This is a genomic window from Acinetobacter sp. 22512 (assembly GCF_052044755.1).
GTDB lineage: Bacteria > Pseudomonadota > Gammaproteobacteria > Pseudomonadales > Moraxellaceae > Acinetobacter > Acinetobacter pittii.
The window spans coordinates 1-57,671 of the sequence record NZ_JBQENP010000005.1 but is presented as its reverse complement, the minus strand read 5'-3'; the positions used below and the strand labels follow the sequence as shown (position 1 = coordinate 57,671).

The 57,671-nt window shown below is 39.1% G+C and carries 52 protein-coding genes, 1 tRNA gene, 2 pseudogenes and 1 riboswitch (1 of these 56 running past the window's edge); of the genes and pseudogenes, 32 read left to right on the top strand and 23 right to left on the bottom strand.

Features of this window, described 5'->3' with window-relative positions; all coding sequences use genetic code 11:
• The 4 genes in view from ACTJJG_RS07235 to ACTJJG_RS07220 are tightly spaced (at most 37 nt apart) and all read right to left on the bottom strand, a layout consistent with a single transcriptional unit that may run on beyond the window.
• On the bottom strand, nt 1-685 hold the 5' portion of the coding sequence (locus tag ACTJJG_RS07235) for a DUF2804 domain-containing protein (RefSeq protein WP_032062580.1). 311 nt of this gene lie to the left of the window's left edge; only the first 685 of its 996 coding nucleotides appear in the window; the start codon lies at nt 683-685; its stop codon lies beyond the left edge, outside the window.
• 37 nt (nt 686-722) lie between these two features.
• Nucleotides 723-1,235, bottom strand: a complete 513-nt coding sequence (locus tag ACTJJG_RS07230; protein WP_005072710.1) for a DUF1543 domain-containing protein — start codon at nt 1,233-1,235, stop codon at nt 723-725.
• A 9-nt stretch (nt 1,236-1,244) separates the two neighbouring features.
• Entirely contained in the window at nt 1,245-2,474 is a 1,230-nt protein-coding gene (trpB, locus tag ACTJJG_RS07225; protein ID WP_002116129.1) for a tryptophan synthase subunit beta, read from the bottom strand.
• A complete protein-coding gene (locus tag ACTJJG_RS07220; protein WP_032056705.1) occupies nt 2,449-3,117 on the bottom strand; it encodes a phosphoribosylanthranilate isomerase in 669 nt (222 codons plus the stop codon). The genes trpB and ACTJJG_RS07220 overlap by 26 nt, the downstream gene beginning before the upstream one ends.
• A gap of 126 nt (nt 3,118-3,243) precedes the next feature.
• Nucleotides 3,244-3,450: riboswitch (cobalamin riboswitch) on the top strand.
• 24 nt (nt 3,451-3,474) lie between these two features.
• On the opposite strand from ACTJJG_RS07220, the gene ACTJJG_RS07215 reads away from it, so the two are divergent.
• From ACTJJG_RS07215 to ACTJJG_RS07205, 3 genes are all read left to right on the top strand, one after another.
• Nucleotides 3,475-5,325, top strand: coding sequence for a TonB-dependent receptor plug domain-containing protein (locus ACTJJG_RS07215; protein WP_080776812.1), 1,851 nt, complete (start codon nt 3,475-3,477; stop codon nt 5,323-5,325).
• Nucleotides 5,326-5,420: 95 nt separating this feature from the next.
• Nucleotides 5,421-5,999, top strand: a complete 579-nt coding sequence (locus ACTJJG_RS07210) for a cob(I)yrinic acid a,c-diamide adenosyltransferase (protein WP_032056707.1) — start codon at nt 5,421-5,423, stop codon at nt 5,997-5,999.
• 74 nt (nt 6,000-6,073) lie between these two features.
• The gene (locus tag ACTJJG_RS07205; RefSeq protein WP_372552713.1) at nt 6,074-6,787 is read left to right on the top strand and encodes a glycerophosphodiester phosphodiesterase; all 714 of its coding nucleotides are present in this window, start codon (nt 6,074-6,076) and stop codon (nt 6,785-6,787) included.
• Nucleotides 6,788-6,815: 28 nt separating this feature from the next.
• On the opposite strand, the gene ACTJJG_RS07200 is transcribed toward ACTJJG_RS07205, so the two are convergent.
• Nucleotides 6,816-7,349 (bottom strand): META domain-containing protein, encoded by a 534-nt coding sequence (locus ACTJJG_RS07200; protein ID WP_032056709.1) that lies wholly within the window; start codon nt 7,347-7,349, stop codon nt 6,816-6,818.
• 208 nt (nt 7,350-7,557) lie between these two features.
• Between ACTJJG_RS07200 and ACTJJG_RS07195 the strand changes: the two genes are divergently transcribed.
• The 3 genes and pseudogenes from ACTJJG_RS07195 (at nt 7,558) to ACTJJG_RS07185 (ending at nt 10,922) form a co-directional block, all read left to right on the top strand.
• Entirely contained in the window at nt 7,558-8,730 is a 1,173-nt protein-coding gene (locus ACTJJG_RS07195; protein ID WP_372552712.1) for an acyl-CoA desaturase, read from the top strand.
• Nucleotides 8,731-8,829: 99 nt separating this feature from the next.
• Nucleotides 8,830-10,272 carry a protein adenylyltransferase SelO gene (locus ACTJJG_RS07190; RefSeq protein ID WP_032056710.1) on the top strand — a complete coding sequence of 481 codons (1,443 nt, stop codon included), beginning with the start codon at nt 8,830-8,832 and terminating at the stop codon, nt 10,270-10,272.
• A 68-nt stretch (nt 10,273-10,340) separates the two neighbouring features.
• Nucleotides 10,341-10,922 (top strand): annotated as a pseudogene (locus tag ACTJJG_RS07185) (L,D-transpeptidase family protein).
• 70 nt (nt 10,923-10,992) lie between these two features.
• Here ACTJJG_RS07185 and ACTJJG_RS07180 read toward each other — a convergent pair.
• On the bottom strand, nt 10,993-11,679 hold the full coding sequence (locus ACTJJG_RS07180; RefSeq protein WP_002116101.1) for a response regulator: 687 nt from the start codon (nt 11,677-11,679) through the stop codon (nt 10,993-10,995).
• Between the two features lie 21 nt (nt 11,680-11,700).
• Nucleotides 11,701-13,359, bottom strand: a complete 1,659-nt coding sequence (gene baeS / locus ACTJJG_RS07175) for a sensor histidine kinase efflux regulator BaeS (protein WP_032005542.1) — start codon at nt 13,357-13,359, stop codon at nt 11,701-11,703.
• A gap of 132 nt (nt 13,360-13,491) precedes the next feature.
• Here baeS and ACTJJG_RS07170 point away from each other — a divergent pair, with 132 nt between their 5' ends.
• The 3 genes from ACTJJG_RS07170 to ACTJJG_RS07160 all read left to right on the top strand — a co-directional run bounded on the left by ACTJJG_RS07170 (nt 13,492) and on the right by ACTJJG_RS07160 (nt 17,911).
• Nucleotides 13,492-13,869 carry a hypothetical protein gene (locus ACTJJG_RS07170; protein WP_069119222.1) on the top strand — a complete coding sequence of 126 codons (378 nt, stop codon included), beginning with the start codon at nt 13,492-13,494 and terminating at the stop codon, nt 13,867-13,869.
• Nucleotides 13,870-14,159: 290 nt separating this feature from the next.
• Nucleotides 14,160-15,962 carry an acyl-CoA dehydrogenase C-terminal domain-containing protein gene (locus ACTJJG_RS07165; protein ID WP_005804712.1) on the top strand — a complete coding sequence of 601 codons (1,803 nt, stop codon included), beginning with the start codon at nt 14,160-14,162 and terminating at the stop codon, nt 15,960-15,962.
• A 167-nt stretch (nt 15,963-16,129) separates the two neighbouring features.
• Complete coding sequence (locus ACTJJG_RS07160; protein WP_002116088.1) at nt 16,130-17,911, top strand: acyl-CoA dehydrogenase C-terminal domain-containing protein; 1,782 nt, start codon at nt 16,130-16,132, stop codon at nt 17,909-17,911.
• 69 nt (nt 17,912-17,980) lie between these two features.
• Here ACTJJG_RS07160 and ACTJJG_RS07155 read toward each other — a convergent pair whose 3' ends face one another.
• Nucleotides 17,981-18,859, bottom strand: coding sequence for a LysR substrate-binding domain-containing protein (locus ACTJJG_RS07155; protein ID WP_081318461.1), 879 nt, complete (start codon nt 18,857-18,859; stop codon nt 17,981-17,983).
• A 123-nt stretch (nt 18,860-18,982) separates the two neighbouring features.
• On the opposite strand from ACTJJG_RS07155, the gene ACTJJG_RS07150 reads away from it, so the two are divergent.
• Nucleotides 18,983-19,687, top strand: a complete 705-nt coding sequence (locus ACTJJG_RS07150; RefSeq protein ID WP_230445130.1) for a glutathione S-transferase family protein — start codon at nt 18,983-18,985, stop codon at nt 19,685-19,687.
• A gap of 166 nt (nt 19,688-19,853) precedes the next feature.
• Entirely contained in the window at nt 19,854-20,336 is a 483-nt protein-coding gene (locus ACTJJG_RS07145; protein ID WP_002116490.1) for a phosphate-starvation-inducible protein PsiE, read from the top strand.
• A 37-nt stretch (nt 20,337-20,373) separates the two neighbouring features.
• On the opposite strand, the gene ACTJJG_RS07140 is transcribed toward ACTJJG_RS07145, so the two are convergent.
• The gene (locus ACTJJG_RS07140; RefSeq protein ID WP_005804715.1) at nt 20,374-20,757 is read right to left on the bottom strand and encodes an RcnB family protein; all 384 of its coding nucleotides are present in this window, start codon (nt 20,755-20,757) and stop codon (nt 20,374-20,376) included.
• Between the two features lie 165 nt (nt 20,758-20,922).
• On the opposite strand from ACTJJG_RS07140, the gene ACTJJG_RS07135 reads away from it, so the two are divergent.
• A complete protein-coding gene (locus tag ACTJJG_RS07135) occupies nt 20,923-21,369 on the top strand; it encodes a hypothetical protein (RefSeq protein ID WP_002116392.1) in 447 nt (148 codons plus the stop codon).
• Between the two features lie 194 nt (nt 21,370-21,563).
• Here ACTJJG_RS07135 and ACTJJG_RS07130 read toward each other — a convergent pair whose 3' ends face one another.
• Together ACTJJG_RS07130 and znuD are read right to left on the bottom strand one after the other, a co-directional pair.
• Entirely contained in the window at nt 21,564-23,027 is a 1,464-nt protein-coding gene (locus ACTJJG_RS07130) for a phospholipase D family protein (protein ID WP_069119228.1), read from the bottom strand.
• A gap of 75 nt (nt 23,028-23,102) precedes the next feature.
• Complete coding sequence (gene znuD / locus ACTJJG_RS07125; RefSeq protein WP_069119230.1) at nt 23,103-25,178, bottom strand: zinc piracy TonB-dependent receptor ZnuD; 2,076 nt, start codon at nt 25,176-25,178, stop codon at nt 23,103-23,105.
• A 137-nt stretch (nt 25,179-25,315) separates the two neighbouring features.
• Between znuD and ACTJJG_RS07120 the strand changes: the two genes are divergently transcribed.
• The 5 genes from ACTJJG_RS07120 to ACTJJG_RS07100 all read left to right on the top strand — a co-directional run bounded on the left by ACTJJG_RS07120 (nt 25,316) and on the right by ACTJJG_RS07100 (nt 30,392).
• Nucleotides 25,316-26,080, top strand: a complete 765-nt coding sequence (locus tag ACTJJG_RS07120; RefSeq protein ID WP_032056716.1) for a DUF4184 family protein — start codon at nt 25,316-25,318, stop codon at nt 26,078-26,080.
• A 170-nt stretch (nt 26,081-26,250) separates the two neighbouring features.
• Nucleotides 26,251-28,035: an aspartate--tRNA ligase gene (gene aspS / locus ACTJJG_RS07115; RefSeq protein WP_002116046.1), complete on the top strand. Its 1,785-nt coding sequence runs from the start codon at nt 26,251-26,253 to the stop codon at nt 28,033-28,035.
• A gap of 147 nt (nt 28,036-28,182) precedes the next feature.
• Nucleotides 28,183-28,401: a hypothetical protein gene (locus tag ACTJJG_RS07110; RefSeq protein ID WP_002116556.1), complete on the top strand. Its 219-nt coding sequence runs from the start codon at nt 28,183-28,185 to the stop codon at nt 28,399-28,401.
• On the top strand, nt 28,401-29,333 hold the full coding sequence (locus tag ACTJJG_RS07105; RefSeq protein ID WP_002116205.1) for a CgeB family protein: 933 nt from the start codon (nt 28,401-28,403) through the stop codon (nt 29,331-29,333). Before ACTJJG_RS07110 ends, ACTJJG_RS07105 begins: the two co-directional genes overlap by 1 nt.
• A gap of 39 nt (nt 29,334-29,372) precedes the next feature.
• Nucleotides 29,373-30,392, top strand: a complete 1,020-nt coding sequence (locus ACTJJG_RS07100; RefSeq protein ID WP_017482205.1) for a glycosyltransferase — start codon at nt 29,373-29,375, stop codon at nt 30,390-30,392.
• 105 nt (nt 30,393-30,497) lie between these two features.
• Here ACTJJG_RS07100 and ACTJJG_RS07095 read toward each other — a convergent pair whose 3' ends face one another.
• The 8 genes from ACTJJG_RS07095 to ACTJJG_RS07060 all read right to left on the bottom strand — a co-directional run bounded on the left by ACTJJG_RS07095 (nt 30,498) and on the right by ACTJJG_RS07060 (nt 39,962).
• Complete coding sequence (locus ACTJJG_RS07095; RefSeq protein ID WP_005064198.1) at nt 30,498-31,541, bottom strand: ELM1/GtrOC1 family putative glycosyltransferase; 1,044 nt, start codon at nt 31,539-31,541, stop codon at nt 30,498-30,500.
• A 12-nt stretch (nt 31,542-31,553) separates the two neighbouring features.
• On the bottom strand, nt 31,554-32,537 hold the full coding sequence (locus ACTJJG_RS07090; protein WP_002116302.1) for a glycosyltransferase: 984 nt from the start codon (nt 32,535-32,537) through the stop codon (nt 31,554-31,556).
• 2 nt (nt 32,538-32,539) lie between these two features.
• Nucleotides 32,540-33,349: a polysaccharide deacetylase family protein gene (locus ACTJJG_RS07085; protein ID WP_032056717.1), complete on the bottom strand. Its 810-nt coding sequence runs from the start codon at nt 33,347-33,349 to the stop codon at nt 32,540-32,542.
• A 13-nt stretch (nt 33,350-33,362) separates the two neighbouring features.
• On the bottom strand, nt 33,363-34,250 hold the full coding sequence (locus tag ACTJJG_RS07080) for a mitochondrial fission ELM1 family protein (protein ID WP_032056718.1): 888 nt from the start codon (nt 34,248-34,250) through the stop codon (nt 33,363-33,365).
• 69 nt (nt 34,251-34,319) lie between these two features.
• Nucleotides 34,320-35,246 carry a branched-chain amino acid transaminase gene (locus tag ACTJJG_RS07075; protein WP_004705670.1) on the bottom strand — a complete coding sequence of 309 codons (927 nt, stop codon included), beginning with the start codon at nt 35,244-35,246 and terminating at the stop codon, nt 34,320-34,322.
• Nucleotides 35,247-35,270: 24 nt separating this feature from the next.
• Nucleotides 35,271-38,021, bottom strand: a complete 2,751-nt coding sequence (glnE, locus tag ACTJJG_RS07070) for a bifunctional [glutamate--ammonia ligase]-adenylyl-L-tyrosine phosphorylase/[glutamate--ammonia-ligase] adenylyltransferase (RefSeq protein WP_032056719.1) — start codon at nt 38,019-38,021, stop codon at nt 35,271-35,273.
• 67 nt (nt 38,022-38,088) lie between these two features.
• A complete protein-coding gene (locus ACTJJG_RS07065) occupies nt 38,089-39,360 on the bottom strand; it encodes a sensor histidine kinase (protein ID WP_044424837.1) in 1,272 nt (423 codons plus the stop codon).
• Nucleotides 39,361-39,875: 515 nt separating this feature from the next.
• Nucleotides 39,876-39,962 (bottom strand) — tRNA-Leu (locus ACTJJG_RS07060).
• Between the two features lie 182 nt (nt 39,963-40,144).
• On the opposite strand from ACTJJG_RS07060, the gene queA reads away from it, so the two are divergent.
• The 5 genes from queA (at nt 40,145) to secF (ending at nt 45,965) form a co-directional block, all read left to right on the top strand.
• Nucleotides 40,145-41,182 carry a tRNA preQ1(34) S-adenosylmethionine ribosyltransferase-isomerase QueA gene (gene queA, locus ACTJJG_RS07055; RefSeq protein ID WP_032062602.1) on the top strand — a complete coding sequence of 346 codons (1,038 nt, stop codon included), beginning with the start codon at nt 40,145-40,147 and terminating at the stop codon, nt 41,180-41,182.
• Nucleotides 41,183-41,477: 295 nt separating this feature from the next.
• Nucleotides 41,478-42,611, top strand: a complete 1,134-nt coding sequence (gene tgt / locus ACTJJG_RS07050; RefSeq protein WP_002116306.1) for a tRNA guanosine(34) transglycosylase Tgt — start codon at nt 41,478-41,480, stop codon at nt 42,609-42,611.
• Nucleotides 42,612-42,708: 97 nt separating this feature from the next.
• Nucleotides 42,709-43,038: a preprotein translocase subunit YajC gene (yajC, locus tag ACTJJG_RS07045; protein WP_002116168.1), complete on the top strand. Its 330-nt coding sequence runs from the start codon at nt 42,709-42,711 to the stop codon at nt 43,036-43,038.
• A gap of 51 nt (nt 43,039-43,089) precedes the next feature.
• Nucleotides 43,090-44,991, top strand: a complete 1,902-nt coding sequence (gene secD, locus ACTJJG_RS07040; protein ID WP_002116237.1) for a protein translocase subunit SecD — start codon at nt 43,090-43,092, stop codon at nt 44,989-44,991.
• Nucleotides 44,992-44,999: 8 nt separating this feature from the next.
• Nucleotides 45,000-45,965 carry a protein translocase subunit SecF gene (secF, locus tag ACTJJG_RS07035; RefSeq protein ID WP_005804728.1) on the top strand — a complete coding sequence of 322 codons (966 nt, stop codon included), beginning with the start codon at nt 45,000-45,002 and terminating at the stop codon, nt 45,963-45,965.
• Nucleotides 45,966-46,033: 68 nt separating this feature from the next.
• Here secF and coaBC read toward each other — a convergent pair whose 3' ends face one another.
• The gene (coaBC, locus tag ACTJJG_RS07030) at nt 46,034-47,287 is read right to left on the bottom strand and encodes a bifunctional phosphopantothenoylcysteine decarboxylase/phosphopantothenate--cysteine ligase CoaBC (protein ID WP_002116235.1); all 1,254 of its coding nucleotides are present in this window, start codon (nt 47,285-47,287) and stop codon (nt 46,034-46,036) included.
• 99 nt (nt 47,288-47,386) lie between these two features.
• On the opposite strand from coaBC, the gene radC reads away from it, so the two are divergent.
• Both radC and ACTJJG_RS07020 read left to right on the top strand, forming a co-directional pair.
• Complete coding sequence (gene radC / locus ACTJJG_RS07025; RefSeq protein WP_372552711.1) at nt 47,387-48,106, top strand: RadC family protein; 720 nt, start codon at nt 47,387-47,389, stop codon at nt 48,104-48,106.
• 61 nt (nt 48,107-48,167) lie between these two features.
• Nucleotides 48,168-49,079, top strand: coding sequence for a bestrophin family protein (locus tag ACTJJG_RS07020; protein ID WP_005064169.1), 912 nt, complete (start codon nt 48,168-48,170; stop codon nt 49,077-49,079).
• Nucleotides 49,080-49,084: 5 nt separating this feature from the next.
• Here ACTJJG_RS07020 and ACTJJG_RS07015 read toward each other — a convergent pair whose 3' ends face one another.
• Complete coding sequence (locus ACTJJG_RS07015; RefSeq protein WP_032062603.1) at nt 49,085-49,936, bottom strand: PHP domain-containing protein; 852 nt, start codon at nt 49,934-49,936, stop codon at nt 49,085-49,087.
• 44 nt (nt 49,937-49,980) lie between these two features.
• Here ACTJJG_RS07015 and ACTJJG_RS07010 point away from each other — a divergent pair, with 44 nt between their 5' ends.
• From ACTJJG_RS07010 to mnmC, 4 genes are read left to right on the top strand one after another with little or no spacing between them, the layout of a single operon-like run.
• The gene (locus tag ACTJJG_RS07010) at nt 49,981-50,595 is read left to right on the top strand and encodes a septation protein IspZ (RefSeq protein WP_032056726.1); all 615 of its coding nucleotides are present in this window, start codon (nt 49,981-49,983) and stop codon (nt 50,593-50,595) included.
• A gap of 34 nt (nt 50,596-50,629) precedes the next feature.
• Complete coding sequence (locus ACTJJG_RS07005; RefSeq protein ID WP_002116400.1) at nt 50,630-50,932, top strand: YciI family protein; 303 nt, start codon at nt 50,630-50,632, stop codon at nt 50,930-50,932.
• A gap of 4 nt (nt 50,933-50,936) precedes the next feature.
• Nucleotides 50,937-51,419: a hypothetical protein gene (locus ACTJJG_RS07000; protein ID WP_372552710.1), complete on the top strand. Its 483-nt coding sequence runs from the start codon at nt 50,937-50,939 to the stop codon at nt 51,417-51,419.
• Nucleotides 51,420-51,442: 23 nt separating this feature from the next.
• A complete protein-coding gene (gene mnmC / locus ACTJJG_RS06995; RefSeq protein WP_032056728.1) occupies nt 51,443-53,317 on the top strand; it encodes an FAD-dependent 5-carboxymethylaminomethyl-2-thiouridine(34) oxidoreductase MnmC in 1,875 nt (624 codons plus the stop codon).
• A 36-nt stretch (nt 53,318-53,353) separates the two neighbouring features.
• Here mnmC and ACTJJG_RS06990 read toward each other — a convergent pair whose 3' ends face one another.
• Nucleotides 53,354-53,668, bottom strand: a complete 315-nt coding sequence (locus ACTJJG_RS06990) for a rhodanese-like domain-containing protein (protein ID WP_002116171.1) — start codon at nt 53,666-53,668, stop codon at nt 53,354-53,356.
• A 91-nt stretch (nt 53,669-53,759) separates the two neighbouring features.
• Here ACTJJG_RS06990 and ACTJJG_RS06985 point away from each other — a divergent pair, with 91 nt between their 5' ends.
• The 3 genes from ACTJJG_RS06985 (at nt 53,760) to ACTJJG_RS06975 (ending at nt 56,087) form a co-directional block, all read left to right on the top strand.
• Nucleotides 53,760-54,248: a YajQ family cyclic di-GMP-binding protein gene (locus ACTJJG_RS06985; protein ID WP_002051423.1), complete on the top strand. Its 489-nt coding sequence runs from the start codon at nt 53,760-53,762 to the stop codon at nt 54,246-54,248.
• 159 nt (nt 54,249-54,407) lie between these two features.
• Nucleotides 54,408-55,685: a tyrosine-type recombinase/integrase gene (locus tag ACTJJG_RS06980; protein WP_000910421.1), complete on the top strand. Its 1,278-nt coding sequence runs from the start codon at nt 54,408-54,410 to the stop codon at nt 55,683-55,685.
• Nucleotides 55,686-55,772: 87 nt separating this feature from the next.
• A complete protein-coding gene (locus ACTJJG_RS06975) occupies nt 55,773-56,087 on the top strand; it encodes a hypothetical protein (RefSeq protein ID WP_001093468.1) in 315 nt (104 codons plus the stop codon).
• A 425-nt stretch (nt 56,088-56,512) separates the two neighbouring features.
• Here ACTJJG_RS06975 and ACTJJG_RS06970 read toward each other — a convergent pair whose 3' ends face one another.
• Complete coding sequence (locus ACTJJG_RS06970; RefSeq protein WP_000860807.1) at nt 56,513-56,842, bottom strand: hypothetical protein; 330 nt, start codon at nt 56,840-56,842, stop codon at nt 56,513-56,515.
• Between the two features lie 547 nt (nt 56,843-57,389).
• On the opposite strand from ACTJJG_RS06970, the pseudogene ACTJJG_RS06965 reads away from it, so the two are divergent.
• Nucleotides 57,390-57,617, top strand: a pseudogene (locus ACTJJG_RS06965) (restriction endonuclease); the annotation flags it as partial.
• Between the last annotated feature and the right edge of the window lie 54 nt (nt 57,618-57,671).

The window sequence follows — 57,671 nt, the reverse complement described above, 5'->3', positions numbered from 1 at the left end:
CTAAATTTAAACCAATACGACGCCCTTGCTCATCCCAGAAATTACATGAAAGCCAGAACCAAGCCGTTTCAGGTCGCAAAAAACCGCAGGTATCATCTAAAGAGGCAAATGTCTTTTCATCAAATTGTACGACTTGGTTTTGCTTATTAATAAACATTCCCTCTACAGCCAATGTGGTCTGCTTTTGGGTATAAGTCCAACCATTGATGCCAGTTGGTGTACACAAACTTAATATATCGGTTCCAGCACAAAAAATACGAGCGCTAAGCTGAATCTCACCATATTTAGTGACTCGAATGTATCGCACACCATTCGCATGCTGGATATCAAACTGATAAGGCGATTTAGAAAAATAACTTTGATTAAATAAGGGCTGTTCATCAAGGTAGGTTTTATGCCCCAAAGGCTGAATCGCATTCCACTCGATGACTTGCTCTGTTTCATGGTCATAAATATAGAAAAAACCGTGCCCAACCCAGCCAATATCTGCAATTGCCAGACCAATACTATAGTGTTTATGTTGAATGCCGCAGAATTTAATTTTTTTATATTTTAATTGCTTACGCCAGCCTTTAAGGACCTTACCGTAAGGGGTTTTATAAATATAATGTTGTACGTGAATGGTTGACGGTACAGATTCAAAACGCCCGTAGCGAGGCTGTCCATTTTCTTGAATTAAATCCATTTACCCACTTCCATATGAATATTAGATTTCAAATGACCTATACCACGGTCAAATACGTATTTTCCCAAATTGTTTCAGCAAAATCGCCTTTTATTAAATGAATATAGCGCCCTGCTACACAATCTATTGCTAAGCAGTCATCAATATCAATGACTCGATCTGTATGTGCTTTTTGCCACTGCCGATCTATAAATTGTTTACCTAATTGTTTGGCAACTACCGCATTCGGTGCAACCACAAACTCATAACGGTGAAGTTCACCGAATTCACTTGCATTATATCCCCCCAGATTAATTAAATATAATTTTAAATCATCTGGTTGTGGAGCAGCATCTGTAAAGTGAATTTGATAATTTTGTCCTTGAGAGCTAACTCCTGAGAGCTTGGCCCAAGCATCAATATGCAATCCTTGAGCCTCACCAAACCAAGCCTGTTTAAGTTGAGGATAAACTTCTTCCAAAGTATCTCCTACCGCCATGACTACATCATGAACTTCTGTATTAGCACGTGCATGACGCCCACCTAACATCACCATAAACAAACTTGGCATTGTATCCTCTTACATCTCGACCATTTCTACGCCATCAATGCGTGCAACTGTCATTAAATCTTTGTCACCACGACCTGAAACAGTCGCAATAATAATCTGATCTTTAGACATCGTCGGTGCAAGCTTAGACACATAGGCCATCGCATGAGAGCTTTCAAGTGCAGGAATAATCCCTTCGATTTTGGTTAAATCACGAAAACCTTGCAAAGCTTCTGTATCATTAATCGGCACGTATTCTACGCGCTTCATATCTTTCAAGAAGCTATGTTCAGGACCGACACCCGGATAATCAAGGCCCGCCGAGATACTATGTGTCTCAATAATCTGGCCTTGTTCATCACTCATCAAGTAAGTACGGTTACCGTGCAATACACCCACATGACCCGCATTTAATGGCGCAGAGTGTTTACCAGTTTCAATACCAAAACCAGCTGCTTCAACACCATACATTTTCACGTTGGCATCGTTTAAGAATGGATAGAACAAGCCCATTGCATTTGAACCACCACCTACACAGGCAACTAATGCATCTGGTAAGCGACCTGCTTGTTCCAAAATCTGTTTACGTGCTTCACGACCAATAATCGACTGGAAGTCACGAACGAGTTGAGGATATGGATGCGGACCTGCAACTGTACCAATCACATAGTACGTCGTATCAACGTTGGTTACCCAGTCACGCATCGCTTCGTTCATGGCGTCTTTCAGCGTTTTAGAGCCGCTTTGTACAGGAACAACTGTAGCACCCAACAAACGCATACGATAAACGTTCATCGCTTGACGCTTAACGTCTTCAGCACCCATATAAACAACACATTCAAGACCTAAACGTGCTGCAATTGTTGCTGTTGCTACACCATGCTGCCCAGCACCAGTTTCGGCAATAATACGTTTTTTACCAGAAAGCTTTGCCAATAACGCCTGACCAATCGTATTGTTTACCTTGTGTGAGCCTGTATGGTTCAAGTCTTCACGTTTAAGGTAAATTTGCGCACCACCTAACTCTTTTGACCATCGCTCAGCATAATAAAGTGGACTAGGACGACCTACATAGTAGGCGAGGTCACGGTCGAATTCTGCCAAAAACTGTTCATCATTTTTCATGCGGGAATAGAGATTTTCTAAATCTTCTAATGCCGCCATTAAAGTTTCTGACACAAAACGTCCGCCATGGATACCGAAATGCCCTGCAGCATCTGGGTACTGTGTATAGTCAATCACATTGTTTTGCTGATCCACGTTGGACTCCTTGCATAAATCGTTCAATGAGTTGTTGGTCTTTTATACCTTTTGCGGACTCTACGCCTCCGCTCACATCTACTGCAAAAGCACCGGTAGTATGAATAGCGTCAATGACATTGTCAGGGGTTAAACCACCTGCCAAGATTAAGGGAATATCAAGTTTTGGGAATTTAGACCAGTCAAACTGATGTCCTGTGCCCCCTTTGAGCTCAGGATGCCACGCATCGAGCAATACAGCACTGGCACCAGCTGCCTGATATTTTTGAATTTCAGCAACTACATCCAGATCAGGTTTAACCTGAATCGCTTTATACCAGCGACGTTTACAATGGCGAGCAATTTCCTGACATTGTTCTGGAGTTTCATCGCCATGTAGTTGTAATACATCTAGGGGAACACAATCAAGTACATCCTGAATTTCAGCAGCACTCGTATTTACAAACAAACCTACCATTTGTACATAAGGTGGAATTACTTTTGCTAATTCTTGGGCCTGTTCAACCGTTACATGTCTTGGACTTGGCGGGAAAAAAACAAAACCAATCGCATCTGCTCCAGCAGCAACAACTGCCTGAACATCTTGAATGCGAGTAATTCCACAGATTTTTGCTCGTGTACGTTTTTGGTTTGATGGGCTCATGATCTGCCTAAACTACAACCATTTCTTAAAATAAGCGCCATTGTAATGCAATTTTTGTCCCTTGCGTAAAAGTTCTCAGGGAATTGCTCCAAATGACATTGTATGAAGTAAATCGCCACTTTATACTGCGTAAAATTGGAAGCAAGTGTAAGCAATTCATGCTTTAGGGAAGCTGGTGAAAGTCCGGCACTGCCCCCGCAACGGTAACAATGTAAAGCATATTTTTTAAGTCGTTCTCGACTTACACCACTGCAGTGATGTGGGAAGGTGAATATGTCCATAAATTAAATATGGCGCTGAAGTCCGGAGACCTACTTGTTTCATCTATCTACCCGATCATTCACGTGGGGTGAATGTATGGAGCATGTTATGTCTAAGTCTTTTCAACCTACTCGTCTGGTAGGGGCTATCGCTATTGCGATGGGGTTTTCACCTGTTATTTTTGCTGAAGATACAACGAATGTAACTCAGCTTGATCCAATTGTAGTGACTGCTTCAAAAAGTGCTGAAAAAGCTAGTGAGGTTCCGGCGCGTATTTCAGTAATTGATGAAAAAACAATTGAACAGAATCCATTACTAAACGTTTCAGATATTATTCAACGCGATCCTTCTGTTTATATAAAACAAAGCGGTGGTCTAGGTCAGATTTCTGAAATTTCACTTCGCGGCACTAAATCAGTTCATACATTAGTTCTTAAAGATGGCGCTCGTTTAAATAGTCAAAATGAGCTTGGTCCATTATATCCGGCATTTTTAGATACAACAGATGTTCAACAAATCGAAATTTTAAAAGGGCCGGCATCTGTTCAATATGGTAGTGATGCGATTGGTGGTGTCGTCCAGTTAATTTCTAAAAAACCAGAGAAAACAGGAGCTGAGCTAACTGGTATTTATGGTGAAAATAATACTTATAAGACTATTGTTAATGCCAATCTCGTGACTGACCAAGGGTTCTATGCACAAGTAGGTGGGCAACGCTTAGAAAGTGATGGAACACGTATTTTTGAAAGCCAGCCAGAAAATGAAAAAGCCGGTTATGATCAAAAAGGCTATCACGCTAAAATAGGTTTCTTCCAAGAAAACTTAATAGATGCTTCTGCTTCAATTAGTGAAAATAAAGGCACTAACGTTTTTAGTAATGACTACATAACCAATACAGCACAACGTCAGTTCGAAAATCGAGTTATTAACACTAAAGTTGCTTATAATATTTTACCTGATCTCATCATTAATGCACACTATGCAAATGTTCAGGATAAACAAAATGTTCCTGCTTATGGCTCATATTACAATACTGAAAATAATGAGAGTGATTTAAACCTGAAATGGAAATTCACTCCAAACCAAAATATTTTAGTTGGTGCTACCTATAACGATGCAAATTATAAAAGTAATACCATTCTTAACTCAGATAAAAGTGTAAATAGCACAGGGTATTATTTACAGCATCAACTCAAAAATGATCTTTTTGACACCCAAATCGGTGTTCGTTTAGAAGACAACCAACGCTTTGGTACTCATACTGTTGGACAAGGTGCTATACGCTATCATTTCTTACCTAATGCTAGTGTATATGCAAATATCGGCAGTGCTTTCAGAGCTCCGACCTTAAATGAACTATATTCTCAATGGGGAGGCAATGAGAACTTAGCCCCAGAAGAAAGTACTTCTTATGAAATGGGTATGAACTACGATCTTACATCAAATGTGAGTACTAATTTTTCTGTTTATCATACAAAAATTAAAGATCTTATCGCCTACAATGCTGGTACTAATACAAATATAGCTAAAGCAAACTTTACAGGTGGTGAAGCTGGAATTAAGTGGCGTCAGGATGATCTATTCTTGTCCACTGAATATGCTTACGTAAAAACAGAAAATGAAAAAGATAATACAGAAATTGCCTACCGTCCTCGCCAGACTCTCACTATAAGCACAGGTTTAGAAAATGCAGTATATGGAATTAGTGCTTCATTAATTGCTAGAGCGAAATCTTATGCAGACTCAGCCAATTCTATGCGAGTGCCTGGTTACGCGACTGTGGACTTAAATGCTTACTGGAATATTATTCCTAACGTGAAAGTATTTACCAATATTCAAAACGTAGGTGATGTTCAGTATCGTGAAGTATTAAATACTTATCCTTCAAATGACTGGTATGTTAATACAGGCCGTCAAGCTTCTGTTGGGGTCACTTTCCGTTATTAATTTCTCACGCCAACTATAAAAATATTTTCTTAACTCCAGTTTCGGGGTAATGTTCTGACCGACATTATCCCTTTTTTATGTTCAGGATATCCATCATGGGACACCGTTTAAGCAAAATCTATACACGCACAGGCGACTCAGGTACAACAGGTTTAGGCGATGGTTCTCGTGTTGCCAAGGATGATTTACGAATTACAGCACTTGGTGATGTTGATGAACTCAACGCCATTATTGGGGTACTTCGTGCTCAAATCACAGATAGCCAAGTAAATGATAAGGCTGATTGGGATAAAAGCTTAAGTCTGATTCAACATTGGCTTTTTGATTTAGGTGGAGAGGTTTGTATTCCAAATTACAATCTACTCCAGCCGGTTTGTATTGAATTTCTTGAAAAAGAAATTGACCGTATGAATGAAGACTTACCGATGCTTAAAGAGTTTATCCTACCGTCTGGTTCTTTATCTTGTAGTTATGCTCATCAAGCCCGTGCCGTTTGCCGCCGTGCAGAACGATCGCTCATGTCAGTACAGACTCGTGATCAAAATATTCAAGCTACAGCACTCCAACTTTTAAACCGTCTATCTGACTGGTTATTTGTCGCATCACGCGCTTTACAGCGTGCTGAAGGTGGCCAAGAAGTACTTTGGCAAAAAAATATTAATGAGATTATTTAAAAATAGATTAGATTAAACATGGTCTCTGCTCTTTTTAAAGAGACCATAGTCAAAATATTTCATAGAAGAAAATTATGCGCATTATTGGTCATCGTGGTGCACGCCGAGAAGCTCCTGAAAATACACTTGGTGGGTTTCAGCACATAAAAAATTTAGGTATTCGTGGTGTCGAATTCGATATTCGTCAGCTTCAAGACCAAGAGTTAGTTGTTATTCATGATGACAATTTTTTGCGTACAGCTGGAGTCGATCAAATTGTAGAGCAATCGACTTTGGCTCAAGCGTTGTCATTCGATCATCGGCAAGGCTGGCCCAATTGGCCAACTTCTGAACCAACACCGACCCTTACAGGTGTTTTAAACTTACTTGATAATTTCGATCATATTGAAGTTGAAGTTAAAGCTGTAAGAGATATGGCATTGGCCGAAAAGCTCGTTCAAAAACTCGAGACGGAATTACATGGTTTTGAGAAAGTCGTCACCATCACAAGTTTTGATCTTCAAATTTTAACAGCCTTACGCGATATCAACTCTCAATTTAAACGTGGATTGTTAGTTGAACTTCCTATTGGGGCAACAGCAATTGAACTCGCGCATCAATATGGGTGCGGTCATATTGGTTGGCACGAGCAGCTGGCGACAGATGAAATGATCCAACTATCACATCAAGCTGGTTTGAACATTAGTGTGTGGACAGTCAATGATGTAGAAAGAGCAAAAAGACTGCGTGATTTAGAGATTCAGGGCTTAATTACAGATATTCCAACCACGATGTTAGAAGCCCTATAAATATAAAAAAGGTGGTAAAAACCACCTTTTATTTCTTTTGTGCCTGAATGAGGCGCTGACCACTCTGGTCAAGTAGATATAGCGTATTACCTACGAGTTGGAAGCGTTGAATACGTTGCAAAGCATCTACCAGCTCTGCTTCTTGAGCCAAAGCACCATCACAGCTTGAATGGCCTGCATTTACTTGCATATCAAGTTTTTGCTGACTGAAATTAAATGTATAACGGCCAAAAACAGCATTACAGCCAGTATGTCCCGATACTGTTTTGACTGCTGAGTTCAGTGAAAGAGTGGGCCATTGGTTAAAGAATTTTGCCTTATGACCACTGATCTGAGTGATCTGCCAATCAATATCTTGAATGCCATCTGGACTCACTCTCTTTTTTACAACAGGTGCTTGAGTCTGGTGTACTGTTCTTTTTGTTTGAACTTTTTTCGTAGTTTGTTCGGGTGCACTTTGACATGCGGCTAATACAAGACTGACTGTGACTAAGACACACTTCAATGATAATTTTCTTGAAATATCAATGCTGTTCTTTTTTTTCAATCGTTGTACGTTCATTAAACAACTTCTCCTGCTTGAAAAACTCTTTGACATAGTTTAATTCTGTTACGGTTCTTTCAATACATCTGTACAATAATGCTAGTGATTCTCACTAAGCACGTGCTAATATGAAGGATAGAATAGCAATATATCTTGATGATTGGTTTTGCTATGTCGTTTTGTCTTTGTACCTTGTTTCACAAGGATTCTAGGAGCGCTGCCGGATATGACTTCCGCCCCACTCAAAGCCCCAATTAACTGGACCGCTAGCATTACCTTAATTGGTTTACCAATTCTTGCCGCAATCATAATCCCGATTTATGCGTATTTTTATGATTTTAGTGTAAGCGCATGGGTAAGCTTATTTTTTCTTTTAGCTCTAAGTAGTATGGGGATTACTGCTGGTTACCATCGCCTTTGGGCTCACCGAGCTTATGAAGCGTCGTTACCGCTTAAAATTCTTTTAATGATCGGTGGAACATTTGCCGTACAAAATAGTATTTTGTTCTGGGCATCTGGTCACCGTACTCACCATCGACATGTTGATGATGTTGATGAAGATCCGTATTCAATTGAGCGTGGTTTTTGGTATGCCCATATGGGTTGGATGATCCGCGATCATTCACCATCTGAGCCAGACTTTAAAAATGCACCAGACCTACTCAATGATAAATTGGTCATGTTCCAGCATAAATATTACGCGCTACTTGTAGTTGCAGTTCATGTTGGTATTTTAGGTTTAATCGGTTGGGCAACTGGCGACCTATGGGGTATAGTCCTTCTAGGTGGTCTCTTACGTTTAATCATTAGCCATCAAGTTACATTCTTTATTAACTCGCTTTGCCATATGTTTGGTAAACGTCCTTATACAGACGAAAACTCAGCACGTGATAATTTCTGGTTAGCTATTGCCACTTGGGGCGAGGGTTACCACAACTATCACCATATCTTCCAATACGACTATCGTAATGGTGTGAAATGGTGGCAATATGACCCAACAAAATGGTTGATCTGGTCATGTTCTAAAATTGGTTTAGCTAAAAATTTACGTCGTATTCCAAGCTTTAATATTAAAAAAGCAGAACTGGCGATGAAATTTAAATACGCTGAACAAGACCTCGCTATTTATGGTCATGATGTAAATGCAGACATTACTCAAATGAAGCAACGTATTGCACAAGAGTACGAAGCATTTACACATACATTAAATGATTGGGCAAAACTTAAAGAACAAGAGTTACAAGCTAAAAAAGCAGCAATGGCTGAAAAGATTCATAGAATGGATCATAAGCTTAAAGTTGATTTCCAATTGCTTGAACACCGTTTAAGTCATCACCGCGAATGCTTAGAAACACTTATGCGTAGTGTTAAAAAGAATACCAATGTGGTGTCAGACTAAAATAAATTCTGATCTAAAATAGCTCTTTCGGGAGCTATTTTTATGCCTGCTTTTTAACTGTGTTATAGTGAAATCCGCTCTCTCTATTTTGCTAAGCCTATGCAGTTTAATCCGCTCTACCCTTCACTTCCGTCTAAATTATTCCATGTTCAGCAACCATCACCTTTACGGGGTGCAAAAGCAGGACATTTTAACAGTGCTTTGGCTAATGAGCTGCAATGGTCAGAAGACGATAAAAATGCATGGGTTGAGATCTGTAGTGGACAGCGCACATTCCCTGAATTTCCGTCTCTTGCGATGGTCTATGCTGGCCACCAATTCGGACAATGGGCAGGACAACTCGGCGATGGACGTGGTTTACTAATCGCACAAATACTGAATACAAAGGGCCAAACCATCGACCTTCATCTCAAAGGTGCAGGTCCTACGCCTTATTCAAGAATGGGAGATGGACGAGCAGTATTACGTTCTGTGGTCCGTGAATATTTAGCAGGACATGCTCTAAATGCTTTAGGCGTCGCATCTAGTCATGCAGTCGGTTTTACAACCTCGGCTCAAGGTGTACAGCGTGAAAAACTAGAGTTAGGCGCAATGCTACTTAGAACATCTGAATGTCATATTCGTTTAGGACACTTCGAATGGATTAATCAATATGCGCCTGAATTGCTACCAGAATTCACTCAAAAATGTATTGAATGGCATTATCCAGAATGCTTAGAAACTGAAAATCCAATTTTATCCTTTGCCAAAAAGGTAGTTGAACGTACTGCAATTATGATTGCGAAATGGCAATTGGTTGGCTTTGCTCATGGCGTAATGAATACCGACAACTTAAATATTACTGGTTCAACACTCGATTTTGGGCCATATGGTTTTATGGAGCGATTCCGCCCCAACTGGATCAACAACCACTCAGATTATCAAGGCCGTTATACTTATCAAAATCAGCCAAGCATAGGCCATTGGAATTTATGGACGTGGTTAAATAACTTGATTCCACTTGCTGAACCTGAACAAAAAGATAAGTTCAAAGAAGAGTTAGCACGTTGCTTAGAACAATTTGAACCAATCTTTTTAGAACACTATGGACAAGGTTTATGTCAAAAAATGGGACTTCCCCATTTCCACAAAGACAGCCTTGATTGTAGTTTTGCGTTTTTAAGAATCTTACAAACTGAACAACTCGATTACACTCAAAGTTTTATTCGTCTTCAAAATAAAGAATATAAAGCTTTACGAGATGATTGTCTTGATATTCGACAGTTTGATGAGTTTCTTAGCCAATATCAAAATATTCGTGAACTTCAAGATATTAATGAGCTGGATGCGAATATGCAAAAAGCAAATCCAGTTTATATTTTGCGTAATCACATGGCGCAGCGTGCTATTGAAGCAGCTGAACGAGATGATTTTAGTGAAGTAGATCGTTTGTTTAAGCTACTTAATCAGCCATACACAAGACAACCAGAACTCGAACAACCACAAGATTTAGGTCCGTTACCAAGTGATGTTCCAGATGTAGCAGTGAGCTGTTCATCTTAATATTAAAAAACTAAACTCTCTTAAGCCACTTAGCTTAAGAGAGTTTCTTACACATCAAAGAATAATATATGAAAATTAAACCCCTCATTATTTGTACATTTCTTATAGTTCCACTGGGAATCGCTTTTTATAATTATGAAAAATATTTACCGACTTTTACGTCAAGCCATCAAGCCCTCTCAAATGAAGAGATCCAAGAAATAATCAAGACCAAGCCTGTTACCTCAATTGAAGTGTTTAAAAACCAACGCCTACTTCTGCTCAAGAGTAATCAGGACGTGATTCGGCAATATCCGATTCGTCTCGGCTTTAATCCCAAAGGACATAAACATTTTGAAAATGATGGTAGAACACCTGAAGGGATTTATTCTATAGATTAGCGAAACTCACAAAGTGCTTACTATAAATCTTTGCATATTTCCTATCCCGATGCGAAAGATATTGCTTATGCCAAGCAACATAATCAACCAACAGGAGGAGATATCATGATTCATGGATCTGTTCCGAAATCATTACTCTCGATGCCTTTTAGCTCGACTTATATGCCCCATAAGGATTGGACGTTAGGATGTATCGCGGTTAGAAATGTAGATATAGATGAAATTTGGCAATTAGTACCCAATCATACCAAGATTATAATTTATCCATAAAATCTTTAAAACTATCCACATTTTCTGTGGATAACATTGTGGTTATCCACAGAATAACTTTTATGAAGACTTACTCCTCAGGATATTCGAAGCGATAACCTACACCATAAACTGCTTGAATCCACTCATGACGGTTACCAGTTTCTGCTGCTTCACTAATTTTTCGGCGCAAGTTTTTGATATGGCTGTCAATCACACGATCGGCAACATCAAAGCTGTCTGGATTAATATGATCCAATAATTGTGCACGTGAATAAACTTGCCCCACATGCTCTAAAAATAGCTCAAGTAAGCGAAATTCGGTTGGCGTTAAGCTCAACGATTTTTGTTGATACCAAATTCTTTGTTGTGCTTTATCAATTCGGAAAGAATCATTTTGCTCAGGCTCTGCTTTACGCTCTAAACGGCGTAGCACAGCTTGTACACGAGCAACTAACTCTTTTGGACTAAATGGTTTACATACGTAATCATCAGCGCCCATGTTAAGACCTAATACTCGGTCAATTTCTTCGGTACGGGCAGTGACCATAATAATCGGTAAATCTGACTGTTCACGAACTTTACGGCAAATCGTTAAACCATCCATTCGTGGAACCATTAAGTCCAGAATCATCAAATTTGGTTTACGTTGCTGGAAACTCGCATAGGCATCTTGACCATCATGAAACATACTTACTTCAAAACCGGCAGCTTCAAGATAATCACGCACCAAATGCGCCAATTCGACTTCATCTTCAACCAACATCACATGTTTCATGAGATATTTTTCCTTTTATATTTAACTCTGCTTTTTAAAAGTAAGTACACAACGTAAACCACCTAATGGTGAATGTTCAAAACTGAGTGTACCACCAAGCGCCTGCGCAATCTTACAAGACAAAGCTAAGCCCAGCCCTGTTCCACCTGTACTACGCGTACGCGAATCATCTACGCGATAGAAACGTTCACCTAAACGGGATAACTGCTCATCACTTAAACCATAAGGACTATCATCGACATACAAAGTCCACTCTTGAGGATTCTGACTTGTATGAATATGAATTTTGCCACCTGTTTCTGTGTAACGAATACTATTACTAATTAAATTAACAATAATCTGTTTAAAACGGTCACGGTCTAATAATAGCGGAGAACTTGTTCCTTCAACTTGAATTTCGAGACCAGCCTGCTCAAGTTTGGGTTTAAAGTTTTCAACTTCTTGTAGTACCACTTCCCATGGATTTACAGAGCTCAAATAACACTTAAGCTGCTGAGCATCTGCCTGCGCCAAGTCTGCAAGGTCTTGGGTCAATTTTTTCAAGCTTGAAACCTGACGCATCATTGCATCTAAATGTTCAGGAGTTGCTTTTCGAATCCCGTCTTGCATCGCTTCAATTTGTGCTTGCAATACAGCCAAAGGCGTTTTTAATTCATGAGAAGTATCTGCCACCCATTGACGTCGTGACTCTTCATGCTGATGTAAAATCTCTGCCAAATGGTTCAACTGGGTTGATAAATCACCTAGCTCATCATTTCGCTTAATGACCACTTGGTGTTGATAATTTCCTTTGGTTAATTCATTGGTTGCATTTAATAAACGCTGAATTGGCTTTTTAAAATAAGTCGCCATTAACAGTGCTGCAACTAAACTTGATAGTAAGGTTAAAGCATAGATTAAGAGTAAATAACGCTTTTGATTACTAAAAAAATTAATACTCAAAGCATCTTCTTTATCTAAAACAGGCTTTAAACCTAAATATCCCACGACTTTATTGTTTAAAATAATCGGGCGAAATGACATTTGATCTGAAGAAGGCGGTTCACCTACCACAAACTGGTGCTGTGCATCATATAGAGATAGACGCGAACTCAATCCTAAACGGTCTGGTAAAGCGATAAAACGTTTCTTCCCATTTTGGGTTTCAATATCTTTTAAGCTTCCCTTCTTTGATTTATTTTTATCATCACTTGGACGAAACTGGTTTGCACTTAAAGGGAAACGTAATCCTTCAAAAGGTTGATACTGTGAAGGTAAATTTTGCTCGAGTGCTCTTAACTCTTCATCACTAAAAATAGTATTTTTATTTGTCGGTGCAACTTGCGGTGAAATATTAATAAGGGCATGTTCATCGAAAGAATGCTGCTGTATGGCAATGTCATATTGGCGACGGAGCCACCACTGCGAAAGACGATCGTAGTCATCGGGAGCTGCGGTTCCTTCAATTTGTAAAATCTGTGCCTGAATCGCATTTCCCCAATCATGGTATACCGTATAAACATCACCAAGATTGGTAATGAGACGGTCAAGCTTCTGCATTTCAACGTCGGCTACATATTTGGCAAAGTTCTTTTGCATGGTCCAGTGCAAAACGCTCAAGCTTGCAGTCGCAATAAGTAATGTAGTGAGCAAGACTGTCAAAAATAACCGTAATGCAATGGGAACACGTAGAACGTTCAAAAGCACTCTCTCATTTTTACCCTATATTTTGCATTGTAACCAACAACGAAAAGAAAAACTCTCCATTGTTTCTACATCTTTATTATCTAATCTTTAAGCCATCAGAAAACACAACATTAAAGGGCTTTAAATATGAAAATGACGGCAAAAATTGCATTATTCAGTGCGGCAATTGTAACAATGGGAAGTTTGGCTGCGTGTCAATCGACAACTCAACCACCTAAACCAGAGCGTGGAATGATGCAAGATGGCCCACGTGAGGGTCACCATCGTATGAAGCACCGTGAATTTACTCCAGAACAAAAAGCTGCATGGGAACAGCACCGCGCAGAACGTCAAGCTCGCTTTGAACAAATCCAAAAAGCATGTGATGGTAAGGCCAATGGACAACCCGTAAGTGTTCAAATTGGGGATAAGACAGTTGAAGGTACTTGTAACCTGCGTTTTGAACCAAAACGCCCTCAACCACCTGTTAATGCCCCTGCTCCTGCACCAGTTCAAGCAAAATAATTCTAAAATTATGAAACAAAAAGGCGCCTATAGGCGCCTTTTTGTTTATACATAAGTGTTTACGATTTTGACTATTTGTATCATATAAACATAACCAAAAGTATTTAAACTCAAAGCACTTACATAGTTTCAGCATTTTTTTCTTGACTTTGCAGTCACAAAGTAAAGGTCCTGAGGTGCTTGTACAGTTATGCAAGTTGTTGCACGATGTAATAGTCCAAGGTGCCTCATGGCACATTATCATAGATTAAGATTATAACTCTGGTTTCACCAGTATTGAGGAACCCGATATGCCACAATACAAAGCGCCCTTACGTGATATGCAATTCGTTTTGCATGAATTATTAAATGCTGAAGAACACTATGCAAAATTACCTGATTTCCAAGGTAACGTAAGCCGTGAATTGGTTGATCAATATTTAGAAGCTGCGGCGGACTTCTGTGAAAATGAACTTTCTCCTCTAAACCAAGTTGGCGACCGTGAAGGTTGTACTTGGAATGATGGCGTAGTCACTACTCCAACAGGTTTTAAAGAAGCTTATCAAAAATATATTGAACTTGGCTTTCCGTCTTTATCAGCAGAAGAACAATACGGTGGTCAGGCCTTACCTAACTCTTTAGGTATCGCAATTTCTGAAATGGTAGGTAGCTCTAACTGGGCATGGGGCATGTACCCAGGCTTGTCTCACGGAGCTGTACGTACGTTAGAACATCACGGTTCTGATGAACAAAAAAATACTTATTTACCAAACCTTGTTTCAGGTGTTTGGACAGGTACGATGTGCTTAACTGAGTCTCATGCAGGTTCAGACTTGGGTATTATCCGTACTAAAGCAGAACCAAATGCTGATGGTAGCTATGCAATCTCTGGCGAGAAAATCTTTATCTCTGCTGGTGAACATGACATGGCTGAGAACATTATCCATATCGTTCTTGCTCGCCTACCTGGTGCACCAAAAGGTACTAAAGGTATCTCATTATTCATCGTTCCTAAATTCAATGTAAATGCAGATGGATCTATTGGCGAACGTAATGCGGTACGTTGTGGTTCTATCGAACACAAAATGGGTATTCATGGTAACGCAACTTGTGTCATTAACTTTGACCAAGCTAAAGGTTACTTGATTGGGCCTGAAAACCGTGGTTTGAACTGTATGTTCACCTTCATGAACACAGCACGTATTGGTACTGCTGTTCAAGGTTTAGCAGCGTCTGAGTCATCTTTCCAAGGTGCGTTGACTTACGCGAAAGAACGTTTAGCAATGCGTTCACTTTCTGGTCCTAAAGCTCCAGAAAAAGAAGCAGACCCTATTATCGTTCACCCTGCTGTTCGTAACATGCTTTTAACTCAAAAAGCGTTTGCTGAAGGCGGTCGTGCTCTTGTTTACTTACTTGCTCAATACGCAGATATCGTTGAAAAAGGTGAAACTGAAGAAGAGCGTAAGTTTGCTGACAACATCTTGTCTTTATTAACTCCAATTGCAAAAGCATTCTTAACTGAAACAGGTTCTGAATCTGCTAAGCACGGTGTACAAGTCTTCGGTGGTCATGGCTTTATTTCTGAGCATGGCATGGAGCAAATCGTACGTGATACACGTATTGCTTGCTTATACGAAGGTACAACTGAAATTCAAGCACTTGATTTGTTAGGTCGTAAAGTATTGCAAACTCAAGGTGCAATGCTACGTGACTTCACTAAGATCATCCATAAATTCGTAGAAGCAAACAAAGACAACGCTGCTATGAAAGAATTTGTTGAACCGCTTGCGGCGCTTAACAAAGAATGGGGCGATCTTACTATGCAAATCGGTATGCGTGCGATGCAAAACCCAGATGAAGTCGGTGCTGCTGCTGTAGATTACCTATACTTCGCAGGTTATATCACTTTAGCTTACCTATGGGCTCGTATGGCGCTTGTAGCACAAGAGAAATTGGCAGAAGGTACAACCGATGTTGACTTCTACAATGCGAAAGTAACTACTGCTCGTTTCTACTTCAAGAAAATCTTGCCACGTGTACGTTCTCACGTAGATGTGATCGCAGGTGGTCTAGATCCATTAATGTCATTAGACGCTGAACATTTCGCTTTCTAACCATAGTTAGTTGCGATATGCAATGTTAAAAAACAAAAAAGGACTGCTCAGTTTTGACGGTCCTTTTTTTATAAAATCAATGATAAATTTACACTTTAAATTCCATATCCATTTCGTTTTACAGGATATCTAGCACAGGCCAATGTGCACAAAAAAGGTGAACGATTATGCCAATTTACAATGCTCCTTTAGCTGATATGAAATTCATCTTAAATGATGTATTTAAAGCAGAACAATTTTGGCAGTCTAATGAGAAACTCGCTCATGTAGATGCTGCAACAGCTGAAGCAATTTTAGAAGAAATGGCTAAATTTGCTCAGAACGTGACTCATCCATTAAACCGTACCGGTGACGAAGAAGGCGCTCGCTATGAAAACGGCGAAGTATTCACACCAGCTGGTTTTAAAGATGCATTTCGTCAATATGCAGAAGGTGGTTGGATTGGCTTAGGTGCCGATGAGGAATGGGGCGGTCAAGGCATGCCAAAAATGCTCACCGTTCTTTCTGATGAAATGTTATTTGCGACTAACCCATCTTTCATGCTTTACCCCCTTCTTTCCGTGGGTGCAGGTATGGCTTTAAGCAGCTACGCATCTCAAGAACAAAAAGAAACTTATTTACCTAAGATTTATTCAGGTGAATGGTCAGGTACCATGTGCTTAACCGAGCCACATGCAGGTACTGACTTAGGGATTATCAAAACTAAAGCAGAACGTAATGAAGACGGTACTTATAACATTACAGGTACTAAAATTTTCATTACTGGCGGTGACAACGATTTAGCAGAAAACATCATTCACTTGGTACTTGCTAAAACTCCGGATGCCCCTGCTGGTTCACGTGGTATCTCGTTATTTATCGTACCGAAATACCTTGTAAATGAAGATGGTTCTTTAGGCGACCGTAACCATGTTGGTCCAGGTTCTATTGAACATAAAATGGGTATCAAGGCATCTGCAACTTGTGTGATGAACTTTGATGGAGCTAAAGGTTACCTCGTTGGTAAAGAAAACGAAGGCCTTGCTGCAATGTTCGTGATGATGAACTACGAACGTTTATCAATGGGTATTCAAGGTTTAGGTGCATCTGAATTTGCTTATCAAAATGCTGCTCAATACGCGACTGACCGTTTACAAGGCCGCAGTGCAGCTGGTGTTCAATCACCAAATAAACCTGCTGACAGCATTTTAGTGCATGGTGATGTACGTCGTATGTTGTTAAATGTACGTGCCAATAATGAAGCTTCTCGTGCATTTGCTGTCTATGTAGGTCAACAACTCGATATTACTAAATTCTCAACTGATGCAGCAGCAGTAAAAAAAGCCAATGACCGTGTTGCGCTTTTAACTCCAATTGCAAAAGCTTACCTCACAGATACAGCATTCCAAGCGACTTTAGATGCTCAAATGGTATTTGGTGGTCACGGTTACATCCGTGAATGGGGTATGGAACAATGTATTCGTGACCTTCGTATTGCTCAAATCTACGAAGGAACCAACGGTGTTCAATCTCAAGATTTAATTGGTCGTAAAACCATTAAATGTGGCGGTGCATTCATTGCTGAATACATCACTGAAATTCGTGACTTTGCAAATGACTTAGACACTGATTTGAACTTCATTAAAGATGCAACTTTAGATGCTGCAACTGAAATTGAAGCAATCACTCAGTTTATTATTGAGCAAGCTGCTGAGAATGTAGAGTTCCCTAACTCAGCTGCGGTTGATTATTTACATGCAGTGGGTTTACTCAGCTTCTCATACATGTTTGCGAAAATTGCTGCCGCTGCTAAAGATAAGTCTGGTGATTTCTACCAAAACAAACTTGCTTTGGCTCAGTACTTTGTTGAACGTATCTTGCCAGATATTGATGCGCGTATTGCTAAAATTAAAGCTGGTTCTGACTTAATTATGGGCTTTAGTGAAGATTACTTTACAAATCAAGCTTAATTAAGTTCTTTATAAAAAACGCCTGAATAATCAGGCGTTTTTTTATAATCATAAAAAGTAGAATAACTTTTAAGTTTTTAATTTCTCGACCAAGAAGTCAGCTGTAATATTGACACTGGGTAAAAGCCCTCGTCTTGTCAGCATCAATAAACTTGTCGTTACGCTACCAGCAGACCAATCTGGCAAAACACGAATTAAGCTACCCTCAGATAGTTCATTCATACAGAAAGTTTCAGGTAAAAGCGTAATACCCAATCCCCTTTTTGCAGCCCCCTTTAAGATCTCCGACTCATTTGCTACAAAGCGGATGTTTGGATGTACTATCTCTTTCTGACCATTTACATTTTGAAAATGCCATGGATTCATTTGCAATTCAGGCCATATACCTTCATGTTTAAGCAAATCTTCTGGTGTATGTATAGGAGCCGATTTCATTAAGTAGGTAGGCGCTGCAACAGCAATGATTTTATCATTTTTAAGCACACGTTGAATTAATCCAGAATCCGGCAATGGTTGAAAATGACTACGGATCACAATATCAAAGTTTTCGCTCATAACATCAACGTAACGATCAGTTACCTCTACTTGTAATAATAACTTAGGATAGTGTTCTGCAAGTTCAGGCAAACAATCAGATAAAAGATACTGAGCAATGGGTACAGAAGCACTGAGCCTGACTACACCACTTGGTTCTTGTTGTTGTATTAATAGATTTTCTTCTGCATAACGAAACTCATCTACTGCATTTTTGGCATGTTGATAAAACAGTTTTCCTGATTCGCTTAAGACAAAACTACGTGAACTACGATGAATTAACGTTAAGCCCAACTTATTTTCTAATATTGCAACACGCTTACTAATAGTTGATTTAGGTAAATTGAGCTGTTTAGCTGCGGCAGAAAATCCTTGATGCTCTACAGCAACAACAAAGAGATAAACATCATTCAAGTTTTGTCTAAGTAGCATTCCTCAATGTCCATATATGTAGACAATAAGTTTCATAATACCTGACTACTAGAAACTTTTCTGTCGACTTATGATGATTTTACACATCAAAAAAGAGTAATCATCATGTCAACTTTCACTTTATTTTATGGCGTACCTTCTGGCTGCTCATTTGGTTCAATTGTTGCCTTGGAATTGTCAGGTTTACCTTATCAGCTCTGTAGAATCGAGATGCCGACTCAGTGTAATACCGAGGAATACCGCCAAATTAATCCAGTCGGTGAAACACCTGCACTGCTCTACGATAATGGTAAAGTTTTAACGGAAAGCATGGCTATCTTGAACCATATCATGGCAAAAAGCCTGAATGCGGCTTTTCATTATGAACAAGGAACAGAACAATTTAATCTCTTTAATCAGAAACTAGCTTTTTTGAATACGACTTTATTCAATGCATTTAGCCCTCTCTGGTATAGCCTTGAACACTCTTCATCAGAAAGTAATAAACAAGCATTACGTGAATATGGAGCAGTCCAAGTTAAAAAAGCATTTACCGCTTTAGAAAATAGTCTGATAAATCAAACTTGGCTAATGGGCGATCAATTGTCTTTTGTAGACGGATACTACGCAGGTATCGCACGATGGTTGGAATATCATAATGTTATTGATATTGATCAATTTTCAAACTGCAAACGACTTTATGAACAATTACAAAATGAGGCGGCGGTTAAATTTGCGCATGCAATTGAACAAGAACAATCCGTAAAGAGTACAGGTAACTTTTTAGGCCATATTGCATTTGAAGATGTCATTCAACAATATAAAAATTGAAATAGTCTTTGTAATTATAGTGGATATCACCTTACTACCTGAGTTGAATTAAATCTTCATAAAATCGCCTGAATAATCAGGCGTTTTTTATTTTGTATTTACTATTTCCATTGGCACAAAATTTGTTTAATTTCTATACATTACGAAGTAAACAAAAGATCTTATTATGCCTGATCCTAAAAAATACGAACGAATACTTGACCGTTTCGGACATTACGCCGTAGAAGCCTTCCATTATTTAGCCTTATTCATTATCGGGTGTATGGTGGCATGGTCGGCAGCCAATACAGTTTTTGAAATTCTGACCGTCAAAAAGTATGCTTCAATTGATGATATTTTATTATTATTTATTTACTTAGAACTTGGAGCAATGGTTGGAATTTACTTTAAAACCAATCACATGCCTGTACGATTTCTTATTTATGTCGCGATTACGGCCTTAACCCGTCTACTCATTTCAGATATTCAACATGATCATAAAGCGGATATCGATCAAGTCATTATTACAGGCTCAATTTTGATTTTAGCCTTATCTATTTTAGTCGTACGATTTGCTTCATGGCACTACCCATCAGTGATGAAAGAGAAACATGCAAAAACCTCAAATAATTTGAAAACCCCTCAACCGCAAGATGACGAGTTGGCATAAAAAAGGCCTCAATATCGAGGCCTTTTTATTTTTACATTTAACGAACTCGGTAAATGTTGTGTCTTGAGTCTACTAATAAGTATTGATTAGGGGTTTTAACCCAGTGGTATCCACGTGGTGGCGCATATAAACGGTGCGCTCTCCAGTCCGAAACATAATAACGGCTATGGCGATATTGGGTAGGAATACGTTCACCACGTTTAAAAGCAACATAGTTACCATAATGCTTACCACGATCAGCATTTGACCAAACTGGCGCTCGGTGATCATTACGATAATCATGACGGCGGTCATCACGATGCTCATATCGATCATAGTTTTTACCATGGTCATTGTTCCAACGGTGTCCAGAATCGGCCATCGCGGTAGCTGATATACCTAACATTAATGTCGAAAGTACAAGAACGATTGGCTTTTTCATGGCCTATTTCCTTTTAATCTTGATATGAAGCTAGATTAAAAGAGACTCAAGGAGAAACCATGAATAAAACCGCTTTGATTGCTAAACTTTGTAATGACTATAAAGAAAATATGAAGAATCTGTATCTGTGCTACCATTAGCATTTTTCAAACTAGGTCAATTGCTGTGTCTGAAATCAGTTTTGAGCGTCTTCATCAATTTTTTTGCAAAGTTCCAAGTGTACAAGAAGCCCGTATTATGGCTCATGGAGCAGATGGCGAACATGCTTGGTGGTTTAAGTTCAGTATTGACGTAGAGCATGCACTTGCATGGCAAACAGTTCAAGAATTAGGTCATGTTTTAAATTATCTATCGACAAATGAACGCCTACCCACATTATTCTTCCCTGTTTCACCGCCACCTTACATGAATGGTGAAGCCAAAGATTTTTTATCATGGATTATTCAATGTAACCATCCTGAATTCTCTCCGGATGTGGTTTGCGATTGGCTTGAAGCGCGTTTGCCAAATCCTGTTGACGACGAGTCACAGTGGAAAATTAAAACGGATTTGAGTGAAATCGAAAAACTTGATGATAAAGCGTTGGATCAATTGATTCCACCAGCGCCTTAAATCGGACTTATAGCACAGTCTTTACTTACAGTGATGTTCGAATGTCTTTTGTATAGGCTAATGCCTCACTTTTGAGAGGTCAAAAGTGGCAAAAACCTTTGTTTCACTGATGTGGCTTCCTTGCCACACAGTGAAACGGCGACCTCCATATCGCCAATCATCTTGCTAATTTTTGGAAAACTTCAAGATAGTGATTAAAAAGTCGATAATCCTGACCATTCCATAAAACGATAAATCCAATACTTCACTTTAGACTCATCTGCATACTTCGCATAATCCACGCTCATCTGTCTATCTTTTAGGTTTGACCACGAGGTATTGAAATAATCTTGAGCATCTTTAAAGACTTGATCTTGAACTTTGCCAATGACCAACATATCCGTTTCAAGGTTGTAATTTTTTAAATTACGGGCCGTAAAGTTGGCAGATCCTACGATCAACTCAGCGTATTGGGCATTATATTTCAAAATCATTTTGCTATGGTTCTGCTCACCATGGGTATCACACCAACGGATTGGAATACCAGCAGCATGTAACTCTGAAGCCACCTGACGGTTTGGAATACCATTCTTTTTTCGACCAAATGCATCTTTATTCGGATCTAGTAAAACACGAACAATAACACCTCGTTCTTGAGCATTTTTTAGTGCTTGAATAATCTTGCGTTCAGATAAATAGAACATACTTAAATCAAGATGCTCTTTCGGCTTCGCTGAGTTAATCAATTTCAATACAGATTGATAAATTGCGCCTTCAGTTAACACCTGAACTTGAGGTTTAGTTACGTCTTTCTCAAAGTCACCTAAAATGAGCGATGGAGAACTACTGCCTGACATCTGCGCAACAGCAGCTTCAGTTTGGAGAACATCGGCAGCTGTCGCCCCTGTTACAACTAACGCGACATTAGAGTGTCTAGAACTGCCATCGTGTGGATTTGCTGAGGTTACCAATGATTTCCAACCCGCATCGGTGTCAACAACAACGGTTTTCCGATGATTCGCCTTAAAATTAAATAAGTTCAAATAGCTACGTAGTGTAATTTTTTCATCACCAAATGGATTTGGTAACCAGCCTTTTTCAGGGTTATTGCCAATATTTTGACAGCAGATGTACCAGAACCCAGACCAAAACGGGTTAGAAGCTCGTAAAGGGGCTAAATTCGTTTCAATCACATCAACACCTGCCTGACGTAACTGACGGTAGTGTTCAGGGCTGATACCACCATAAACCGAGTTAATCGGGTCGGTAATCATAACGATCTGAATTTGGCGGTTCTGTCTTTTCTTACTTACTAATGCATCGGTTAGCTCTTGCATTAATGGTCTTTGCTTGAGTTTTGAGTCACCTACTTCAGAATTAAACAAGAACATATCCACCACAATCGTGGTTTTTGCCTCATCAATCATTTTCAAGATTTCATCAAAGATGTGCTGATCAACCTGCTGTTGCCCTTTTGCATCAAGATAAGTTTTGTCTGCTAAAAATTTAACATCGGCATGTCTAAGCTTGCCACTAAAGTTAATCCCTTGTGGTAATGGTTTTACTGTGTGGTAAATCGCCGATGCAACATATGCAATAGCAACAACGCAAAGTAATACCGCCATATAACGACGCCCTGACCAATTTATTTTTTGATGAATTCGTTGAAAAATACGCATAAAAAAGACCTAACTTGATGCTTTCAAATTAGGTCTTTTGGATTGATTTTTCAAGTTTAGTTTCGTGTTAAAGCCTTAGAAACTAAAATCAACACCCACCGTAAAATTACGTCCAACTTGTGGAATATTTGATAAGAATGAAGCATGTTGATAAACCGTGTCATCTAACAAGTTATTCGCTTTCATATAAACACGATAATCTGTTTTTGCACCATATTGTCCAGAATATGCCACGCCAAGATTGAGCATGTTATAGCCTTCAGTTTCAGTCTCGTAAGCTGCGATCTTATCTTGGTTAAAGACATGGTAGTACTCGGCAGAACCACTAAATCCATCACCAAAGTCTGCATCAACTTTAGTACCTAAACGTCCCGCTGGAATACGTGGAGCATTACCCTCAGCATCAATTTTACCGCGTACATAGTCACCAAAAGCACTGATCTTGTACATTGGGGTAATTTGATAACCAATTTCACCCTCAGCACCATAGAAACGAGCTTTATCTTGAGTGTATTGAACTAAACGGAAGTCTTTATAACGGTCAAGGGTTTGCGCATAGATGTAGTCATCAAACCAGTTATGGTACACATGAAGATGATAATCAAGTTTGTCATTATCAAAATGCAAACCTAACTCAACATTATTCGATTTTTCCTTACTGAGTTGATCATTTCCTAACTCATAAGTATTTGTCGCAAAGTGCCCACCATTTGCATATAACTCTTGAGCTAAAGGCAAACGCTCTTGATGTGAAGCGACAAAAGACAGTTTATAGTTCGGTGCAAACTCCCAATTCGCAGCACCTGCGTAAGAGAATGCCGAACCATCAAAATCCTGTTTAGAGTTGTCGTCTACATCAATTTCTTGCTGATCTGCACGGGCAGAAAGCTCAAAATGTACGTCTTTCCATTGTTTATGTTCTAAAGCAAATAAACTCCACTTTTTGGTAGTGGTCGGGGCCATAAATGCTTCTTCGCCAGTTAAATCTAATTTCTGTTGACCTAACTGTGCGCCAATTACGCCTTCCCAACTTGCAATCGGGTTATGTACTAACTCAATACGACCATCATAGCCTTTGTTTTGGAATCGGGTCGCAATTGTTCCCTCTTCAATTTCATCATGCTGATAGTCAGTATAGCTTGCTTGCGCACGTAACTTTTGGAAGCCTGCAAATGGAGCATTTAACTCGGTTTTAAAATCGTAACGCTCAGATTTTAAATCAATCCATGGGCCGCCATGTTCGTGTTCATGTTCTTCATGCTCATGATCGTGACCTTCTTCACCCTCTTCATGTTCATGGTCTCCACAATGCAAATGCGGTCTTCCACCTAGATGAGCGCTACAACTTTCATATTCATGGCTATGCCCCGGTAAGCCATATTGATCCCGACGGTTGCTATAAGAAATACCCGTATAACCACGGTCATAAATCCAAGACAAACCAACGTTAACTGAATCACCCTGCGCAAAGGTATTGTCTACACGGCGCTCTTTTTCACCTTCATGAATATAATTGGGCGCAATATAATTATTCGCATCACGAGTTAACCCCTCAACACGTAAAGCAACTTGGCTGCCCAAGCCAACAGTTACGCCAGCACTCGCTAGTTTTTCATCACTTCCAGTGTTGTAACGTAAGCCAACTTGTCCTTCATAACCATTTTCAGGCATTTGCGTAGGGATCTTGTTATCAATGACGTTAACTAAACCACCGACAGTCCCCGCACCAAACAATAAAGTTGAAGGGCCGCGAATTACTTCGACTTGTTTCGCAAGCACAGGATCTACAGTGACGGCGTGGTCAGGAGACAACGTCGATACATCAATATTTTCTGATGAATTTTGAAGAACTTTAACACGTGGTCCATCTTGTCCACGGATGACTGGACGGCTCGAACCAGCCCCAAACTGATTCGCGTAAATTCCCACTTCACTACTGAGTGCATCCCCAATGGTAGCAGCGCCTTGCGACAGATGCTTTTGATCAACCACAGTATCTGCAACAGCAAAATCTTGTGACGTTTGCTCAAGTGGATGAGCCTTAATTCGAATGGTTTCTAGCTTTTCAACATTTTCACTTTCTGCTGCAAACGAAGGTACGGATATGACAGCTAAAATGGATAAGGTCAAAATATTTTTATAGAACAACATGAGGTGATTCTCTGATCGCTACGCCTTTTTGTTTTGTTATATTATAACATTTCAGTCTTTTTGCAATAAAAAACATTTCCAATCGGCTGATTCGTTAGACTGGGCAATTAAATGATGTGAGTAATCTCTGTTTTATAATGCCTTTTACAATCTCTCATGCCGTTATAGCTCCTCCTCTTTCAAAGCTTAGCCGAAACACTTTACCAGTTGCAGCTCTAGCAATTGGAAGTATGACACCCGATCTTTACCGCTTATTTACAATGCAGTCAGGGATGTTGACACATCAATGGAAAGGACTTTTCTACCCAAATCTTGCATTAGGATTATTATTCTGTGCTATTTGGTATTTACTTTACCGGCCTGTAATTTATCGTTTTTTGGGCATTCAACATGATCTTGACCTCCACTCTTTAAAACGTATGTTTTTATTTTTGATTGGAACATTACTCGCGCTTATTTTAGGGATTGCCACTCATTTAATTTGGGATGGCCTAACACACTCAGACTTTCGGACTTTTATATTTAAAGATGTATTAGCGACCACAGTTCATCTTTTGGGACACCCTTATCCCTTACATCGTCTTTTACAGCTAGGCTCCTCTGCTCTTGCGCTACCTTTTATTGCTTGGATGTGTGTTCATTATTATCAGCGCTATAAACAACACTGGAAAGTAAACTATAAAATTAAAATTTTCGCATGGTGTCTGTTAATTCTATCTACAGTGTTAGGTTTATTCTCTTTTTGGGATTATGCCCGCTACATTCCTCATGAAGTTTGGCATGTCGATACCTATTATTTCACTGGTCGTTCTATTAATGAATTTATGCAAGGCTGGCTAAGTACCTTTAGCTTAGGATGCTTACTATTCTTGGTTTTAGATCGGCAAAAAAGAATGGGGTGAATACTTAAAGTTGCTGCCAAATTGCTCATTTTCAGCTTAATTTCTGCGGTTTTTTGATCTAGTTCTTGTGGCAAACCATCCAACAAGGCATAATCGAAAACTTACTTTTTTGACGGTGCGCGGTTTACGCATCCGTCCTTTCAGCCAATATAGTTTGGATAATCTTCATCATGATGCGAACTCATTACTGTGGCTCTTTAACTGAAGCCCAAATCGACCAGACCGTTACACTATGCGGTTGGGTACATCGTCGCCGTGACCATGGCGGTGTTATTTTCCTTGATATGCGTGACCGTGATGGTCTCGTTCAAGTGGTTATTGACCCAGATACTCCAGAAGCATTTGCAACAGCAGATAAAGCACGTTCTGAATATGTATTAAAAATTACAGGTCGTGTTCGTCGCCGTTATGAAGGTACTGAAAACCAAAATATGGTGAGTGGTCAAATCGAAGTTTTAGGCAAAGAAATCGAAGTTCTTGCTGCTTCTGAAACTCCGCCATTCCCGTTAAATGATGACACAATTAACGTGTCAGAAGAACACCGTTTAAAATATCGTTTCTTGGACATCCGTCGTCCAGAAATGTTAGATCGCTTACGTTTCCGTTCTAAAGTAACTAACTTGATCCGTAATTATTTAGACGATCACGGTTTCTTAGACGTTGAAACTCCGATTTTAACTCGTGCAACTCCTGAAGGCGCGCGTGACTATTTAGTACCAAGTCGTGTACAAAATGGTAGCTTCTACGCACTTCCACAATCACCGCAATTGTTTAAACAATTATTGATGGTGGGTGGTATTGATCGTTACTACCAAATCGCGAAATGTTTCCGTGATGAAGACTTACGTGCTGACCGTCAGCCAGAATTCACTCAAATCGACATTGAAACATCGTTCTTAAACGACGATGAAATCATGGATTTGATGGAAGGCATGACTGTTAAATTATTTAACGACTTGCTTGGCGTAAAATTTGAAAAATTCCGCCGTATGCCATATAGCGAAGCAATGCGTGACTATGCATCTGACAAACCAGATTTGCGTATTCCGTTGAAACTCGTTGACGTTGCAGACTTAATGCAAGAAGTAGAGTTCAAAGTATTTGCTGGCCCTGCAAAAGATCCTAAAGGTCGTATTGTTGCTTTACGTGTTCCTGGTGCAGCTTCATTGCCACGTAGTGCAATCGATGAATACACCAAATTCGTTGGCATCTATGGTGCTAAAGGTTTAGCGTACATTAAAGTTAATGAACTCGCTAAAGGAATTGAAGGTCTTCAATCTCCAATCGTGAAATTCATTGAACCGATTGTACTTGAACTGTTGGAACGTGTTGGCGCACAAGATGGCGATATCGTATTCTTCGGTGCTGATAAAGCTAAAGTTGTAAATGACGCAATGGGTGCGCTTCGTGTCAAGATTGGTCACGATTTGAATCTTTCAACTTGTGAATGGGCTCCACTTTGGGTTGTTGACTTCCCAATGTTTGAAGAAACTGACGATGGTAAATGGACTTCTGTTCACCACCCATTCACACTACCTAAATCTAGCGTAGAAGACGTGAAGAGCAATCCAGGTGAAGCACTTTCTGTTGCTTACGACATGGTATTGAATGGTACTGAAGTTGGCGGTGGTTCACTTCGTATTTACACATTAGAAATGCAAAAAGCGATTTTTGAAGCGCTTGGTATTTCTGATGAAGAAGCAGAAGAGAAATTCAGCTTCTTACTTAACGCGCTTCGTTATGGTGCTCCTCCTCACGGTGGTTTGGCATTTGGTCTTGACCGTTTAGTTATGCTTATGACTGGCGCGACTTCAATTCGTGACGTTATTGCGTTCCCGAAAACTAAGACTGCTGAATGTCCACTTACTCAAGCACCTGCTCCTGTTGAAGCAAACCAGCTTCGTGACTTGGGTATCCGCCTACGTGAAAAGCCAAAAACTGAAGAATCTAAATAATTTTTAGATTTTCTCAATAAGAAACCCTGCTTATGCAGGGTTTCTTATTAGACAGTATTAAACAAACATTCAATTTTCATAAGCTATACTTTGCGAAAAAGCACGTCAGTGGCATAATAGGCTGCTTTTAATTAAGAGGTCAGCTTTATGGCTATGCGCCCTGATGTACGTCGACATGCTTTAGTCGTGATTGTATTCTCCCTCGCACAATGGTTTTTCATGCGCTATATTCTTGCAAATGAATTATTTAACATGACTACAAATCAACGTATTTTATTTTTCTGTGTAAGTAGCTTGGTTGGTGCATTGCTCATTTTTGTTGCATTGATTTATATGGTTTTAAAAGGAAATGCGGACAAAGAGTAATGCAAAAGAAATTACTCATTCTTGGTAAACGTGGGGGTATATTGCAATGGTTCGAAAATATTCTTGCCACTTCTCACCGACACCCTAATTATGTGATTCAAGGCTTTGCTTTAAATCACAATAATACCTGTGAACGATTTCTTAAGAAAATTTTACCAAATAAAGATATATATACAGCTAATTTACTAAAGAAAAAGTTACAAACATTTCAGCCCGATCTAATATTGATTGCCGATCTCTTTTATTTTAATGATTATCTACTAGAAGTTTTAGCTGACTTTCCATGCAAAAAAGCTCATTGGATCGGAGATTTTTTTGATTCAAGGCTAAAAAAAACAAAAGAAATTATTGACTTATACTGCTTTACCGACTTCAGTTTTATTAAAGATGCTAAAGATATAGGATTAGATCATTCAATCTACCTTCCATTAGCTTACAATCCTGAAATCTTTTTTCCGAAGGATGAACAAAAAAATGACAGACTTTTATTTGTAGGAGCTTGGTCTCCTGACAGACAAGAACTAATTGAACGAATTCCGCTCCCAATTACTATTTATGGTAAAGGCTGGAATAATCTTGTAAAAAATGACAGTATTATTCATCCACATAATATTAGTCTACCCAATGTCGCTGAACTTTACCGTAAACATAAGTATGTTCTTAACCTCATTAATAAAGTAAATATACGACAAGGCATGAATATGCGTTGTTTTGAAGCACCTGCTTGCGGTTGCATTTTAGTCAGTGAATATGTAAAAGATCTTGAATTTGCATTCAGCATAGAAAATGAAATTATAACTTTTTCAGACCCTTCCGAACTGCAAAGCAAACTCAAAGAAAATTCTATTAATCCCTTACTAGCAATGGACAAGGTTCAACGAGATCATACCTATAAAAATAGGATAGATACGATTGTTGACCTATTGCTTTAAGAGTATCGTTACCAGTATTCATGTTATAGGTTCTACTCAGTGTTTGTTAGTATCATTGTCCCAAGTTATAATCATGCTCAATATTTAGAAGAAAGAATTAATAGTATTCTTAATCAAAGCTATTCACAATTTGAATTAATCCTTTTAGATGATTTGTCACCAGATCATAGCGCTAAAATTTTAGAAAAATACCGAAAACATCCTAAAGTTTCTCATTGCATTATCAATGAAAAAAATTCAGGCTCCACCTTCTACCAATGGAACAAAGGGATGCATTTAGCGAAAGGAGAGCTGATCTGGATTGCTGAATCCGATGATATAGCAGATCCTCGTTTTTTAGAGAAATTAGTACCACAGTTTGAGAAAAACCACAATTTAGTACTGGCGTATAGCCAATCATATCGAATGAACGCTAAAGGAGAAATAACTGGTTCTTGGAAAGATTTTACAGATCAAGTAGACCCAAAACTTTTCGAAAACAACTTTGAAATGAAAGGGCTTGAATATATAGAAAAATTTTTAAATACTCAAAATACTATTCCTAATGCGAGTGGGGTTATTTTCAAAAAACAAACTTACTTTGATGTGGGAGGGGCTAACCCGAGCTTACGCTTCATTGGCGATTGGGAAATTTGGGCAAAGATCGTAACACAAGGCGATATTTTTTTTACTCATGAATGTTTAAACTATTTTCGTTATCATAATACAAGCGTTATTGCGCAGGCAAAAAAGAAAAAAGATCATTTTGAAGTTAGACGTCAAGTCATTTTGTTCCGCCAAAGCATGTCACAGTTTTTAAAAGCCTATTCCCATCAACATCCAGAAGCGAATAAGGCTTATCAAATTAACCAAAGATGTCTATCAAAAGAATTAAGAAAAAATGCTTCTTTAGCTATTCGTCGTCGTTATTATAATCGGATTATGCCAACCTGTATAACAGCGCTGGAGACTTTACCTTTCTACATTGTACCTATTTATATTCTAAAACTACTTATACAACTTATTTTATCAATTTGCTTCGTTGCTCCTTATAAAGCATTATTAAAGCAAACAAAATAAAAAAGAGGAGATTCCTGCTCTTTTTATTTTTTAAATTTATCTAGAATTTGATATATTGAATGATCAAGTTGGCGATTATTAAAAAATAAAATCTAAATATTTAGTTTATTTTCCCAAAATATTATTCAATTTTCGAGTCATCTCTCCCGTATGGTCTTGTACTTTTAATTTTTGGACAGCCTCAACAATTTGATGAGCATCTAAAAAATTTAATAAATATAACCACCGCTGTTGAGCTAAGGAGTTTAATTGTTGTTTGATAGCCACATCTTGTACTGCAACTTCATCATAAAGTACTAGCAATTTGCTTCCGGACATAATAACCTCTGCAACCATCGAGGTTGAGTCTGGGCTCGCTAAAATCCAATCAGCTGCTTTAATGTAGTCTTTAATATCACAACTTTGCCCTTGTGCAACCCATGTTAGCAAGTCATTTGCCTGAAAAATATCGTACTGTTCAGTAAGCTCTTGTAACTCTTTTTCGAAATTAACTGACGTTCTACGCGATGTCGTAACTAATAATCTCGCTGTTGGATATTGCAACCGAATCTGTTGTAAAACAGTTGCCCATTGTACAGCATCACCGATTTTGACTGTTTTGGTATTCGCACCAATTAGAACTGCTATCACTAATTCAGCACTGTGAATTCCTAAATGCTCACGTGCCTGATCACGTGTCAAAGGCAAAGCACACATTTTATTAGGTGCAACTGGGTAGTAAAAGTAATGTGGCAATGTAGCTTGTTGATCATGAATGGTAAATACCACATCGAATAAATCAGCACGAATTCCTCGTAATGAACTCGCTACTAAATTTTTAATGGCTTGATTATTGCGTAAATGTTGTTTTAACAACAAATTGGCGAGCAAGGTATTTCCCCCCGCTGATACAATATATGCAACTTGTTTCTGTTCTAACGACTTGATAGTTTTCATATCAAGGAAATAGCATAACCAATGAGTATTTATTGAAAAATTGGACAGAAACTTAAGAACACGGTATAACCATTTCTTAGGTAAATTTAGTTGAATCCATTCCACTTGATAGTTTTTCTGTTGATTCAATAGCTGAACCATTCCCTGAGTTTGAGTTTCGTGACCAGGTTTACCATCTGTCAATGCAAGAATAAAATCCTTTTGTTGTGTCATCAATACATAATCCTATACTGAAAACAGTGACTGATATACTTGTACTGTATGATCAATCATTTTCGTGAAAGTAAGTTGTTCTTGTGCTAGTACATAAGCAGTTTTAAAACTACTCTCTGGATCAGATATTTTTAAATAATTTTGGATGAGCTGCTGTAAAGCCAATATATTATTAGGTTCACATAAAAATTCTGTGGGAATAAATTCAGACATCATCCCGACATTTGTACCAATAACTGGTCGCTCAAGCAACAAGGTCTCAGCAAGTGTATAAGGACCGCCTTCACGTAAAGATGAAACAATTAAGGCTTCATGTTCCGCAATCAATGGATGAATATTATTACTATAACCATATAGCTTAACACGATCAGCTAACTGATATTCTTTAATCAATTTTTCCAGTCTGTCCCGTTCTTCACCATCACCAATAATAGTTAATTCACAAGGAATGTTCTGCCAAGCGGCTAATAAAAGATTAAAACCTTTCACTTCATTTAAACGGCCTATTGCAATAAATTTTCTATTCTTTACAAATGGTTGAGCAGTTATATTTAAGGAAATCCCATTATAAACCACACTTACTTTATGTGGTTGCCCTACTATTTGTGCAAGACGTTTACTTACACAAATAATATGATCAAATGCCAAATAGGTTTTAATATTCTTTTTTGCACCATGCATGGTTACAACACATGGAAAATTCAAACTATTCAATATACCTTGTAAAAGTTTTGCTGTTTTCGAAGCATGAGCATGTAGCACTTGTGGCTCTGTCGCCAATATTAATTTTTTAAGCCGATATTTTGTCCATGGGTTATAACGGCTACCACTCATGTCGAAAGCCACAAAGTTCACCGCACTTTTCACCTGACTTTTATATTTCTGATGTGCAATTAAAGATACTTCATGTGATTGTGACAAACCAGCAGCCAACTCAAGTACATGCTTTTCTAGTCCCCCTTCCTCATCACTCGCCATTACAAGAGTAATTTTCATGCTTATCCCTCACGCTTACCAAGCTTTAAACGGAGCTTGACAGCAAATAATGAATCTTTACCACTGATTTTAATACGTTGTAGTTGAAAAAAGTCTGGCTGTTCGCCTTCAATTCCTTCTACAGTCGTTACAGCATTGCTATACCCTGACTGTTTTACCAGTTTGACATCGCGGTCTGAATAAATCCCAAATGGATATGCAAAACTGGTCACGGGTTTGCAAATTAATTGCTCAAGTTGTTGCTTTGAGTCAGTCAATTCTCTTAAACAATCGGCATCACTGAGTTTATTTAAATTGGCATGCGTCAATGTATGTGAACCAATTTCAATCAGCCCACTGTCTGCGAGTTGCTTGACTTGGGCATCATTCAACTTAGCTTCACGCATAAGTTCACCACTATTGTGATGTTCTTTTTTATAAGTTGACCAATCTCTATCATGACGGTCAACCACCACATAAACTGTTGCTTTTGCTTGATATTTTTCTAAAATTGGATAGGCATTTTGTAAGTTATCTAAATAACCATCATCAAATGTAATTGCTATTGTTTTAGCAGGGTGTTTCCCCCAACCATTTTGTAACTCTTGCATAGTTACAAAATGGAATCCTTGTGATTTCATCCAGGCAATCTGCTTTTCAAATTCAGCGGGTTTCACACGAAGTTTATTAAATTTAGCACCATCAATATGGTTTCTGACCATGTGATACATCAATATACGAGGCTGATTCCAACTTATTTTCGGCTTCCACCAAGCATACTTATAACTTAATACGAAGATAAGCAGAACCAATAAAATCAGTATATATAGCACAATCTCAAACTCATTATTTTGCTAAAAGATATGTTGCCACACGGTCTGCTTCTTTAAAAGCATAAGGTTGTGGTAACTGTACAACATAAGTCTGCTGTGAGATTAATTTTGATTCTAACATTTGGTCAACTGAGTGCGTAATCCGGTCGTCTTTCAAACGGTCCATTGCCATCACCCCGACTCGACAACCCGCGGTAAGCGCCTCAAAAATCATAGAGACGCTGTCTTCTGTCACCCAAACTGCTTCTGCTTTTTGCATTTCTTCGAAAATCCAGCCTTGGGGTGTTTGATCAACTGGAAATATGTGTAAATGCTGGGCAAAACTTTGTTGCCTTAAAATATCGACAAACTCTGCTGGGGTTCGACGTGAAGTGGTCAGAATAATTTCAGCGTCTGGATTATTCTCAACAATTTTTTGAACACTGGTTAATACTTTATTTTGGTTCCATTGATGTCGTTTAGATGAACCACCTAAAGCGATTAAAACTCTCGCGGTTTGATGGCGATTTTCATTACGGATAGGATTTAATGCACCACGCGTGACAATCACATGGTTATCGGCGTGAATACCGTCATGTTCTGGAATAACAGCATAATCAAAGCAACCAATAGGTAAACTTGGCTTCATTAAAATAATCGTTTTGGCCTTTTTGAAAATTCTACCGAGTAACCAAACACGAAAATGAGTGTGACTTCCCACGCCAAATACAAAGTCAGGCACTTGTTTAAATAAGGATTTTTTTGAAGAGAAAAGTGCCTGAATTAAAGAAATAATAGGTAAATCAGAAATTAGGACCTCTTCAAAAGTTGTTTCTGGCTGTTGTCTTTGCATTGCCTGAAACAAGCCTAATGCTTGTGAGCGGTGCCCTGCCTTACCATCAGACACATAGACAATATGCATAGAAGCTCCCTAAGCCAAAAAATAAAAAAGGCGAAACCGAAGTTCGCCTTTTTATGTTAACGGATTAACTTATTTTACGTAAGTTAACCAGTGTTCATATTTCGGATTTCTACCTTGAACCGCATCAAAGTAAGTTTTTTGGATTTCAGTGGTAATTGGGCCACGAGTACCCGAACCGATTGGACGGTCATCGTATTCACGAATTGGTGTTACTTCAGCAGCAGTACCTGTGAAGAATGCTTCGTCTGCGATATAAAATTCGTCACGTGTAATACGGCGCTCAACAACTTGGTAACCAAGATCTCTAGCGATTGTCATCACAGTTTGACGTGTAATACCATCAAGCGCACCACCAGCGATATCTGGAGTGTGCAAAACGCCATCTTTAATTAAGAATACGTTTTCACCAGAACCTTGGCACACATAACCTTGTGGGTCCATTAACATTGCTTCGTCGTAACCAGAATGTGCAACTTCTTGATGAGCAAGAATTGACAATGTGTAGTTACCAGATGCTTTTGCTTTACACATCGTCACGTTTGGATGATGGTGAGTAAATGATGAAGTTTTTACGCGAATACCTTTCGCCATCGCTTCATCACCAAGATATGCACCCCACGCCCACGCAGCAACAGCAGCATGAATCGTGTTATTTGTTGCTGCAATACCTAGTTTCTCTGAACCGATCCAGATGAGTGGACGTAAATAGCAAGAAGCTAATTTATTTTCACGAACAACATCGATTTGTGCTTGTTCAAGCGTTGCTTGATCATAAGGCACTTTCATTTGATAAATTTTTGCTGAATTTAACAAACGTTTTGTGTGGTCTTGAAGACGGAAAATCGCTGTACCTTTAGGCGTTTCATAAGCACGAACACCCTCAAATACGCCCATACTGTAGTGTAATGTATGGGTTAAAACGTGAATCTTTGCATCACGCCAATCAATTAATTTTCCATCTTGCCAAATAAAACCATCACGATCAGCCAAATTCATGGAACACTCCAAATTGTTATAAAATCATTCACTATCCAACTCAACCGAAGCGGTTGGGTCTATTAATCTTTGCCATAAATTGCAAACGACCGCACGGGTACTACGCCAGTCCGCTGCGCTGACTTGCATGGATTGATTTGCAAGGGCTAAGCGGTGGCTTTCGGCACGTTCACTAAGATAGGCTCGAATTAATGCTGTGGCATCTTCACTGGATAAGCAGTCTGCTTTAGCAGCATCTTCTAATATTCTTACATTATCAGAATAATGGGCGAGATCGGGTTTCGTCCCGCTCCATGCAAGTACAGCATACTGTGCCATAAATTCGATATCGACGATACCACCTGCGTCCTGTTTTAAATGAAAAATACCATGTTTTTTTTGTTCAGAAGACGAACCTAGGTGGTCTTTCATTTTCTGACGCATTTTCAACACTTCCTCACGAACATAAGCCTCATCTCTAGATTGAGTCAATATCTCGCGTCGAAATATTTCAAATTTCTGGCAAAGCACCTCATCACCTGCAATAGAGCGGGCACGTACTAATGCCTGATGCTCCCAAAGCCATGCACTTTTCAACTGATAGTGTTCATAGGCTTTCAGACTTGTCACCAATAAACCAGCCTCACCTGAAGGTCTTAAGCGTGTATCAATCTCATAGACACGGCCATCAAGGGTTTGCGTAGTCATCAAAGACATAAACTTTTGAGCAACACGCATAGCAAACTCAAAGCCACTAATTGACTTGGTTCCATCCGTATCAGCTTGTTCATCTAGGTAATGAATAAAGACAAGGTCTAAGTCAGAACCATAGCCCAGCTCAATACCACCCACTTTGCCATAACCAATGACAGCAAAAGCTTTGTAGTCGAGTGAGCAGCGTTTCCCATCAACATCTTTTGGGTAACCATGGCGCTTCGCCACAGTTTGATAAGCCAAATGTAGGGTTGCATTAACACTAACTTCAGCAATATCTGTTAATGCATCGGAAACCTTCATTAGAGGGCTTTCAGCTAACACATCACTTGCAGCAACAGTAAGTACATTGCTCTTTTTAAACAGGCGAAGTGCTCGCATTTGGTCTTCGACCTGATCAATCTCAATACGAAGTAACTGCTGACGTAATGAGTCTTCTAAATCCTTACGTTTTGGTAACTCAAAATCCATCGATAAGAACTCATCCAACAGTACCGGATACTGTGTCAGTTCTTCACAAATCCACGGACTCACCGTCGCCATTTTCACTAAGCGTTGCAATGCGCCTTTACTTTCAATCAACATCACCAAATAAACGGTTCGACGCATGACTGATTCAATCAGTGGCATTAAACGCAACAATGCAGTTTGAGGTTGTTCAGACTGTAAGATCGCTTCAATTAAATGAGGCCAAAATGTTTTTAAACGCTGCACAGCATTTGAAGGAAGTTTTTTAAGTGCATGGCCATGCCAAAACTCATGAATCAGATTTTTCGCATTGTCATCCAGCACTTCATCTAATTGCTGCTCTAATTGCCCAAAATTTTCAGTTGCGGCATTAGAGCTGGTATCTTCAATGAGCTGCTTAAATTGAACTTTTACCTTTTGACGTTTTTCATTAAGAACATCGAGAAACTCATTCCAGCTCGTAAAACCTAAGGTATCTATAATGCGTTGTCTTAAGTCCAATTCTTCTGGTAATAATTGGGTTTGTTGATCATTTAGAGCTTGAATCGCGTGTTCAACACGGCGTAAAAATAGGTAAGCATCTTCAAGCTCTAATACAGCTTGTTTTTCTAATAAGCCAGCTTCACCAATGTGCTCAAGACTGACTAAACATTGACGGTCTTGTAACTCACGTTTAGAACCGCCGTAAATCAGCTGGAAGACCTGAACAATAAACTCAATTTCACGAATACCACCCGCCCCGAGTTTAATATCATCCTCAATATGACGACGTAAGACTTCGCGCTCGATCATTGCTTTCATATCACGCATGGCAGCAAAAGCGGTGTAATCGACATAGCGGCGGAACACAAAAGGACGTGTCATTTCTAACAAATCCTGTCCTTCTTTACCTCCAGTGACAACACGCGCTTTAATCCAGGCATAACGTTCCCATTCACGGCCATGTTGACTTAAATATTTTTCTAAAGCTGCATGACTAATCGCTAATGCCGAGCCATCCCCCCAAGGACGTAAGCGCATATCAACTCGAAATACAAAACCATCGGCAGTAATGTGTTCAAGCAAATAAATGAGTTTTTGTCCCCACAAAATACAGAACTGCTGTACATCAATACATTTGCGACCATCGGTTTCACCTTGCTCATCAAAGGCAAAAATTAAGTCGATATCACTCGACAAGTTAAGCTCTTGAGCACCAAGCTTACCCATGGCAACCACAATCAAATCTTGAATTTTGCCAGAGTAACTCACAGGTTCACCGTGTTTCGCCACAAGTGCGACACGCGCAAAATCTTTTGCAGCACAAATACTGGCATCAGCAAAATCAGAAAGTTCACGAGTGAGTGTGACAACATCGGTCAGTTGGTTGGCATCCTGCCAAATCCAGCGGAACATTAAACGGCTACGTAAAATGCGCATTCCGCGCATCCAAGACGTTTCATCACCAATCCCATCTAGCGTGGTCTGTACAAATTGGTAAATCTGTTCGGTCGAGAGCGGTGCAGTAAATTGATCTATTTGATAATCTTGTTCTAAAACAGCTTGATGCAAACCTAAAACTTGTTCTGCGTACTGACTGGCACGCAATGTTTTTTGTAACTGCTCCGCATTCATATAAAAAGCTCTTTTCCTCGTACTCTGTTTTTAGTTATAGCAGTTCGAGTAGTGTTAGGAAAAGGAATTAGACTAATTTTGCTTCTGATGAAGAATGATGTTCGGTATGCACCTCATGACTTTCTTGAGCTGAAGGTAATAAAACCTTAAATGTCGTTCCCACCCCTTCTTTAGAGCTAACAGTAATTTGCCCCTGATTAATCTCGACAAAACGCTTGCAAAGACTCAAACCTAAGCCAGCACCTTTTTCCCCTGCAGTGCCTTTAAAGCTAGCAGTAATACGTGGATGGAATAAATTTGCCATTTGTTGCTCGGTCATGCCCAGACCTGTGTCTCGAACAGTAATTTCTACATTTGTATCCGCTTGTTGAGCTTCAATAAAGACTTTGCCTGATCCATCAACGTCGGTAAATTTCAACGCATTTGACACCAAGTTCTGAATTACAGAGGTCATCATATTGATATCGGCGTAGATGTTTAAATCATCTGGAACACCATTAACCAGTTCAATATTTTTCTTTAAAGCTAATGTATGCAGTACATCGCAAACGATATTGCTGACTTGTCTAAGTTTAAAGTTAATCGGGTGATAGACAAAACGCCCTCCCTCGGCCATCGCCCATGTCAGCAAACTTTCAAGCAAGTTATAGGTCGATTGTGAGGTGTCATATAAATAATCTGCAATATTTTGAATACTCGATTCATCTAAAGTTTCTCGCTCTTTGGCGAGTACCTCAGAAAATCCAAGCAATCCATGAAACGGTGCCCGTAAGTCATGTGAGATAATCGAAAAGAATTTCGTCTTACTCGAATTAATCGCTACCTGTTGTTCATAGAGTTCGTTTAACTCTTCATAGTTAAACTTCAACTCAACTTGCTGCATAAAAGTAGAACAATAATCGAGCAACAATTGAATATCATCATCTTCAAACGTTGCAGCATCGTCATCAAAAAAGACAGCAAAGCCCATCGAGGTTTTATCAGGGTGTAAAAGATGCACGGCCAGTGCCCTGCTGCACTCAATATTTAATTCTTTTAAATAGTTGATTAAATTTTGATATGAAGGATGTAAGTGATTAATGACCTGTTGTTTGGCGAAGCACTGTTTTAAATGCTTTGATGGTTTAAACGAGATTGCCGTCATGCCTTCAGGGCAACGGTGCCAAAAGTAAGGTTCCTGATTAAAAGTCAATAAGGCTTTTTTACAATTCAAAAGACGAAGACTAAACCGGAAAAATTGTTCGATGTAGTTCTGCTCGGCATTTAATCCAAGCAACAGAGATATCCTACAAGCACTTAACTGCTCAACCTGATTTAGTTCTAAACGTTGGAATGTCATTGCCCGCCTCACAGATTATGTCGTTTTTGGTCGGAACCGCTCTCAATAAATGTACTTATAATCATTATGATCTACTACAAACTTTAACACAGTACATTAAAAGAGCAACGTTCTTTTCAAAATAGAAATGTGAAGTTTCAATTAAAGATTTTCAGATACATAAAGTGGGTATGCTTGAGGAAAATACAACAAATATTTGAAGGTAGACAGTTGTAAGATGTTAGAAATGCGAGTTCATAATATTATTAAAAGATGGTCAAAAATATTAGTTGAATAAGAGTTTAGATTCTTGCTCAGTTTCGCTTTTATCAAAGATGTTTGGTATTTAAAGAAGAACTTCTTAAGCTTAAAAAATGAAAGATTTTTTATAAGCTCTAAATTTATAGCTAGAAATTCGAGTCCGACCCTCGGGATCAAATAATAATTTCTTAAGCTCTATCCACTTTTTTATACCCAACAAAAACCCCCTAAACCGTTAGTTTAGGGGTTTTCGTAGAATCTTACGATTCTGAATATGGTCCCGAGGGTCGGACTCGAACCGACACGTCATCTCTGACAGCGGATTTTGAGTCCGCCGCGTCTACCAATTTCACCACCTCGGGAGAGGAAGTATGTTTGTGTTGCGTATATTAGCGCGTTTGTAAAACTTGTCAAACCCTAAGTGAATATTATCGTTCACTTTTAGATCATTTAAACATTTTTCATGATTTAGGTCAGAAGCACAGCCATAAAAAAGCGAAAAAGTTTATACTAGGCCCAATTTTTGTGGTGTTTTTTCTCAAATATGCAACTGTCTGACTTTTCCTTTGAATTACCTGATGAACTTATTGCCCGTTACCCACTTGCATCACGTAGTGCTTCACGGTTATTGCACCTAGATTCAAAGGGTCAATATCACGATCACATGTTCACAGACATTATCGATCTGTTCGAAGAGGGTGATTTGTTGGTGCTTAATGACACCAAGGTCATGAAAGCTCGACTTAAAGGAAAACGCTCTACAGGCGGTGCTATTGAGATTTTGGTTGAGCGTATGCTGAATCACACCACGGCGTATTGTCATATCAAATCTAGCAACTCACCTAAAGCAGGTGCAGAGCTTTTCGTCGGTGCAGATAATATTCCTGTGATTGTACGTGGCCGTCACGAAAATTTATTTGTGGTTGAGTTTTCACAGCCGATCTTGCCTGTTCTTGAGCAATATGGCCAGTTACCTATTCCACCTTACTTTAACCGTGAAGCAGAAGAAATTGACACTGAACGCTATCAAACGGTTTTCCATAATCCCGAAAAAATTGCCAGTGTTGCCGCTCCTACTGCGAGTTTGCACTTTGACGAAGAGTTACTAGCAAAGTTAGAGCAAAAAAATGTTCAAAAATCTTTTGTGACTTTACACGTCGGTGCTGGCACATTTATGCCTGTTCGTACTGATGACATTACCAATCATGTCATGCACAGTGAATGGTGTGATGTTCCTCAAGAAACTATTGATTTAATTTTGGCGACTAAAGCACGCGGCAATAAAGTGATTGCCATTGGTACAACCGCGACACGTGCTTTAGAAAGTGCAGCTCAAGCTCATGGCGGTAAAATTGCAGCTTGGACTGGCGACACACAAATCTTTATCTATCCAGGTTACGAGTTCTGCATCGTAGACCGTTTAATTACTAACTTCCATTTACCAGAGTCTACCCTGCTCATGTTGGTATCAGCGCTATCAAATAGAGACAACATTTTGGCTGCCTACGAACATGCAGTTAAAAGCCGCTATCGTTTCTTTAGCTATGGCGATGCAATGCTGATTGATAAATTAGAAGTTTAAAAATTAAAATTCTGATCGATATTGTTAATCATCTATACACATCCTCTATTAAAGGATGTAAATATTTAGCAATATCGATTAGCTTTGCCAAACCGTTTATAATTTTTTAAAAGCCTAAATTCTAGATATTTCCTTCATTAAAATATCTATGTCATAAAATCTATCCTTAGTTTCCCCCACCTTTTTATATAACGGCTACATTTAGTAGTAGAACTACGTCGCAGAATCAAGGAAAATAGCCCTCTTTTTAGCAGCGAACTGTTTCTTCGCCTCTGCTCGTGTTCAGGATTTTTAGATGAAGTTTGAAAAATTAGGTCAGTCGGGGCGTGCCCGTCGTGGTCGTTTAACTTTAGAACATGGTGTTGTTGAAACACCTGTTTTTATGCCAGTGGGGACTTACGGCACAGTCAAAGGCATGTTACCTCGTGACATCGAAGACATTCAGGCACAAATTATTTTAGGAAATACGTTCCATTTATATTTGCGTCCGGGTCTTGAAGTGATTAAAGAACACGGTGGTTTGCATGACTTTATTAAATGGAATAAGCCAATTTTGACTGACTCTGGCGGTTTCCAGGTTTTTAGTCTTGGCGCAATGCGCAAAATCAAAGAGGAAGGTGTTACCTTCCGCTCACCGATTGATGGTTCAAAAGTATTTTTATCACCTGAAATTTCTATGGAAATTCAGCAGGTCTTGAACTCTGACATCGTCATGATTTTTGATGAGTGTACGCCTTACCCTGCGACACATGAAGAAGCTCAAAAATCATTGCAACTTTCTTTGCGCTGGGCAAAACGTTGTAAAACTCATCACCATGATGAGCTCAAAAATCACAATGCGTTATTTGGCATTATTCAAGGTGGCATGTATGAAGACTTACGCGATGAGTCTTTAAATGGCCTTTTAGAAATCGGCTTTGACGGTTACGCAATTGGAGGTTTATCTGTAGGTGAACCTAAAGAAGAGATGATCAAAGTTTTAGATTATCTACCAAATAAAATGCCACATGACAAACCTCGTTATTTGATGGGCGTTGGTAAACCAGAAGATATCGTTGAAGCGGTGCGCCGCGGTGTCGATATGTTTGACTGCGTAATGCCGACTCGTAATGCTCGAAACGGTCATTATTTTGTCACTGATGGTCTGGTACGTATTCGTAATAGCAAATATCGCCATGACCAGAGTCCACTCGATCCACATTGCGATTGCTACACTTGTAAAAACTTTACCCGCGCTTATCTATTCCACCTTGAAAAATGTGGAGAAATGTTGGCATCTATGCTCGGTACTATTCATAACTTACGTTATTACCAACGTTTGACTGAAGGTATGCGTGATGCATTAGACAATGGCACATTTGATGAATTTGTTCAGGACTTTTATGCCCGTCGTGGTTTAGAAGTTCCACCATGTCCGGTTGATGAATAAGCCAGATTTGCGCTCAACCTCAAGACAAGGTAAATTGCAAAACGAATTAGGATTATGTCAGTTATCTGACTCATATTTTTAACTTTAGGAAATCAAAATGAGCTTTTTAATTTCTGCTGCTCATGCAGCACCGGCAGCTGGCCCAACTAATGGTATTTTGCCAAACATCTTGATGATTGTCGTATTCGTTGCAATCTTTTATTTCTTAATTTGGCGCCCTCAAGCAAAACGTGCTAAAGAACACCGTTCTTTGATCGAGAGCTTAGGTGTGGGTAGTGAAGTTGTTTTTGCTGGTGGTTTAATGGGCAAAGTAACCAAAATTGAAGGTGACTATGCAGTTGTTGAACTTAGCCGTGGTGTAGAAGTAAAAATTCAGCGTGCCAGCGTAATTTCAGTATTACCTGAAGGCACTCTAAATAACCTTTAATCATAAAACAGTCGTGCTTTAGCACGGCTTTTTCATTTAAGAAGAAAGCGAATGCGTTACCCTGCATGGAAATATTTACTGATTCTGGTTGTTCTGGTAATCAGTACATTATACGCACTGCCGAGTCTATATCCGGATGAGCCCGCTGTTCAAATTTCCGGTGCCAAAGCTGGTACCCAAATTGATCAAAGTGTGGTGAAAAAAGCAGAGCAAATTTTAAAAACAGCAAATATTGCGAGCCATGACAATACTTTTACAAATAATGCTGCCCTATTGCGTGTCAGTTCATCTGAAGCACAGTTAAAGGCAAAAGAAGTATTACGTCGTGACTTAGGTGATGAATATGTTGTCGCCCTAAACCTTGCACCAACCACACCGGAATGGCTGCAAAAGATTGGGGCAAAACCAATGAAACTTGGTTTGGACTTACGTGGTGGTGTCCACTTCTTGCTTGAAGTAGATATGGACAAAGCCGTTGCCCAACGTATGGAAACCTCTGCCACCGATTTGCGTCGTCAGTTCCGTGAAAACAAGATCAAATTTAACAGTCTTGCATTAACAAATAATGTGATCACTGTTCAATTTGCTGACAATGCTGACCGTGATGCAGCAATGGATTTTTTACGTCGTAATGGGAATGAATATACCCAACAGGCATTAGCAAGCTCTACAGGTTCTACTTTAAAGCTTACTTATACTGATGTACGTCGCCAAGAAATTCAGTCATATGCGGTAAATCAGAACTTAACAACATTACGTAATCGTATTAACGAACTTGGTGTTGCAGAAGCATTGGTACAAAGTCAGGGTAGCAACCGTATTGTTGTTGAATTACCAGGTGTACAAGATACAGCTGAAGCTAAACGTGTTTTAGGGCGTACTGCGAACCTCGAATTCCGTTTAGTTTCTGACTTAAATGATCAATATATCGATCCATATACGGGTAAATATAATGGTCAACCTTTACCTCCGGGCACAGAAGTTTTTGCTTATGAGTCTTTAGATAGTGGTCGTCAACTCTTGTTGCAACGTAACCGAATCTTGACTGGTGAGCGTGTTCAAAATGCAAGCTCTGGCTTTAGTCAGGACTCTGGCGGTGCCGAAGTAAATATCACGCTCGACAGCGCTGGCGGTAAGCTAATGTCCGATGCAACCCGTAATGCAGTTGGTAAACGCATGGCGGTATTGTTCATCGAGAACAAGCAAAAAATTAACTATGTCACAGATCCAAAAACTGGTGCACAAACAGAAGTTCGTACGCCATATACTGAGTCTGTAGTCATTAATGCAGCAACAGTTCAAGCTGTTTTAGGTTCGACTTTCCGTATTACCGGTTTAAGTTCTCCTCAAGAAGCATCTGAACTTGCATTAATGCTTCGTGCTGGTGCTTTGGCTGCGCCAATGTACTTTGTTGAAGAGCGTGTAGTAGGTCCAAGCCTTGGTCAAGAAAACATTGATAAAGGTGTATTGTCTACTCAAATCGGCTTCTTGCTCGTTGCAATCTGGATGGTGGTTTTCTTCCGCGTATTCGGTTTAATCGCGAACTTTGCTCTTGTGTTTAACTTGGCAATGATTTTAACTGTGATGTCATGGATTGGAGCTTCCCTCACCTTACCGGGTATTGCCGGTATCGTTATTACCATTGGTATGGCGGTCGATGCGAACGTATTGATATGTGAGCGTATCCGAGAAGAAATGCTCTGGGGGGCCTCACCCAAACAGGCCATTGTGGCCGGTTATGATCGAGCCTATAACACCATTTTTGACTCGAACTTAACCACGTTCCTCGTTGCATTCATTCTGTTTGCAATTGGTACAGGCCCAATCAAAGGTTTCGCCGTGACATTAATGATCGGTATTATTTGTTCGATGTTTACTGCAATTACAGTAACTCGTGCAATCGTACAAATCATTTATGGCAAACGTCGTAATTTGAAAAAGTTGAGCATTTAAGGAGATCGATGATGACTAAAGTGACTCAACAAGATTCAAAACAATATGGTCGTCCGGATGATGCAAAAATCATCCCGTTCATGAAGATTGCCAAACCTGCGGCGATCTTCTCGATCCTTATTACTTTGGCAAGTATTTTCTTTATTGCGACTAAAGGTCTTAACCTCGGTTTGGACTTTACAGGTGGTGTTTCAGCTGAGCTTAACTATGCTCAACCAGCCAATCAGTCTGAAGTTATTCAGGCACTCGATAAAGCTGGTTTTAAAGATGCTGTAGTACAAACCTTAGGTAGTAATAAAGACTTACTTGTGCGTATGCCAGTACAAGAAGTTAAGGTTGAAGACCTTAGTAATGCGATTACTAAAGCAGTGCAGTTACCAAATAATGCTGCCGAAGTTCATAAAGTGGACTCTGTTGGTGGTCAAGTTGGTAATGAACTCTATGTCCGTTCTGCTGGTGCCGTTGCACTTGCACTTATCTTAATGTTGATCTACGTAACCATTCGCTTTGAGTTTAAACTCGCGATGGGTGCCGTAATGTCTTTATTCCACGACATCATCATTATTATTGGTGCTTTTGCATTATTCCAATGGCCATTTGACCTTACAGTGTTAGCTGCGGTACTTGCTGTTATTGGTTTCTCGCTTAACGATAACATTGTAGTGTCAGACCGTATTCGTGAAAATTTCCGTAAAATTCGCGGTGCGACTCCTCGTGAAATCGTCGATATTGCGTTAACTGAGACTTTACGTCGTACCATTCATACATCAATGACTTTATTGCTGGTTGTTCTAGCTATGATGTTCTTAGGTGGTGATGGTCTACACTGGTTCTCTGTGGCAATGTTTGTTGGTGTATTTGTCGGTACTTATTCTTCGATTTATATCGGTACTGCATTTGCATTATGGCGTGGTCTTAACCGTCAAGACTTCATTGTTCAGGTTAAGCCTGAATTTGAGGATGAAATTCCTTAAGCTGTCTAAAACAAGACAAATAAAAAAAACCGCGATTCATTCGCGGTTTTTTTTATTTGATTCAAAAATTATTTACGGCGTAATGCATCTGAAATAGCTTCAACCAATTGTTGAGAAATTTCCTGTTTAGATGCTTTCTCCAACTCACGCTTTTTCATGTGATAGCTTTCAGCAAAGAAAACTGTCATCGCATTCTCATCAGAAGCAAACCCAATATCAGCACGTGATACATCGTTACACGCAATCATGTCTAATTTTTTAGCAACAAGTTTACCTGCCGCATATTCTTCAACATTTTGCGTTTCGGCTGCAAAGCCCACCATAAATGGACGTTTTTCCTGACCTGCGATTGTTGCCACAATATCCGGATTTTTGACAAGGGAAACATTCAACTCATCCCCTGCTTTTTTAATTTTATGCTCAGCAACTTCTGCTACGCGATAGTCTGCAACTGCCGCAGTCGCAATAAAAATATCGCAGCCTGTTTCTAGTGAACTCATACTGACATCGAGCATTTGTCGTGCTGAGGCAACATTTACACGTTGAACACCATTAGGCGTATCTAAACTTACAGGTCCCGCAATCAGAGTCACTTGCGCGCCAGCAGCATAACAAGCAGCGGCTAAAGCAAAGCCCATTTTTCCAGTACTATGGTTTGAGATATAACGGACAGGGTCAATCGCTTCACGTGTTGGCCCAGCAGTAATAACTACTCGCTTACCTGCCAACAGCCCAAATTTCTCAGCGATGGCACGTTGAGCTTGATGGAAATAGCCAGCGACTTGGCGAGCAATTTCTTCTGGCTCAGGCATACGGCCTAAGCCAACATCACCACAAGCCTGCTCACCCGCATCCGGCATGATCACATGCACGCCATCTTCGACCAAGGTTTGCAAATTACGTTGTGTAGCTTTAGCAGCCCACATTTGCTGGTTCATCGCCGGAGCTACCCAGACAGGAGATTTTGTTGCCAAAAAAACTGTACTGAGCAAGTCATCTGCCAAACCATTCGCAAATTTAGCCAATGTGTCACAGCTTGCAGGTGCGACTAGTAATAAATCAGCCCAACGTGCTAATTCAATATGTCCCATACCCGCTTCAGCCGCAGGGTCTAGAAGTTCAGTATGAACAGGATTACCAGAAAGAGCCTGAAAAGTTAGTGGTGTAATAAATGCCTGAGCACCATGTGTCATCACCACTCGCACGTCAAAGCCATAATCTTTGAGGCGGCGGACTAAGATAGCACTTTTATAGGCAGCAATTCCGCCAGTAACAGCTAAAACAATGTTTTTATGAGGAATAACACTTAGATCAAAGCTCACGAACAGGATACCTTTCTGTTGCAGTGGCGCTCACAATAGCATTAAATACGCGCAGACCCAAGATTGATTGGGCAAACAAAATAAAATTTTAAGCGAATAATGCTGGGGAATATGAATACTTCTATTAAAAATTGGCCTGAACAAGAACGGCCAAGAGAACGGTTATTACAACAAGGTCCACAAAGTTTATCAGATGCTGAGCTACTCACGATTTTTCTTCGCTCAGGTTCAAGGCAACATTCAGCAGTCGAGTTATCTCGTTTACTCATTCAGCACTTCGGTAATCTTAATGCCGTGTTTGATGCCTCATTTAGTGAGTTAACTCAATTTAATGGCATTGGGGCAACGAAATATTCACAATTACTGGCAGTCAAAGAACTTGGACGGCGTTATCTCGATCATCACTTCCAGACAAATAATATCAGCCTTCATTCATCAGATTTAGTTTTGGATTATCTGCGTTATGAATTAAAAGGCGAAAAACAAGAAGTCTTTGCTGTTTTGTGCCTAGATCCCGAATTAAGAAAGCTTCATTTTAAAAAGCTATTCTTTGGTTCAGTTCAGCATTGCGCAGTCTCGGTCAATCAAACCCTACGCTACGCCTTACAGCAACATGCTTGCCAGCTCGTTATTGCACACAATCATCCATTTGGTTCAGCGCAGCCTTCTTCCGAAGATATTGCCTTAACTCAGCAACTTGAACAGGCTTGTCAGCTTGTCGAAATTCGTTTGCTTGACCATTTTATTATCTCACCAGAAGGGAGCTTTTCCTTTGCTGAACAACAACTGCTCAACCCAGCAACAATATCATTTCAATGATATTGACAAAGTACCACTAAGCCTAGAAGATCAAAACAAAAATAGCGACGTTTAAAATAAAATGATTGTTCGGGAACAGCCTAGTATTTTCAAAGTTTTATTCTCTTGGCGAGGCACAATTTTACCCAAAATTTTGCCATCCCTAGGCGTTGTGATGCTGATCTCGGCAATCATTGGTGGAGTGGAGTACATCAATCTTTATCGCTTTCCAGAGATTCCTTTGGTTGGCTTCACGCTCATTGGTGTCGTACTTTCAATCTTCCTAGGATTTAAAAATACTGCGTGTTATGACCGTTGGTGGGAGGCCCGAAAATTATGGGGCGTTCTAATCGCAACTTCACGCCATTTTGACCGTGACTGCCGTATTTTAACTCAAGCTCGCCGTGAGCGTGTTATTCAACATGTGATTGTTTTTGCTAATGTATTGCGTGACCGTTTACGTCGTCAGACGGCGAACCCAACTGAGTTGATTCAAACCAGTGGTATGAGTCAGCAAGCACTCACTCAACTCTACCAACAAAATAATGCCCCTCAGTACACGCTCAGTCTCATTCACTGGGAATTGTTGCAGGCACTTAAAGAAGGCGAAATTTCTGACATCATTTATGCACAAATGAATAAGAATGTTGCCGACTTAAGCGTCGTACAAACTGGCTGTGACCGAATTGCCAATACACCTATTCCATTTGCTTATTCAGTTTTACTTAACCGCACAGTCTATTTTTTCTGTTTTATGTTGCCGTTTAGTCTGGGTTCATTGCTTGGATTAGCAACACCTTTACTCGTCGGAATTTTGGCATACACATTTTTAGGTCTAGATGCGCTAAGCTCTGAAATTGAAGAGCCCTTCGGTACTCAAAGTAATGATTTACCGCTAGATGCAATGGTACGTAGTATCGAGATTGAACTATTAGGGACTCTCGGTAAACCTACCCCACCGCCAATTCAGGCTCAAGATAACAACTTACTATAAAAAGTTTAAACAAAACGTTCCCAAATCCCATACTGCTTATCAGTGGGTTTAGGCGTATTTCCGAGTTTAATCCATGGCATATTTTCACCATGAAAATCACTGCCAATTGAAACTGCCAACTGATATTGTTCAATCATTCGATCAATCATCTGGCGAGTAGATAGAGGTTCCATTGGTGGAGGTAACTCAATTGCATCTCCACCTGATGTCGCGAATAATTCAATTAAATAACGAACGTTAGTTGCAGATAAATCATAACGGGTCGGATGTGCTAATACTGCGAAGCCTTTACTTTGATGAATCACATCAATCGTTTCTTTTAAGCCTAGTCCTTCAAACTTTACAAAAGCACGTTTTCCTTCTTTTAAGAAACGATCGAATGCTTGTTGAGGACGAGTCACGACATTTTTCTCGACCAATGTTTTAGCAATGTGAGTTCTTGTTATCCTATCCGCCTGATGTTCTACTTTAGCAAGAACATCATCATAAATCTGAAAGCCAATACATTTTTCTAATAGCTCACAAATCACTTTAGCTCTTTGCGCTCTAATTCTTTTTTGTTGTTCTAATGCTTCTAGAATTGGTGCTTCATCTTGCATATTTAAAGCAACAATATGTACACCATAACTCTTCTTAGTGGTTGGGCGCGACCATTGACTAGAAATCTCTACACCAGAAATAATATTTAAATCATGACCTTGTGCAGCAATTTTTGCACGCTGTAACCCATCCATTGTATCGTGGTCAGTCAAAGCCAATGTATGCAAGTTCACATCTATAGCAGCTTGCACCAGTAATTCCGGAGACAAAGTTCCATCAGAAATATTGCTATGTGTATGTAAATCTATGCCTTGCATCTTTTATACTATGCCATTCGCCAAACCTGATCAGATACTCTAACATGAAAGCACTTCTGGACTTTGTTCCATTAATTATTTTCTTCTATTTATATAAAACAGTTGATCCAACTGACACCCAGCATCCTTTACTCAAACTGATCGGGTCTGCTGGTGGTGCCGATAATAATAATATTCTTGTAGCGACGACTGGATTAATTATTTCAATGCTTGTGGTATATGGTGCCCTATTCGTTTTCCAAAAATTCCGTCTTGACAAACAACAGTGGTTTGTATTGTTTATGACTGTCATTTTTGGTGGTATCACCCTCATGTTAAGTGACGACTTCTATATTCGTCTTAAAGCTGCGATTTTAAATTTAGTTTTTGCAGGCGCATTCTTGATTTCACCTTGGTTTGGTAAAGATCGTAAACCACTCATTCAACGCTTATTTGACCCGATTTTAGATTTGAGTGAAAAAGGTTGGAAAAACCTCAATTTTGCTTGGGCTGCGATGTTTGTCGTGATGTCTTGTCTGCATATATTCTTCGCGTTTTTATTTCACGGTGGAAAATATTGGGGCGAATTTACTGCATTTGGTGACATGATCGTGATGTTTTCATTTATCATTATTCAGTTCATTATTTTACGCAAACATTTTAAGTCACCAGATGCTTAAAATGCTTCCTGATTGATTATAGAGATACGATTACATGCCTTTTTTTGTTCTAAGCTGTACCGATAACGAAGGAACTTTAGAAAAACGCTTGGCAGTACGCCCTCAGCATATCGAACGCTTACAAAAACTCGATGATGAAGGCCGCCTTGTTACAGCGGGTGCTATGCCAAAAGATCCTAATGATCCGCAAGCAGGCTTCTATGGTAGCACCATGATTGTTGAATTCGACAGTCGCGAAGCATTAGATGAATGGTTAAAAGAAGAACCATTTCTTAAAGAAGGCATTTATGCTCACGTTGATGTAAAACCGTTTAATAAAGCATTTCCAAAAGGGTAATCGCATGCAGCTTGCAATCAAAAGCTTTCTTGGCTTGTGTTTGATATGTTCAACTGCTGGAGCAGTTGAACCTGCTGCGACACCAGCAGCTCCTTCCCCAAGTGCGCCTTCAACTCAAGCCGCTAAACCAGCTCCAACATCTTCAACTGGAGCCAAAACTGCAGCGACGACAGCACCAACTGCAACACAACCACTTACAGCAGAACAGCTCGCAAAGAACAAGCAACAGCAAGACGCAAAAATCAAAGCCCTGGTTCAAGATCAAGCATCTCGCTTAAAACAGCTAGAACATGCCAACCTTGAAGCATTGGCCCAGAACCAAGAGTTACAGCTAAAAAATGATAATCTCTCTGTTCAGGTTCAAGTCTTACAAAGCGAACGAAGTGCGCAAATGTTTTTATATGGCGCTGTTACCTTAGCGGGTGGTGTATTGCTAGGTTTCTTTATTGCTAGTTATATTCATACAAAACGTCGACGCCAGTGGTAATACCAAGCGATCTATTAAATTCAATGAACGTATCAAACCGTATCCAAACAGCAGAGCTGGACTGGGAATTTGTCGATGGTATCGAGATTCCCATTTCTAAACAATTTGGTGATGTCTACTTCTCTAAAGATAATGGCCTACTTGAAACACGACATGTTTTTCTAAATGGTAATGACTTATCAGAACGATTAGCTAATCTAAAAGATTTTGAATATTTCAGTGTAGGAGAAACCGGTTTTGGTACAGGTTTAAATATTCTTGCACTCTGGCAACTTTGGCGGCAAGTTCGTCCTGATAATCAAAGCCATTTACATGCAATTAGCGTGGAAAAATTTCCATTAAGTAAAGCTGATCTTATTCGCGCTTTAAATGTCTGGGATGAACTTAAACCACTTGCAGAGCAGTTAATTGAACAATATCCCCTGCCTATTGCTGGATGTCATCGTTTAACTTTTCCTAAAGAACGTTTTAGCATCGATTTATGGCTTGGAGATGCGCAAGAAATTTTCCCAAGCATGGCTAAAACTAAAGCTGTGAATGCCTGGTTTTTAGATGGCTTTGCACCATCTTGTAACCCAGACATGTGGGAACAAAATGTTTTAAATAATATTGTCCGTCTTTCAGGTTATGGCACTACCTTTGCCTCTTTTAGTGTTGCTGGCATTCTAAAACGTGGACTCAAAGCACATGGTATTGATATTTCTCGTCCACGTGGTTTTGGCCATAAACGAGAAATGCTCAAAGCAGTCTGGAATCTGCCTGAATCTGATGAAGGTTCCACAGAATTAGGGCAAACTCATACATTGGCTACAGAGCAACAGCATATTGCGATTATAGGGGCTGGTGTAGCAGGTTTAAGCACGGCGTGGGCATTTGCAGCACGTGGCCACCAAGTGACCTTATACGAGCAAACCAAGGCACTATTGGGTGCCTCTGGAAATCCTTTGGCATTACTTAATCCGAAACTATGCCCAATTGAACAAAGTCATGAACATCTCATGACCTTAAGTTGGCAACATGCTTTAAATTTTTATAAAAATTTTAATGCATTCCGTCCACTTCAAATTCAACAAATTGCATTGAAAAATGCAGAAGAACTTCTAGATTTGGTAAATCAGTATCCAGCTCAAGTTGTTACCAACTCAGTGAGCTCACTTGAAACTGATTACTCAAGCATATTACTAACTGAGGCTGGTTCCGTTTCACCACATCAATTACGTGATGAAATTTTGCAGCATCCATGTATCAATCTCAAAATTGCCCATGTCACAGCACTTGTTTCTTCTGAAAATAAAGTTCAATTGCACACCGACAATCAAATTATTGCAGAAGCAGATCATGTCGTTGTGTGCTGTGCTCGAGAAAGTGCTGCTTTATTTGACAGCTATCCACAGTTAAAACCAATACGTGGACAAGTGAGCTGGGTTGATAATACGTTTGCTCCCCTGCCTTTAAATGAAGCTTATAGCTATGGCGGCTATTGCATGCAACTTGATGCCTCGCTGATGATTTTAGGTGCGTCTTTCTACCCAAATCGTGAAGATCAAGATGTACTTCCCGAAGATCATGTACATAACTTTGAATTAATCCACAACGTATTCCCTGAATATGCTGAAAAGTTACCGTCACCTTCGATATGGCAAGGGCGTGCATCCATACGGGCACAAAGCTTGGATTATTTTCCGCTGGTTGGAAAAATGCAGGACAATAGCCGAATTGCTACTTTTGCTGGGCTTGGCTCTAAAGGGTTCTTATTTGCCCCGCTGTGCAGTGAAATCTTAGTTGCTCAAATGTTAGGAGAAGCTTGTCCAGTACCAGACCACTTATTACAAAAATTGAATCCTCAACGGTTCCAAAAGAAAGTGAAACCTAAAAAGCCTTATTTTAAACCGCAATAATTCACTTCAATAAAAAAGCACCCGAAGGTGCTTTTTTTATGCGCCCTGCTCTAGAGGCAAGCCAGCATCACGAGCTGCACGTGTCCCGCCCATCAGCACGACATATTCACGCGAGGCATCCAATCCTTCTAGTTTCTCAGCTGCACGAGGAGCTTTGCTACCACCACCACATAAAATATAAATCGGCTGACCCGCAGAGACCTGGTTCAAAATATCAGCATTCAAATCATTAATTGGGCGATTCACCGCACCTTTAACATGCCCTTCTGCATAAGCATTAGTATCACGGACATCCCAGATAACAGCATTTTCTGGGAATTCAAATGTTGTAATTTCTTGTTTACGGATCATTGTGCACTCCTTTGATGTAAACAACACTTGGCAAATGAAGAAAACCCTCTTAGCATCTCAAATATTCTTTCACTTTGTAAAGGTCTAAACTATGCCTTCTTTCGATATTGTCTCTGAATTAGAGTTATTTGAAGTTAATCATGCTGTACAAAACACACAAAAAGAGATTGCAACACGCTTTGACTTCCGTGGTCACGATGTTTCTATCGAATTAAATGAAAAAAATAAAGAAATCAAAATCAGTACCGAAAGTGATTTCCAGTGTGAACAAGTTTATAACATGTTAGAAAATCATTTTTATAAACGTAAAATTGATGTTCAAGCACTTGATCCACAAAAAGCTGCGGCTTCAGGCAAAAACTTTGTACAAGTCATTAAACTTAAAGATGGTCTTGACTCTGATACTGCAAAAAAAATTAATAAAGCCATTAAAGAAAGTGGCGTTAAAGTGCAATCTTCTATTCAAGGCGACAAAATTCGTGTGACTGATAAAAAGCGTGACACCTTACAACAAGTCATGACTTTTTTACGTGAACAACAATTCGGTGTGCCATTACAGTTTAATAACTTTAAAGATTAAGTTACTTCGTTTGAGTTCGTATAAATTCACAAGATATTGATTTTTATACAAAACAAATATGAACTAATTGCTTATTACTTCTTATTACTTCGCTTGAAAACACCATAGAAACGGGTAAGATGACGGGTATATCCCAATCCTCTTACCCGTTTTTTCATCATGTTAAAAGATACCCAAGTCAAAAACTTAAAACCACAAGACAAACCATATCGTAAGCTTGATGCAGATAGGCTTTATATAGAAGTCAGACCAAGTGGGAAAAAAGTTTGGATTCACAAATTCTCCTTAAATAAAAAAGAAGGTTCTATTACTTATGGAGAATACCCATCAATATCTCTTGCTGAAGCACGTTACTATCATGCTAGAGATAGAGCCTTACTGGCTAAAGGAATAAATCCTGTCGCTCATCGTAATGAAACCGCTCGCCTTGCTTTAGAGACAGAACAAGAGACTTTTAAAAAATATGGAGATGAATGGAAAGAGAAACATAAAATTGATAAATCAGAGGATTATAAAAAGCTTATTGAGTATGGCTTAAAAACAGATATCTACCCTGTAATTGGGCATTTACATCCAAAAGACGTGACTAGCAAGCATGTTTTACTCATTATCAATAACACCATGGAACGTATTAGAACATCAACTCGGTCACAAAAACTAAAACCAAGTACCGGTGAAACGACAGCAATTGTTAATAAAACGTTTATTGGGATGATCATGCGGTCTTGTATTATGAAAGGATTAGCAGAAGTTGATCCTACATATGCAGTTAAAGGTGTTATAAAACGCCAAAAAATTAATCATGCCAGACCGTTATCGATGAAGGAAATACGGGAACTGAAAGAAAGAATACCTTTATATAATGGAGCACAAACAACAAGAAATGCTCTTAATTTTCTATTTTATACAATGTTACGTACTATTGAAGTAAGAAGATTAGAATGGGCTTGGGTTGATTGGGAAAATAAAACCATTACATTCCCAGAACGTACCTTTCAAGAAATCATTGAAGGTAAGCGTGCCATGAAAAATAATAAAATTCATCTACTACCCTTATCTGATCAGGCTTTCAGCATACTGAAAGAGCAATACACAATCACTGCAAAATGTCAGTTTGTATTCTCTTCTCCAATGCAACTTACTCTTGGCAAACCTGAAAAAATGTTAGGTCGCTCTACTCTAAATTTTGCTCTTGATGCTTTGAAAATGAATGATGTCTCCCCCCATGACGCTAGGGCTACTGCATCAACATATTTAAATGAATTAGGTAGTGATGATAGATGGATTGAAAAACAGTTATCACATACTGATAATGATAAAACAAGAGCAACTTATAACCATGCTAAATGGCTGAGAAACAGACGCTCTATGCTTCAATGGTACGCAGACTTTTTAGATGGAAAAGCTGAAATGCCTGTGCATGAGGAGGTCACTTAAACAGCACCATTTTAGGTCAGGGATAGTAAAAGTCTTAATACTTTGACCTGCTTAGCTAATTATTGAAATTATAGTTTTGGAGTAAAAATGAATACAAAATCATTCCAATCATTAGAAGAAGATGGACTCATTGGGCTTGAAGAACAAAATGAAATCTCATGTTTAATCCGAAGATTTGCCACAGAGCAATTCGGATATTCAAGAATGAGAATTTCATCTATGCAATTAAGACAAAAAAAGCCGCAAACGAACGTAACTATCGCATTGGATAAAAGTTTAATTGATCTTTACCTAAGGTTCGGGGAATATGCCTTTGCTGAACATAAAGATAAAAAATATATTGTTGTTGCTCGCATCGGATTTAAGAAACAGAAAAATGGTTATGGAACGGCTTTAATCTAAGAACTCTGTAATTTTGGAGAGAAATTTGGATATGAATATTTACAAATTGAATGTCCCAATCAGGATTGCCAAGCCTTTATGAAAAAATTGGGTTTCAAAGATGAATTCTATCTTCCAATTGATCGGTTGAAAAAGTCTATTCAGGAATATGAGCTTCTGAAACAGACGAGAAATCAGTCTCTCATGAGCTCGTCCTGATTGCATCATAATCACTGTTATTTTAACAACGCTAAACAGCGAATTATTGATTAACTCTACGGGAATTATTCAAAGACTTGTTTCTATTAAAGATTAACCGATATTTGTACGCAACCTACCAGTCCAGTTTTTGGGTTTAATTGTGAAAAGAAGACTTTAATTGCGCACTTATAGCTGATATATCAACACCGTTTTAACTATTGTTAATATATCTTAAGTTACCCAAACTAAGCATTAAATTCCAAATATTCACCTAACCCATCAACCAACATGGCTATAGTAAAAGTAACATCACTATATACTTCTATTTCAAACATCATCTCTTCGAATACAGTTCTTACAATCCGCTTAGCTTCTTCGCTTTTTTCAGAAATACTACATGAGTGAAGTACTAACTCACCTATAAAAGTATTTTCTACTTTATCTAGCTTGGTCCATTTTTCTATTTGCCTATTGCCAATCTTATTTTCTAATTTTTTTATTGATTCACATTTCTTGTCACTAGGGTAGCCACTCTGTGACATGGCATACGTAAAGATAAAATTATAAGTTTTCATATCACACTCAATAAGAATATGTCTTCTTCCAATATAGTTAACGAACAAATTAACAAATTGATGGATTGGACACACAATTAAAATATTTTTAAAATTATCATTATCTTAAATAATTTTTAGGATTCCATGGTGTAAATTAGGTGTAAATTTCAACTTAACTAAAAAAATATTTGATTCAATTATAACTATCTATCTCAGAAATGAGTGAAGATTCCTACGAATACTCGCTAAACCTATGTGATTGCATATCTATATAAGAATAAATCTTTAAGACTAATATTAGATTTAAGGACCAAGCAATCCTACTACAATATATTAGATACCAACACACCTCGAAGTAGCCACAGTGAAAAAAGCAAAAAAATATATGCAACCTTTTGTTTTTTTTAAAAATTTAATTAAAATTACTTAGATAATAAACTTTTTATATATCTCATAATCTAACCATAACCTACAAAGAAATTTATTAATTTTAAAGTATTTAAGAGTAGTAAAAGTTTTGATAAGGTTATGACAGCAGAAAATAATTAAATCTTGAGTATTTCTAATGAATATTGAAATTTGTACTCCTAACTCCGCTACAACTAAAGATAAGGGTGATTTACTAGAAAAACTGTGTAAAAAAATGCTTGAAGCACAAAATTATCTAGTGACAGAGGAAGTGCGAAAGACTGGCAGTGAATTAGATTTATTATGTGAACACAAAGTTTCTGGGAAAAAAATTTATGTTGAGTGTAAAGCATATAGAGATAAAAAAATTGATGCGCCAATCATTGATGTGTGCTGAGAAAACAGGAGGTTTTAACTTGGTAAACTATAGACACTCATC

Excerpts from the sequence above, each read along its gene's own strand:
- secD (WP_002116237.1), top strand. The coding sequence starts at position 43,090 with ATGCGTTACCCTGCATGGAAATATTTACTGATTCTGGTTGTTCTGGTA.
- ACTJJG_RS06990 (WP_002116171.1), bottom strand. The coding sequence starts at position 53,668 with ATGATCCGTAAACAAGAAATTACAACATTTGAATTCCCAGAAAATGCT.
- ACTJJG_RS07020 (WP_005064169.1), top strand. The coding sequence starts at position 48,168 with ATGATTGTTCGGGAACAGCCTAGTATTTTCAAAGTTTTATTCTCTTGG.
- ACTJJG_RS07130 (WP_069119228.1), bottom strand. The coding sequence starts at position 23,027 with ATGCGTATTTTTCAACGAATTCATCAAAAAATAAATTGGTCAGGGCGT.
- ACTJJG_RS07200 (WP_032056709.1), bottom strand. The coding sequence starts at position 7,349 with ATGAACGTACAACGATTGAAAAAAAAGAACAGCATTGATATTTCAAGA.
- ACTJJG_RS06975 (WP_001093468.1), top strand. The coding sequence starts at position 55,773 with ATGAATACAAAATCATTCCAATCATTAGAAGAAGATGGACTCATTGGG.
- ACTJJG_RS07150 (WP_230445130.1), top strand. The coding sequence starts at position 18,983 with ATGTCAACTTTCACTTTATTTTATGGCGTACCTTCTGGCTGCTCATTT.
- ACTJJG_RS07000 (WP_372552710.1), top strand. The coding sequence starts at position 50,937 with ATGCAGCTTGCAATCAAAAGCTTTCTTGGCTTGTGTTTGATATGTTCA.
- ACTJJG_RS07195 (WP_372552712.1), top strand. The coding sequence starts at position 7,558 with ATGACTTCCGCCCCACTCAAAGCCCCAATTAACTGGACCGCTAGCATT.
- mnmC (WP_032056728.1), top strand. The coding sequence starts at position 51,443 with ATGAACGTATCAAACCGTATCCAAACAGCAGAGCTGGACTGGGAATTT.
- aspS (WP_002116046.1), top strand. The coding sequence starts at position 26,251 with ATGATGCGAACTCATTACTGTGGCTCTTTAACTGAAGCCCAAATCGAC.
- glnE (WP_032056719.1), bottom strand. The coding sequence starts at position 38,021 with ATGAATGCGGAGCAGTTACAAAAAACATTGCGTGCCAGTCAGTACGCA.
- ACTJJG_RS07010 (WP_032056726.1), top strand. The coding sequence starts at position 49,981 with ATGAAAGCACTTCTGGACTTTGTTCCATTAATTATTTTCTTCTATTTA.
- ACTJJG_RS07015 (WP_032062603.1), bottom strand. The coding sequence starts at position 49,936 with ATGCAAGGCATAGATTTACATACACATAGCAATATTTCTGATGGAACT.
- ACTJJG_RS07140 (WP_005804715.1), bottom strand. The coding sequence starts at position 20,757 with ATGAAAAAGCCAATCGTTCTTGTACTTTCGACATTAATGTTAGGTATA.
- radC (WP_372552711.1), top strand. The coding sequence starts at position 47,387 with ATGCTGGGGAATATGAATACTTCTATTAAAAATTGGCCTGAACAAGAA.
- queA (WP_032062602.1), top strand. The coding sequence starts at position 40,145 with ATGCAACTGTCTGACTTTTCCTTTGAATTACCTGATGAACTTATTGCC.
- ACTJJG_RS07205 (WP_372552713.1), top strand. The coding sequence starts at position 6,074 with ATGCGCATTATTGGTCATCGTGGTGCACGCCGAGAAGCTCCTGAAAAT.
- ACTJJG_RS07210 (WP_032056707.1), top strand. The coding sequence starts at position 5,421 with ATGGGACACCGTTTAAGCAAAATCTATACACGCACAGGCGACTCAGGT.
- ACTJJG_RS07090 (WP_002116302.1), bottom strand. The coding sequence starts at position 32,537 with ATGAAAATTACTCTTGTAATGGCGAGTGATGAGGAAGGGGGACTAGAA.
- secF (WP_005804728.1), top strand. The coding sequence starts at position 45,000 with ATGATGACTAAAGTGACTCAACAAGATTCAAAACAATATGGTCGTCCG.
- ACTJJG_RS07080 (WP_032056718.1), bottom strand. The coding sequence starts at position 34,250 with ATGCATATTGTCTATGTGTCTGATGGTAAGGCAGGGCACCGCTCACAA.
- ACTJJG_RS07145 (WP_002116490.1), top strand. The coding sequence starts at position 19,854 with ATGCCTGATCCTAAAAAATACGAACGAATACTTGACCGTTTCGGACAT.
- yajC (WP_002116168.1), top strand. The coding sequence starts at position 42,709 with ATGAGCTTTTTAATTTCTGCTGCTCATGCAGCACCGGCAGCTGGCCCA.
- ACTJJG_RS07075 (WP_004705670.1), bottom strand. The coding sequence starts at position 35,246 with ATGAATTTGGCTGATCGTGATGGTTTTATTTGGCAAGATGGAAAATTA.
- ACTJJG_RS06980 (WP_000910421.1), top strand. The coding sequence starts at position 54,408 with ATGTTAAAAGATACCCAAGTCAAAAACTTAAAACCACAAGACAAACCA.
- ACTJJG_RS07005 (WP_002116400.1), top strand. The coding sequence starts at position 50,630 with ATGCCTTTTTTTGTTCTAAGCTGTACCGATAACGAAGGAACTTTAGAA.
- ACTJJG_RS07110 (WP_002116556.1), top strand. The coding sequence starts at position 28,183 with ATGGCTATGCGCCCTGATGTACGTCGACATGCTTTAGTCGTGATTGTA.
- znuD (WP_069119230.1), bottom strand. The coding sequence starts at position 25,178 with ATGTTGTTCTATAAAAATATTTTGACCTTATCCATTTTAGCTGTCATA.
- ACTJJG_RS06970 (WP_000860807.1), bottom strand. The coding sequence starts at position 56,842 with ATGAAAACTTATAATTTTATCTTTACGTATGCCATGTCACAGAGTGGC.
- ACTJJG_RS07180 (WP_002116101.1), bottom strand. The coding sequence starts at position 11,679 with ATGAAACATGTGATGTTGGTTGAAGATGAAGTCGAATTGGCGCATTTG.
- ACTJJG_RS07170 (WP_069119222.1), top strand. The coding sequence starts at position 13,492 with ATGAAAATGACGGCAAAAATTGCATTATTCAGTGCGGCAATTGTAACA.
- ACTJJG_RS07120 (WP_032056716.1), top strand. The coding sequence starts at position 25,316 with ATGCCTTTTACAATCTCTCATGCCGTTATAGCTCCTCCTCTTTCAAAG.
- ACTJJG_RS07160 (WP_002116088.1), top strand. The coding sequence starts at position 16,130 with ATGCCAATTTACAATGCTCCTTTAGCTGATATGAAATTCATCTTAAAT.
- ACTJJG_RS07220 (WP_032056705.1), bottom strand. The coding sequence starts at position 3,117 with ATGAGCCCATCAAACCAAAAACGTACACGAGCAAAAATCTGTGGAATT.
- ACTJJG_RS07215 (WP_080776812.1), top strand. The coding sequence starts at position 3,475 with ATGGAGCATGTTATGTCTAAGTCTTTTCAACCTACTCGTCTGGTAGGG.
- ACTJJG_RS07165 (WP_005804712.1), top strand. The coding sequence starts at position 14,160 with ATGCCACAATACAAAGCGCCCTTACGTGATATGCAATTCGTTTTGCAT.
- ACTJJG_RS07065 (WP_044424837.1), bottom strand. The coding sequence starts at position 39,360 with ATGACATTCCAACGTTTAGAACTAAATCAGGTTGAGCAGTTAAGTGCT.
- ACTJJG_RS07105 (WP_002116205.1), top strand. The coding sequence starts at position 28,401 with ATGCAAAAGAAATTACTCATTCTTGGTAAACGTGGGGGTATATTGCAA.
- ACTJJG_RS06985 (WP_002051423.1), top strand. The coding sequence starts at position 53,760 with ATGCCTTCTTTCGATATTGTCTCTGAATTAGAGTTATTTGAAGTTAAT.
- ACTJJG_RS07095 (WP_005064198.1), bottom strand. The coding sequence starts at position 31,541 with ATGACACAACAAAAGGATTTTATTCTTGCATTGACAGATGGTAAACCT.
- tgt (WP_002116306.1), top strand. The coding sequence starts at position 41,478 with ATGAAGTTTGAAAAATTAGGTCAGTCGGGGCGTGCCCGTCGTGGTCGT.
- ACTJJG_RS07230 (WP_005072710.1), bottom strand. The coding sequence starts at position 1,235 with ATGCCAAGTTTGTTTATGGTGATGTTAGGTGGGCGTCATGCACGTGCT.
- ACTJJG_RS07190 (WP_032056710.1), top strand. The coding sequence starts at position 8,830 with ATGCAGTTTAATCCGCTCTACCCTTCACTTCCGTCTAAATTATTCCAT.